Origin of the sequence: Marinomonas rhodophyticola, assembly GCF_026113935.1 — a bacterium.
Classification (GTDB): domain Bacteria; phylum Pseudomonadota; class Gammaproteobacteria; order Pseudomonadales; family Marinomonadaceae; genus Marinomonas; species Marinomonas rhodophyticola.
Genome location: NZ_JAPEUL010000012.1, coordinates 112872 through 170542 on the forward strand (window position 1 = coordinate 112872; position 57671 = coordinate 170542).

The following is a 57671-nucleotide window of genomic DNA, read 5'->3' on the forward strand; positions in this document are numbered from 1 at the left end:
TTCAATGACTTTGTTGGGGGTGTGCCAATGAGTGCAGAGGTGTACGGTAAGTTCATCAATGCGGCACCCTAAGGTGTTAAGTTCGGCTTGACTGGCTTTTTCCCCTCGTTGAATTTTTTGTTCTATTACAGTCATGGTTGGATAGGCATAAAACCACAATAGCCATCTGGCGGCATCGCGAAATAATGTGATCCAAAAAATATCATCTTCGTGGCTGGTCAGTTTTTCTATCGCCCAACGCCTAGCAATGGTTGCGGCTTCATAGCTGATTTGTATTTCGCTTAAAAAAGCGATTAACGGCGCTGGCTTTTCTTTCGCATTAAGATTGTAAGGAGCAAATTGTGGGAGTAATTTTTCTATGCCATTCATTCCGACCATGGCAGCAGCATGAAAGGGTGTTTTTATTTCGCTATTCTTATTTGGTACGATGCGATTTGCTTCATTCAGGATAGCAAAAGCCAACAGTGGGTCTGATGCTATGTTGGCTTGTATTCCATCCAATGTGTCTTCTGTTCGTTTGATTTGAGTTTTGAGACGAGCGAGGCTAACTGCTTGAACAGGAAATTTTTTGTTTTTCAGAAAATGTAGCCATTCATTTAGGCCAGAAGGTGACTTGTCTATCATAGCTGGTTACATTAGTGGCTCTTGTTAATGTGTGTTTAACGCGCTCTTATGTTTTTGATCTCATCAATCATACTGTATATTGAGTTGAGAGAATACTTTGTCAGTATTAAGGAATAAAATATGTTTGCATTAGCTGGCGTGTTAGTGGTGATTGTTAGTGTGGTGTTTGGCTATTTGGCATCACATGGAAAAATGCTGGCTTTATGGCAGCCTTTTGAGGTGATTATTATTTGTGGGGCTGCGTTGGGTGCTTTTATGATGGCCAATCCATTTGTTGTGCAGAAAAAAGTATTGGTCATGTTGCCTCAGGTATTCTCAGGGAGTCGACATAATAAGCGATTCTATACGCAGTTGCTGGGGTTGATGTATTGCCTGTTTCAAAAAAGTCGTCAAAATGGTTTTTTGGCAATTGAAGAAGACATTGAGTCACCTTTTACGAGTGAACTATTTAATCGTTTTCCGGACGTTATTCGCGATCATGAAGTGGTCAATTTTTTAACGGATAACTACCGTATTTTTACATTAACCGGCTTGCCAGCTTATGAGATCGAGGCAATTATGGATAATGAGATAGAGCAAATTCAGGAAGAGCTGGTTGCCCCGAGTCATGCGTTAAATCGGGTGGCGGAAGCCTTACCTGGATTCGGTATTGTTGCCGCTGTATTGGGTATCGTTATCACTATGGGGGCGATTGGTGGCCCGTTAGAAGAAATTGGTACTCATGTTGCTGCTGCGCTGGTAGGGACGTTCTTGGGTATCTTTTTGGGCTATGGTTTTGTCGGACCAGCCGCTACTCATTTAGAAAATCTTGGTACTCATGAATTGAAGGCGTATTTATGTATCAAAGCGTGTCTGAATTCGATTGTATCCGGTTATGCACCGCCTGTAGCGGTGGAGACTGGGCGTAAATTGCTACCGCCAGATATGCGTCCTAGTTTTATTGAATTAGCAGATGATCTTAAGCAGTACCGTTAATATGGACTACGGCACAGAGGAGAATAATTGATGGCCTTAGGTTCTAACGGATTGGTGATTCGGCGCGTTAAGAAAATAAAAAAAGGCGGACGTCATAGTGGTGCCTGGAAAATTGCTTTGGCCGATTTTGCTTTGGCAATGATGGCGCTTTTTTTGGTGTTGTGGATATTGAGTGTGGCTTCGCCAGAAGAATTGGCAAGTATCGAGGGATATTTTCAAGATCCTACAGGGGCTTCTACGGCGGGTTTTAGTGCTAATCCGATTGATTTGGGGGGAGTCCGGCAAAGAGTTCTGAGAGAAAATTGGATCTGCAATTGCCTGAGTCAGGGAGTGCGGATGTGACAACGAGAGATACGCAGATGGGGAATGGTCCTGACACTGCTGAGTCCAAAAGCCTTAACAATATGGTGCAAGAAGAGCTAGGGAAGATGAATGTCTTGCTTTCTCAACAGCAAAATATGCGCATTGAAATTACGCCGCTTGGCGTTCGAATTACATTATTAGATGACCCGAATAAGCCGATGTTTGAGCGTGGTAGTGCTCGTATGATGCCAGATATTGAGAATACGCTTTTAACAATGGCTCCGATTTTTAATAAAATCACTAATCCTATCGTGATTACTGGGCACACAGACTCTTCTAAATTTAATGATACCGGTAGTTTGGATAACTGGGATTTGTCTGCCATGAGGGCGAACGCAGCACGCCATATTTTAGAAGAAGGTGGGGTTGACGATAAGCGAATTGCTCAGGTGATCGGTTTATCTGATACCATACCTTATAATCGATTTGAGACTGATAGTGCTCAAAATCGACGTATTAGTATTACCTTGTTAACGGATGATGCGTACAAAAAATTGCTGGATCAGAATCGCCGCAATTTTGGCAACCCTGTCCAGCAATCAGATTTGAAAATCACACCTGAAACGGTGTTTTAAAAGGCTTGGTTTTCTCGAATAGACTGTTTTATCCGTAAAAAGCTTTGGAAGCGGTGTTCTGTGATTTTGCCTTCTGCTAAGGCTCCAAGAATGGCGCATCCAGGTTCTTTCTCATGGGCACAATCGCGAAAACGACAGTAACCAATGTGTGGCCGAAACTCTATAAAGCCATTTAATAGCTCTTCTTCAGAAATATGCCATAAGCCAAATTCACGTATACCTGGTGAGTCAATAAGATCGCCGCCTTTCGGCATATGGAACAGTCTGGCTGTGGTAGTGGTGTGTACGCCTTTTTTGCGTTTTTGAGATAACTCGCCCACACTGATGTCAATACTTGGTAGTAAAGTGCCTATAAGAGAGGATTTCCCTACACCGGATTGGCCAACAAAGACGCTGGTTTTGTCCTGCAGGAAGTTATAGAGCGCTTCCATGCCTGCCTGGTTTTTAATCGAGGTTCTGATGATCTTATAATTAAGATCTTCGTAGGTTTTAATCAGAGTGTCTAATTCTTCTTTGTTACTGTCGTCGATCAAGTCGCACTTATTGAGCAATATGACTGGAGGTATGCCAACGGTTTCTGCAGCCACTAGATAGCGGTCAATTAAGTTGGCATGTGCAACAGGCTCTGCAGCAATAACGACGATGATATGATCTATGTTGGCTGCAACGGGTTTTATTCTGCCGTGCATGTCTGGGCGAGATAGAGATGTATTTCTTGGTGTTGTTGCTACGACTACGCCACCTTCATTTTGTTTAGGGCGCCAAATGACTTTGTCACCTGTCACAAGCTGGCCTAAGTTGGCACGTAAATTACAACGTGTAGAGATGCCAATAAACGGTTCTTGAGTGCCTTCAACTTCTACTTGTGTGCCAAAGTGAGAAATGATGATGCCTTCTGTCTCGGGGCCGAGATCAGAGGATTGTAAAAGTTCTTCGGCGATATCTCCTCGTTTCTGAGTGCGTTCAACGCGCTCTTTATGAATTCTTTCGATTCGCCAAGTTTGTTGTTTAGTAAGTTTTCGCTTCGACATTAGATTCGTCTGGTCATAAAGTAAGGCGCATAGAGTATAATGCTTGGCATTGATAATAAAGGACTTGGAAGATTATGAGCTTAAATGAAGAGAATTTAGTGTGGATCGATCTTGAAATGACAGGATTAGACCCAGAAACCGATACCATTATTGAAATTGCGACGGTGGTAACTGACAAACATTTGAATGTTTTGGCTAAAGGGCCGAATCTTGTGGTTCACCAAGAGAAGGCCGTGATGGATGCGATGGATGAGTGGTGTACGAAACATCATGGAAATTCAGGGTTAACAGCAAAAGTGTTAGCATCAACAATTAGTATGGCGCAGGCGGAAGAAGAGACGATTAAGTTTTTGGCGCAATATGTTCCGGCAGGAAAATCGCCTATTTGTGGAAATAGTGTTGGCCAAGATCGTCGTTTTTTGTATCGCTACATGCCTAAATTGGAAGCGTTTTTCCATTATCGTTATTTGGACGTGAGTACGGTTAAAGAGTTGGCGAAACGCTGGAAGCCAGAAGCGCTGGATGGTTTTAGTAAAGCTGGTTCGCATTTGGCTTTGGATGATATTTTAGAGTCTATCGGTGAATTGAAACACTACCGTAAAACCATGTTTGGCTTGGACGATTAGGGCGGCCGTCCTTTAGTCAACGGTTAATTAACCTCTATAACGTTAGCGGACTTGTTGTCCGCTAATTTAGTCCGGAGATGCCATCCCATATCAGTTTTAACCACGGTTAAAAAAAGACAGCTATACATGGCTTTGAAGAACAGCGCTGTGGATATTTTATAGTGCAGCCATGCGCCAAGTTGTACCCCTAAAAAGGCGATAGGGGTGAAGCTAAGCGACAGCAGTATGTTTGATGTGTTGAGCTGTCCTAACATGCCATAGGGTATTAGTTTTACGTAATTGATGGCGGTAAAAATAACCGCAGCGGTGGCAACGTATTGGGTTTTATCTAGATTGGCTCTCAGCAAATATACGCTCATTGGTGGTCCGCCAGCATGGGCGATAAAGCTAGTGAATCCACCCAAGGCACACCACAGTTTTCCCGCTATGGCGCTAAGTGGTTTTCGTGTTGTGTTGGTGTTTTTTCTTGGCCATGAGTTCAGTGTAAAGCCTACTGCAATGACTCCGACCATGATTTTTAACCACTCTGTCGAGAACCAAGATGCGGTTAAGCCGCCAATAATCACGCCAACTATTGCCGCTGGAATGCATTTCAAGAGTTGTTCTGCGTTCCATTTTTTCCAGAACTTTTGCACGGTAAATATGTCCATGATACAGAGAATGGGCAGCATGATGGCGGCAGCAAGCGTTGGTGAGGTTTGCAGAGATATAAGTGGTACGGCAAGGATGCCAAATGCACCAGAAAATCCCCCTTTCGAAACACCAGTGATAAACACGGCAATACCAATCAGTGAGATGAGCAACCAATCCATAGGTATCCTTGTTAGTAGGGGATGTGTGTGAATGATAAAGTCTTGTTTACTAATTATGCGCCATTGATACTTGTTTCAAAAGACTTGTGTATTAGAATTGCCGTTATTGTTTTGGTTTGCCTGTATGTTGAAGTGAGAAGGGCTAGTTGGTGATGCGAATAGAAAAAGAGATTTATGGTGAAGAGGCGATGGAGGGCTTGGGTGCGATTGTTTCTTCCGCGCTAAAAGAAGGGGGTGTCGTCTATCTAGAGGGTGATTTAGGTATGGGCAAAACGACGCTAGTAAGGGGGATATTACGCGGTTTGGGGTATCAAGGGCCTGTAAAGAGTCCAACCTATACCATCGTTGAGCCGTATGAGTTTATGGGTCTGGAGGCTTATCATTTTGACCTTTATCGGGTTGGGAATGCCGAAGAGCTTGAGTTTATGGGGATTCGTGATTATTTCACTGTTGGCAGCTTATGCTTGATAGAGTGGGCTGAAATGGGGCGTGGGGTGCTTCCTGAGGCTGATCTGGTCATTTCTTTGGGATTGATCCGGCATGGACGTCATGTTTCTTTTATTGCGCAATCAGAAAAGGGGAATGTGGCGTTAAATGCACTAGCAAAGGTCATAACTTCTTGATGTATAGATGTCTTTACTATAAGTAAGATTGAGATCCACTTAATCAGCGGTTATAGTGTGACAGATATACTAGCTAGCTGTCTGATATGCATACTAAATTTCAAATTTGTCTTTTTGTTTTTATTAATTTAATCCTGTCTGTCGCATGTTTAGATGTGTTTGCGGCAGAGGTTCGAGATATTCGTGTTGCCCAACAGGAAGGGGTGACGCGTTTGGTCTTTGAGCTTTCTGAGCTTTCTGAGCATCGGATTTTTCCTCTTTCAAATCCAGAGAGGGTGGTCTTAGATGTGAGTGGCGTTAATCTAGAAGCGTCTGTGGTTGATGGGTTGTCAGCCTTGTCTTCAGATGTGTTGATGCGCGTTCGCTACGCTAAGCGTGATAATGGTGTGCGATTTGTGCTTGATTTGGCGCAAGCCGCTAAGGCCAAAAGCACCGTGCTGGCCGCCAATGGCACCTATGGTCCTCGTATATTAGTCGAGCTTGAGTACGGTGTTCGAAAGCCTGCCACTGTCGTCAAAAGCTTGGCGAATTTGTCGAAAGAGAAGCGTGACATTGTGATTGCGATTGATCCGGGGCACGGTGGAAAGGATCCTGGTGCTTTGGGGCAGCACAATGTTCGTGAAAAAGATATTGTGTTGTCTATTGGTAAAGAGTTGGCAAGCCGAATTAACGCCGTAGAAGGCTTTAAAGCTGTTTTGACTCGGTCTACCGACACTTATCTTCAGTTGCGTGATCGTTCTCGAGTGGCGCGTGAAGCCAATGCTGATTTATTAATTTCAATACACGCTGATGCGTTTACCAAGGCAAGTGCTCGTGGCGCTTCAGTGTGGGCGCTCTCGTTAAGTGGTAAAACGTCTGAAATGGGTCGATGGCTAGCTCAACAAGAAAATTCTGCTGACTTAGTTGGCGGTATTTCGCTTGATGATAAGGATCAGTTGTTGGCAGAGGTGTTGCTTGATATGTCTATGAACTCCACCATTCAAATGAGTTTGAATGTGGGTGACAGTGTTTTGGGAGAAATGAAGAATGTGGCTGTCTTGCATAAGGACAGTGTTCAGCAAGCAGGCTTTGTGGTTTTAAAGTCACCTGATATTCCATCTATCTTGATTGAAACAGGTTTTGTTTCCAATAGTACTGAAGCGAAAAACTTATCAAGTAAGACTTATCGTGTAAAGCTCGCAGCTTCAATAGCCAAAGGCGTGATTGGGTATTTCACTAAGAATGCCCCAGACGGCTCTCTGGTTGCATGGAAGCAAAATAAGCATACAGATCGTGTTTATACGGTTGGTAAAGGGGATACCTTGTCTGAAATCGCACGTCGCAACCAAGTTTCCTTGCCTGTTTTGCGTCAAGCCAATAATCTCAATAATGATGTTATTTGGATTGGTCAGAAACTTGTTATTCCTGCCGGATAACGCCATATTTAAACCCCTTGTGTCGGAAGGGGTTGTCATTTTTGAAGGTCGTTCATGCAAAGAATTAATCTTTTATCGCCACGTCTAGCCAACCAAATTGCTGCGGGAGAGGTGGTTGAACGACCCGCTTCCGTCGTAAAGGAGTTGCTTGAAAACAGTCTTGATGCTGGCGCCTCTCAGCTTGACATTGATGTTGAGCAGGGGGCGTTAGGTGTATAAAAATACGAGATAATGGCTCTGGCATTATGAAAGAGGATCTTTCGTTGGCCTTGAGTCGTCATGCGACAAGCAAAATTGTCACCTTGGATGACTTGGAAGCGGTGCGTACTCTCGGTTTTCGTGGTGAAGCATTGGCCAGTATTAGCTCTGTGTCTAGGATGCACCTTACGTCTCGAGCCGAAAATGAACAAGAAGCTTGGCGTGTTGAGGCGGAAGGAAAAGACATGGCTACAGCGGTTCGTCCTGCGTCTCATCCTCAGGGTACGACCATTGAAGTACGAGATTTGTTTTTTAATACCCCTGCCCGTCGTAAATTCTTGCGTACTGAAAAAACGGAGTTCGCCCACTTAGAAGAAGTGGTTAAGCGACTGGCATTGAGTCGTTACGAAACGGGTTTTCGTTTAAGTCACAATGGCAAGCAGGTTTATGATCTTCGGCCCGTAACCGATCAGCTCCATGCTGAGCATAGACTCGCCACCTTGCTGGGGAAAAAGTTTATAGAAAACGCTTTGACGCTTGATGTTGAAGCGGCGGGGTTGCGTCTGTGGGGGTGGATTGGTCTACCGACATTCTCTAGGTCTCAGGCGGATCTGCAGTATTTCTTTGTGAATGGCCGTGTGGTTAAAGATAAGTTGGTGGCTCATGCTGTGCGCCAGGCTTATCGCGATGTTTTATATAACGGTCGGCACCCTACGTTTGTTTTGTACCTTGAGTTAGATCCTTCTACCGTGGATGTGAACGTGCATCCTACTAAGCACGAAGTGCGTTTTCGCGATGGGCGCTTAGTGCATGATTTTTTATTCAGTCGAATTCATAAGGCAATCGCGGATGTTCGGCCAGAGTCTGATGCTGCTCCTACCGGTATGAATGACCCCGTAGGGAGTGGTGAAGGTGCGCGCGCAGTGGATATTACTGAGCAATCGGCTTTGCCTTTATCTAATCGCGCTACAGCGTCCTCTATGGATTGGATGAGATCAGCGACGAATTCGGTGGCTGCCTCGGAGGTGCGCGGACAGCTTGATGGCATGCGCCGTCTATCGGGTTATGCGCAACAATATGTGTCTTCAACGGAAGTGGTTGACCCTGAAACAGGAGAGGTCAGGGAAGTCGCTCCTTTAAGCGATGTGGGGCAAAATGAGAACCCATTCGAGAGGTCAGAGTCTGATTATCAAACCGTGCCGCCATTAGGCTTTGCCGTGGCACAGTTGCATGGTGTGTACATTCTCTCAGAAAGTGAGCAAGGGCTTATTTTGGTGGATATGCATGCAGCTCATGAGCGCATTGTGTATGAGCGTATGAAGGCGGCTTTTTATCAAAAAAACATTTCATCTCAACCCCTTTTAGTTCCCATTAATATTGCTGTGTCGCAAAGTGAGGCAGATCTTGTTGAGGAAAGTGGTGAGGTGTTTGGTGCGTTTGGGTTCTGTGTAGAAAGAACAGGATTAGAAAGTGTTATGGTGCGTGAAGTCCCCGTTATACTTATACGGGGTGATGTGGAAGGTCTAGTGCGTGACGTCATCAGTGATTTGTCGGCGAACGGCGTCTCTGATTTGTTGGCGTCACGGGCAAATGAGTTGATGGCGTCAATGGCTTGTCATGGTGCAGTGCGTGCGAATCGTAAGTTAACCATTGCAGAAATGAACAGTCTTCTTCGTGATATGGAAGTCACTGAGCGGAGCGGGCAGTGTAACCATGGTAGGCCAACTTGGGCGCATTTGAGTATGTCTGATTTAGATAAACTCTTTTTGAGGGGGCGTTAATATGGCAAAGCCACATGTAGTTTGCTTGATGGGGCCGACGGCTTCAGGGAAGACTGGGTTGGCAGTTGAGCTTGCCCAGCACCATGATTTTGAAATTATTAGTGTGGATTCGGCGCTTGTGTACAAGGGTATGGACATAGGAACCGCAAAGCCAGATGCCGCTTTGTTGGTAAAGGCGCCACATAGACTGATTGATATTATCGATCCTGTTGAATCCTATTCGGCTGCCGATTTTGTTTTGGATGCCGTCGAGCACGCACAAGACATTTTGTCTAAAGGGAAAACCCCGCTTTTGGTGGGGGGGACCATGATGTATTTTAATGCATTGCAAAAAGGTTTGGCTGAAATGCCTAATGCAAATGCTGAAATGCGCGCTATGATTGAAGAGGAAGCATCTGAAAAAGGCTGGTCGTCATTGCATGAAGAGTTACAAAAGGTTGACCCTGAAGCGGCTTTGCGTATACATCCCAATGATCCACAGCGTTTGCAAAGGGCGATTGAGGTGTTTCGATTGACAGGAAAGTCTATGACTCAGCTTTGGGCGGAGCAGGAGTCTGTGTCTTTGCCGTTTGAGATGATTAATTTGGCCGTTATGCCGAAAGAGCGCAGTGTTTTACATCAACGTATCGAACAGCGCTTTTACGATATGATGGATCAAGGTTTTTTGGCTGAAGTGGAAGGGTTTTATCGACGTGGCGATTTGTCTATTGAGATGCCTTCTATGCGTTGTGTCGGTTATCGGCAATTATGGCAATATTTAAACGGTGACGATTTGCTAGATGATGCTATCTTTAAAGGTATCGTCGCCTCACGTCAACTGGCTAAGAGACAGCTTACTTGGCTGAGAGGGTGGGAGGATTTGATGATTTTTGACAGTTTGTCAAAAGATCTTGTGCCTGATGCCTTGAATTACATCGAAAGCAGGATTATATAGGGGAAATAGATAAAAAATTGGTGTAGTATCTACGGTATTGTTTTATCAATATTTAATTTAATTTTTTGCGCTTAACTTAAGGAGATTCCAATGTCAAAAGGGCAATCATTACAAGACCCTTATCTAAATATTCTACGCAAAGAAAGAGTGCCAGTGTCTATCTTTCTTGTAAATGGAATTAAACTTCAAGGTCAAATCGAATCATTCGATCAGTTTGTGATTCTGTTGAAAAATACCGTCAGTCAAATGGTTTATAAACACGCCATTTCTACGGTAGTACCTTCTCGTACTATCCGCGTCCCGTCTCCTGATCAGCCGGAAGATGCTGCTGAATAGCTTGTCTTTCACAGGGCAAGCAGAGGAATACCAGATTGTTTTTTGAACGTCCCGATAGTGGTGAAATAGCTGTATTGGTCCATATAGATTTTCGTGATCAAAGTGAATCTTATGGACCTGAAGAGTTTGTTGAGCTTGCTATTTCGGCTGGCGCAGATCCCGTTGCGGTTGTAACGGGATCTCGTCAGCGTCCTGATGCTAAGTACTATATTGGTACTGGCAAGCTAGCTGAAATAAAAGACATTGTTGATCGTGAAGGTGCGCAGGTCGTTCTTTTCGATCATGCTTTGTCTCCTTCCCAAGAGCGCAATTTAGAAAGTGTTTTTCAATGTCGTGTGCTTGATCGCACAGGTTTAATTCTTGATATATTCGCACAACGTGCACGCACCCATGAAGGTAAGTTGCAAGTTGAGTTAGCTCAGCTTCAACATATGTCAACTCGTCTTATTCGAGGTTGGACGCACTTGGAACGCCAAAAAGGCGGGATAGGTATGCGTGGGCCTGGTGAGACGCAGCTTGAAACTGACCGTCGTTTGTTAAGAGAGCGTATCAAATCTATTCAAAAGCGATTGGAGAAAGTTGAGTCGCAGCGTGACCAAAGTCGTCGGTCCAGAGATCGATCTGCAGTGCCAACGGTTTCTTTGGTTGGCTATACAAACGCAGGTAAGTCGACTTTGTTTAATCGAGCAACAGGGGCGGATGTGTATGCCGCAGATCAGTTGTTCGCGACATTGGATCCGACTTTAAGACGTCTCGACCTTGAGCAGATTGGCTCTATTGTCTTGGCGGATACGGTTGGGTTTATTCGTCAGTTGCCGCACCGCTTGATCAAAGCCTTTCAAGCGACCTTAAAAGAGTCGTCTGAGGCAGACTTGCTTTTGCACGTCGTTGACGCTGCTGACATTTCTCGTGATGAGAATATGGCGCACGTTGATTCTGTGTTAAAAGAAATTGGTGCTGATGAAGTGCCGATGTTAAAAGTATTTAATAAAATAGATGCTTTGGCAGATACGGAACCTCGAATTGATAGAGACGCTGACGGGAACCCTTTCCGAGTTTGGTTGTCTGCTCGTGATGGTCAAGGTGTTGATTTGCTGAAACAAGCCATTGCTGAACTGTTGGCTGAGGACGTTTTTAGCGAAACGCTTTATTTGTCCAGTAAGTATGGTCGTATCAGAGCAATGTTGTTTGAGCATGGGGCGGTCAGGTCGGAGTATTTTGATGAAACGGGTCGATTTGTTCTTGATGTGAAGCTGCCGAAAAAAGACTATTTACAGATTTTGGCTCGCGCAGGTATGTCTGAGGATCAGATAGAAACTGCATGAGTCGCACAGGGTTATCATTAAAATAAAGTGGAGACGTAGTATGGCCTGGAATGAACCGGGTAATAACGACAATGACCCATGGAATCCAGATAAGAACCGTAATAATGGTGCTGGGCGTCCGGACGGAGGTCGTGAGAAAGACGCCGATAATGATCCTTGGGGTCGTAAACCGACTGGAGGTAAAGATCAAAGTCCTCCAGATTTGGATGAGGCCTTCCGTAAACTGATGGATATGTTGGGGGTTAAAAAATCCCGCAAATCTGGCGGTTCTAACGGTGGTGATTCCGGCATGTCTGGCAAATTTGGTGGCAGTTTAATTGCAATTATTTTGTTGGCGTTGCTTGCCTTGTGGGCGGCAACAGGCGTGTATCAGGTGGATCAACAAGAGCGAGGTGTCGTGCTTCGTTTAGGTAAGTATCATTCTACGGTTATGCCTGGGTTGCATTGGAATCCACCAATGATTGACTCTGTCAGTAAAGTGAATGTTACAAAAGTTCGTTCTCATGATCATAAAGCACTCATGCTAACGGTTGATGACGCTATTGTTGAGGTAGGTGTTTCGGTTCAGTACTCAGTACAGGATCCGAAGGATTTCTTGATCAACGTACGTAATCCTGAAGAATCACTTGCTCAAATAACAGAAAGCGCGCTTCGTCATGTTGTCGGCAGTTCTGAGATGGATCAAATTCTAACGCAAGGTCGAGAATTGCTTGCGGAAGAGGTGAAAGTAAGAATTCAGGATTACAGCACGGCATACGGTACTGGTGTGTTGATTTCGAAAGTGAACGTGGAAAATACTCAGGCACCAACTCAGGTGCAGGAAGCGTTTGATGACGTTATCAAGGCGAAAGAAGATGAGTTGCGTGTGCGAAATGAAGCTGAGTCTTATGCGAATGGTATCATTCCAGAAGCTCGTGGTCGTGCGCAGCGTATTCGTGAAGAAGCTGAAGCTTACCGCTCTGAGATCGTTGCTCGTGCAAGTGGTCAGGCAGATCGTTTTGATCGCTTGTACCGTGAGTACACGAAAGCACCAGATGTAACGCGTCGCCGTCTGTATATTGAAACGATGGAAACAGTTTATAAAGATGTGAATAAGGTTGTTGTTGACACTGAGGGTGGAAATAACATGATGTATTTGCCTTTGGATCAGCTTATGAAGCAGCGTGCTGAATCATCTACAGGTACTGGCTCTATGAGCTCCGGAAATATTGGAGCGTTAACTGATCAGGTGCTTGATGAGATACGTAAGCGCCAAAGTGCAACCATTCGTAGAGAGGGCAGAAACTAATGAAAGGCTTTTCTTTTTCAGTTTTATTTGTTGTTCTTCTCGGTGTGTTGATTGCTTCTCAGACGCTTTTTGTTGTCAAAGAAACAGAGCGTGCGGTTGTGCTTAAGTTTGGTGAGATTGTTCGGGAAGATGTTCAGCCTGGCCTTCACTTTAAGCTTCCGATTATGAATGAAGTTAAGAAGTTTGATGCACGAATTCTAACGATGGACTCTCGTCCTCAGCGTTATTTAACGCTAGAGAAGAAAGCTGTTATTGTGGATTCTTACGTTAAATGGAAAATTGATTCTGTTGCGAAGTTTTATCAAGCGACATCTGGCGATGAGTTTGTTGCGAACCGAGTGTTGTCTTCTCGTGTGGATACCGGGTTGAGAAATAAGTTTGGTGAGCGAACCATGCATGAGGTGGTTTCTGGTCAGCGAGATCAGTTGATGACCGAGTTGCGTGATGATTTAAATCGAGTTGCTCAGAATGAGTTGGGGATTTCTATCGTTGACATTCGTGTTAAACGAATCGATTTGCCGCCTGATGTTAGTGAATCTGTTTACCAGCGTATGAGAACGGAGCGTGAGCGTGAAGCTCGTGAGCACAGATCGAAAGGTTTGGAGCTGGCTGAAGGGATACGTGCGGACGCTGATCGTCAGCAGGTCGTTCTTGAGGCGGAAGCGCAACGTGATGCAGAAATGATACGCGGTGATGGTGATGCTAAAGCGGCCGCTATCTATTCAAAAGTGTATACGCAGGATCCAGAATTCTATGAATTTTATCGTAGTCTTCAGGCGTATCGCGAAAGCTTCAGCGGTAGCAGTGATTTGTTTGTACTTGAACCAGATAGCGAATTCTTCAAATATTTGAATAGTTCGACTCGTGGCGGTACGAAATAGCATCTATATTCGTCAATAATCGTACGTGAAGCCTATTTGTTAAAATGGGAAACATGGTACTATTACACAAACCGGGCCAAGCCCGGTTTTTTAATGGTCAAAATAAAGAGAATCTATGCAGGAATTGTTGCAGTCGCTGCTGGTTGGCGTCAGCCTTTTATTGATCGCCGAGGGTGTTTTACCTTTTCTGGCTCCCAATGTGTGGAGAGAAATAATGGTAAAAGCAATCGCGAGCCTCAGATTTGAATTTGCGCATTCTGGGGGCGGTTAGTATGTTTCTTGGATTAATGCTTCTTTTGCTGACACGAAGCTAAGAGGATAATTTAATGACATTAGCAGATCGTTGGTTGCTTCCTGAGGGCGTTGATGAGGCGTTGCCTGAGCAGGCTGCTAAAATCGAACACCTTAGAAGAACTCTGCTTAATCTCCACGAAAGCTGGGGATATCAATTAGTAATACCCCTCTTTTAGAGTATTTGGATTCCCTCCTTACGGGTGCTGGTTCAGACCTAGAAATTGAAACCTTTAAAGTGATTGACCAGCTATCGGGTCGGCTTTTGGGGATACGTGCCGATTTTACTTCCCAGGTGGCTCGTATCGACGCTCATTGTCTTAAGGATGATGGGGTTCAGCGTTTGAGTTATTGTGGTAGTGTCTTAAGAACTATGCCGGCTGGCTTAGATGGTACTCGTAGCCCTATTCAGTTAGGGGCGGAAATTTACGGTCATGGCGGTGTAGAAAGTGATATCGAAGTGTTGTCTTTGATGTTGCAAACCTTGTCTGTTGCTGGCTTGTCTAATGTTGTGCTTGATTTGGGGCATGTAGATGTCGTCAGTGGTGTTCTTTCCGCTTGCGATCTAACGGCAGAACAGGAGGGTAAATTAATTGAGCTTTACAAAGCGAAAGATTTGCCTGAGTTAGATCGATACGTAGATGGTCTTAACGGTCTGCGCGACGTTCAGAAACAGTGGTTGGTAGGGTTGCCGCGTTTGTGTGGTGACAAGAGTGTGTTGCAACGCGCGTCTGAATTGCTTGGCAGTGTTAATGAATCTATTCGTGATGCTATTGTTTTGTTGCAAGATGTGAGTCGTTCTATTTGTCAGCGTTTTCCTAATGTTGGGCTGCATTTTGATTTAAGTGATTTGGTTTCTTATAGCTATCACACTGGTGTGGTATTTGCGGCTTACGTTCCGGGTCATGGCAATGCGATTGCTCGGGGCGGGCGTTACAATAATATTGGCGAGGTCTTTGGTCGACCTAGACCCGCGACCGGTTTTAGCACGGATGTAAAAGCCTTGGTTGCTTTGACGGATATTGTTGTCAATAAACCAAAAACAGTACTGTCGCCAATTTGCTCAAGTAACGAGTTGTGGCTGAAGGTGAATTCTCTGCGTGCTGAAGGTTATCAAGTTGTAGAGGTTTTGGACGACCATTACACTGGAGAAGCGGATTTTAAGTTGGATTTTGTGGATGGGGCTTGGCAGTTGCTGCCGGTTCGAAGCTAGACTTTTCTTTAAGAACTATCTAAATGAGACCTGAAATTATGGGTAAAAATGTTGTTATTCTAGGCACTCAATGGGGCGATGAAGGTAAGGGTAAGGTTGTCGACCTGCTTACTGAGGATGTTGCTGCAGTTGTACGTTTTCAAGGTGGTCACAATGCTGGCCACACCTTGGTGATCGATGGCAAGAAAACCGTCTTGCATTTGATTCCTTCTGGTATCTTGCGTGATGGTGTTCAGTGCATCATAGGTAATGGTGTTGTCTTGTCTCCGGCAGCATTGAAGACGGAAGTGCTTGAACTTCTTGAGCAAGGTGTGCCTGCCGTCGAGCGCTTGAAAATCAGTGCTGCTTGTCCATTGATTCTGCCTTACCATATTGCGATTGATCAGGCTCGTGAGCTTGCTAAGGGTGAGAAAAAGATCGGTACAACGGGTCGAGGTATTGGGCCTGCTTATGAAGATAAAGTAGCTCGCCGTGCTATCCGAGTTGGTGACTTGTTGGACTCTGAGCGCTTTGCTACTAAGCTGAAAGAAGTGCTTGAGTACTATAATTTTATTTTGACGAATTACCACAAAGTAGAGCCTATTTCTTTTGATAAGGTTTACGCTGAAGGCTTGGAAATGGCCGAGTTTTTGCGACCAATGGTGGCGGATACCATTACTTTGTTGCATGATTTGCGTAAAGCGGGTGCGAACATTATGTTCGAAGGTGCGCAAGGTTCATTATTAGATGTGGATCATGGTACTTATCCTTATGTAACATCTTCCAATACAACTGCGGGCGGAGCGCCTGCCGGTACAGGGTTTGGTCCTTTGTACTTGGATTATGTGTTGGGGATTACCAAGGCTTATACAACTCGTGTAGGGTCTGGTCCATTTCCAACAGAACTGTTTGACGAAGACGGTGAGCGTCTAGGTCGTCGCGGTCATGAGTTTGGTGCGACAACGGGGCGTTCGCGTCGTTGTGGTTGGTTTGATGCGGTGGCTTTGCGTCATGCGGTTCAGATTAACTCTGTATCTGGTATCTGCTTAACTAAGTTGGATGTGCTCGACGGTTCGTCTGTCATTAAAGTTTGTGTTTCTTACGCTGATGCTAATGGTAATCCAGTTGCGGGTTCGTTGGTTGATAGTGAAGGGTATGAGCAAGCCAAGCCTGTCTATGTCGAGATGCCTGGTTGGACTGAATCGACGGTTGGTGCGCCAAGTTTCGAAGCTTTGCCTAAAAATGCTCAAGACTATATTCGTTTCTTAGAAGAGCAAGTGGGTGTGCCTGTGGATATTATTTCTACTGGTCCAGACCGTAACGAAACGATTGTACTGCGCGATCCTTTCAAGCACTAAGTCGTAGCGTATTTTATTGGATGGTAAAAAAGCCGCATTTTGCGGCTTTTTTTGTTCTTGCGCCTAGCTAAGTTCATCATATTAGTATTCTTTGTAAATAGAGTGAAAAGAGGGGGAGGAGTTTGCTGGGCACTAAGGTAATATTTACAATTGAATTTATGGCGATGTAACCGTCTGCTAAATAATGGAAAAATGAGAGGAAATATTTATGGTTAAGTTATTGCTTGCTGATGATGATGCTCGTTTGTCGGATCTAATAAAGGAATACTTTGATGGTGAGGGCTATGAGGTTGCTCATGCTTGGAATGGTCGTGAGGCTTTAGAGCTGATGGCGGCTGATATGCCAGATATTATTATTCTGGATGTTATGATGCCGGAATTGGATGGTTTTGAAACGTTAAAGCAGATTCGTAACAAGAGTGCTGTGCCCGTTATTATGTTGACAGCAAAAGGCGATGACATTGATCGTATACTTGGTTTGGAGATGGGGGCAGACGATTATTTGTCAAAACCGTTCAACCCACGTGAGTTGCTGGCGCGTATTAAAGCGATTTTGCGTCGAGCTAGCCAAGAGCGCGAAGATGATCCAACAGCAGATATCGATCTTTCTGGTGTGTTGTTGCGTCGTAAAGATCGTACGGTTTATCTTGAGGGTGAATTGGTAGAGTTAACTACCTCTGAATATACTTTGTTGGAGTGTATGTTGATGGCCCCTGGTCAGGTGCTAACTAAGCAGGAGCTTTCTGAAAAAGCATTAGGCCGTAAGTTGACTATGTATGACCGTAGTTTGGATATGCATATCAGTAATCTGCGCAAGAAGATCGGCAATTTGGAAAATGGCGATCCGCGCATTAAAACAGTGCGTGGTGTTGGTTATATTTTTGTGTCAAATGAGCAGGGTGCTTAATTTTTTATGAAAAATACTTTTCTGCGTGTGTTTCTGGTGGTGTTACTGTCCAATATTATTGTAGTTAGTATTGGTTTAGGGATGGTGCAGTTTATTCAGAAACGCAACCAGGTGTCCGCTGATTTATTGGGTGATGTCGGTGTTCAGCTGGTCGCTGGGTATGAAAAGTTTGGTATTGTTTCTTTGCAAGAAGAAACGAAAAAGGCTGAGAAGCGTTTGTCTGGGACCATTTACTTGTATCAAGAAAATGGTCGACCCCTTCTTAAGCCTTTACCGCGTAATTTTAGAGAGCAGAATACGCCGAGTTCATCCACTCGGCCAGCGGCGGATTTCTTGCATAGTCAGTTTATTCAGGTAATTGGCGGTAATAATGTCCAATATTTACTGATATTTAAACCTGACCCTGAAATTAGTTCATTAGCGCCTGAGGCTGTGGTTGGTTTTTCTTTGCTTGGTTTGCTTGTTTCAAGTGGTGTGTTGGCTTATTGGTTGTTGGGGCCTTTGCTCAAGTTGCAGCGTGTGGCGCGTTCTTTTGGGCAAGGGGATATGACCGCTAGGGTAGAAAATAAGTTAGCACGAAGAAGCGATGCCGTCGGTAAGTTGGCGCGTGAGTTTAATGAGATGGCGGTGAGAATTGAAACATTACTGTCGTCCAAAGAGCGTTTGATGCGAGATGTTTCTCATGAGTTAAGAACGCCACTTGCTAGGATTGAGGTGGCGCTCACTATTGCGGAAGATAAGTATGGAGCGGAAGCGCAAAAGGGTTATCTTCACCGCATACGCACCGAACTGCATGAGCTTGATGAATTGATTGGTCAGGTGTTGACTTTAAGTCGCCTAGAGGCTGCCTCTCTTATAAAAGAAGAGATGGATCTTCAGGAATGGTTAAGTGAAATTGTTGCGGATGTGAGTTTTGAGAGTCAGCTTAAAGGGATTTCGGTGACGAAAATTGGTCGTATCCCGAAAACCATTTTAGGCGACCCTCTTCAATTGCGTCATGCAATTGAGAATGTGCTTCGTAACGCCTGTTTTTATGCAGGTTGTGGTGGAGTGATTGAGGTTGAAACTCAGGAAAAGGCAGGCACGGCCTTTATTTATGTGCGTGACAATGGTCCTGGTGTTTCTGATGATAAGTTAGAGAAAATATTCCACGCCTTTTATCGCTCTTCTGAGGCGAGAGAGGCGAATAGTGGTGGGTTTGGTGTGGGTCTTACTATTTCTCAGCGTATTATTCGTGCGCACAAGGGGCAAATAATGGCTCGCAATCGTGAAGAGGGTGGATTGGAAGTGTGTTTCCAGCTGCCAGTGGCTTAGGTGGTCTTCTAGAAAGAGTGTTGTATTGCGCTTTTGGAAAAAAGCCCTTGTTATTGTCTTCATAGGTAAGTAACATGCCCGTCGCAAGTTGGCTAGGCAGTCGCCGCTCGATTTATTGGGGGGAGGAAAGTCCGGCTTCGCAGGGTAAAGTGCCAGGTAACGCCTGGGGGGCGTGAGCCTACGGAAAGTGCAGCAGAAAATACACCGCCTAAGCAGTTTACTGCCGGTAAGGTTGAAATGGTGCGGTAAGAGCGCACCGCGCGACTGGCAACAGTTCGTGGCTAGGTAAACCCCACTTGAAGCAAGACCAAATAGGAACTCTTTGGCGTGACCCGCGCTGAGTTCGGGTAGGTTGCTAAAGACGTGCAGTGATGTACGTATTAGATGAATGACTGTCCACGACAGAACCCGGCTTATCGGCCAACTTGCAATTTCTTCTTCCTTTTATGTTTCCCTTTCAGGCTCATGCAGTCGACCTAATGGCTAGGTTGTTCTTTTAGTCTCTCATTACCTGAATTTTCATTTTAGTCTTTTTTTGTTTTGTTTTTAATCAAATGCCGCTTCATGAGCGGTTTTTTTGTGCCCGTTTTTTGTCTGTTTTCATTTTTACGCAATATTTTTTTACTATTTTGATAAAAAGGTGTTAAATTGTGGGATAAAGTGTCGATAAGTGGGATATGGCAATGTTTCGTGGGATTCATCAAGTAAGTATGGATGCAAAGGGGCGTATGTCGCTTCCTGCACGCTTGCGTGATGATCTTGCCCAATACGACGATGACGGCGTAGTGGTTACCATAGATCCTGTTTCTCGGTGTTTACTGCTTTACCCCTTGTCTGAGTGGGAGTTGATTCAGCAAAAGTTAGACAAGCTGCCAACTTTTCAGCCTCAGGCTAGACGTCTTCAGCGTCTATTGGTGGGACATGCAACTGATTTGGAAGTGGATAACGCGGGTAGAATTTTATTGCCTGCACCGCTGCGTGAATTTGCTCGCTTAGATAAGAAATTGACCATCCTTGGACAAGGCAAAAAATTAGAAATTTGGAGCCAAGAGGAATGGGAAGCTCAGCGTGAAGATTATTTGTCCCAAGATGCTCTTGTGGACTTACAAACAGAAACCATGATGGATATTTCTTTATGACAAAGACGATGGCAGAACACATAAGCGTCATGCTTAATGAGTCCGTCGATATGCTAGTAACCGACGTGAATGGTCTTTATGTTGATGGCACGTTTGGTCGTGGTGGCCATACTCGTTTGGTGTTGGAAAAACTCAATAAAGGACGTTTACTCGGTTTTGATAAAGATCCGGTGGCTATTCGTCATGGTAAATCTTTAGAGCAAGAAGATACTCGTTTCACTATCGTTCAAGACAGTTTTGCGAATATGGCGGAGCATATTTCTGCTGTATTTGGCGTGAATAAAGTAGATGGTGTGATGATGGATTTGGGGTTTCTTCTCCCCAGATTGATGATGCTGAGCGTGGTTTTAGCTTCATGAATGATGGTCCGCTGGATATGCGAATGAATCCAGAGAAAGGCATTAGTGCCGCTCAATGGATTGCTTCTGTTCATGAAAAAGAGTTAGCAGATGTGATGTATCAATATGGTGAAGAGCGTTTTTCCCGTCGTATTGCAAAAGCCATTTGTGAATACCGTTCACATACGCCGATTTTAACCACTCTTCAGTTGGCAAAAATTATTGCGGAAGCAAACCCTGCTTGGGAAAAAGGCAAAAACCCTGCGACTCGGGCTTTTCAAGGTATTCGAATTCATATCAATAATGAACTAGGGGATTTGGAGGTGGGGCTGGATGCCGCCGCGCAAGCTCTAAAAGTGGGTGGGCGTTTGGCCGTTATTAGCTTTCACTCTCTTGAGGATCGAATTGTTAAGCGTTTCATGAAGTTAAAAGCAAAAGGGCCTGAGTTGCCAAGACATTTGCCGATTCAAAACGCGCACCTTGATATTAAGTTTAAAGCCGTGGGTAAGGCGATCAAACCATCTCAATCGGAAGTGAGTGAGAACGTCCGGTCCAGAAGTGCTGTGTTGCGTGTTTTGGAGCGAGTCAGTGATTAACGCGCGTTTTTTGCCGCTGATATTTATTGTTGGGGTTTTGGTTTTGACCATGGTGTCCATGGCGGTGGTGATTCAAGTTTACGATTTTAGAAAAGACTTCTCTTATCTTCAAACGTTGAAGCAGGATGAAGTGGATTATGAAGTGAAATGGGGGCAGTTGTTGCTTGAGCAAAGCGCACTAACCCAACCAAGTCGCCTAGAACAGGCGGCAATTAAAGATTTGCAAATGCATGCACCTTCTCAGGATGAATTGATAATAGTGAAACCATGAATATTGAAAACAGTGTTCAAACCCCAGGAAAATGGCGCTTTATCTTCGTATACGGCTTCGCATTGCTGTTGTTTCTTGTTGCCGGAGGCCGTCTCTTCTACTTAACGGTGGTGGATAAGGATTTTTTACAAAATCAGGGCGAAATTCGAGCCGTGAGAACAGAGGCTATTCCAGCCACCCGAGGCATGATACTGGACCGCCGTGGCGAGCCTTTGGCAGTGAGTACGCCGACGTGGACCATTATTGCGAATCCTAAGGCATTGTGGAAGTTGCCGCGAGATCCTTCTCAAAACGTGGGACCCGAAGAGGAGATTAAGCGTCTCGCTGAGGTGATGGGTGTTGGTAGAGCTTGGCTGCAAGAAAGGTTTGAAGCAAATAAAAGTCGCTCTTTTATGTATCTAAAGCGGCAAATACCACCCCATGAAGCCGACGCTATCATGGCGGCGAACGTGGTTGGTGTGAGTAAAACAAAAGAATACAAGCGCTTTTACCCTGCTGGTGAAGTAGCTGCTCATGTTGTTGGTTTTACCAATATTGATGATAAGGGGCAGGAAGGCATTGAACTTGCCTATGATCAGGCTCTAGAAGGGCAGCCTGGTCGTCGCAGTTATGTAAAGGATCTGACGGGGAATATTATTCGCGGTGTGGGTGTGGAAGAGGCTGAGCACCCAGGTGAAAATATTGAGTTGAGTATTGATCTTAGATTGCAATATTTGGCTTATCGAGAGTTGAAAGCAGCGGTGACAGAGCATCGTGCTACATCGGCGTCTGCGGTGATTTTGGATGTGAAAACGGGTGAAATTCTGGCGATGGTTAACCAGCCGTCCTACAATCCTAATGATCGCTCTAAACTTGAATACGAAGAGTTGCGTAATCGTGCGGTGATTGATCTGTTTGAGCCTGGCTCAACAATGAAGCCTTTCACTATTTCTGCGGCGTTGATGTCTGGACAATATACGACAGAAACGACGATTAACACGTCGCCAGGCTTTATGAGATTTGGGCGTTTTACCATTCGTGATGCGGCTAATTATGGTGTTATTGATTTTGAAAAACTGTTAATCAAGTCAAGTAACGTTGGTGCTTCTAAGATAGCCTTGTCACTTCCACAAGATGCTATTTGGAATATGGATTATGAGTTAGGAATAGGTTCTCCGGTGGGGATTGGTTTTCCTGGAGAGGCGTCAGGTGTGTTGCCTTCTCATCCTAAGTGGCACCCGTCAGAAATTGCAACCCTATCCTATGGCTATGGCTTGTCTGTTTCCACTCTTCAGCTGGCGCAGGCTTATATGACGCTGGCTAATGGCGGCTATCGAGTTCCAGTTACTATTTTCAAACAAGATGCTCCGGCCGACGGAAAGCAAGTGATTCCGAATAAAGTTGCTCAAGATGTGGTGAAAATGATGGAAGCCGTTGTGCAGCGAGGATCCGGCAAGGCCGCACAAATTCCAGGATACCGTGTAGCGGGTAAGACGGGTACGGTTCATAAAGTGGGTTCAAAGGGGTATGAATACGATCAATATATTGCTCTTTTCGCGGGTGTTGCTCCAGCATCTGACCCAAGACTGGCGATGGTAGTCATGATTAATGACCCTAAAGGTCGAGAATATTATGGTGGTGAAGTTGCTGCCCCTGTTTTTTCTCGGGTCATGGAAGGGGCGCTGACAACATTGAATATTTACCCTGATTTACCTGAAGGGGCTCAGAGAAGTGCGTTTGCAGCCTAAGAAAGCGCCTTACCAAGTGGTGCAGGGTGGTTAGATGGGTCAAATTCATCATACTCAATTACTCGATTTGGCGGGGTGTCCTTTAGAGGACATTCCGCATTTTGCTGTTTATAGCCATTTGGAGACTGACAGTCGAAAAGTGGATGGCGATGCGGTGTTTTTTGCTTTGCCGGGCGTCGCATCAAATGGTTGGGATCACCTGGACCAAGTGGTTGCATTAGGTTGCAAAGTAGCGGTCGTTCCTGAATATCTTCATTTGCAGCGCAATGATATTGAGCTTCTGTCAGTTGCTGATCCAGCCAAGTTGTTAGTTGTATGTTTGCATGCATGTTTTGGACGCATGCCGAAAAACATGGTGGCGGTGACTGGTACGAATGGAAAATCTTCTATTTGTTTCTATGTGGCTCAATTGGCTCAATTTGTTGGCTTTAAGAGTGGTTTGGTGGGGACGTTTGGTGTGGGTCCCTTGGATAAATTGTCTGAGTCAAAACAAACAACGCCAGATCTTTTGTCAATGCACCTTATTTTGATGGCAATGGCGGACTCAGGTGTGGATTTTGTCGCTTTTGAAGCCTCTTCTCATGCTTTGGATCAGGGGCGTCTTGAAGGCGTACCCTTTCAGACTGCAGTGTTTTCAAACCTTTCTCGTGATCATCTTGATTATCATGGTGATATGAATTCATACGCACTGGCAAAGCAACGACTTTTTGCCTTTCCTAGTGTGGCGCATGCCATACTGTGTCTTGATGATTCCTATGTTGGTCTTATGGCTGAAGGTGCGGTTGATGCACATCGTTATTATTACAGTGAGCAACATTCAGCGGCCGACTTTTATGTTAAGCAGTTAGTGCTGGAGTCAGCAGGATGTCGATTTATTCTGTGTCATCCAGACGGTGAAGTGCCGGTGTTTTTACCCTTATTGGGTCGGTTCAACGTGCAAAATGCATTAGCTGCTTTGGCCAGTCTTTGGGCTTATGTTGATGACAAAGAGCGTTTGATCGCTGGTTTGTCCTGCTTGTCTGGCGCACCTGGTCGAATGGAAAAAGTCCATTTACCTCATTCACCGCTTGTTGTGGTGGATTATGCCCACACTCCCGATGCGTTAGCGGTGGCGTTACAAGCCTTGAAAGCGCATTCCAGTAGTCGGCTGATTTGTGTATTTGGTTGTGGTGGTGATAGGGATAGAGGTAAACGACCTTTAATGATGGCGGCGGCTATGCAAAATGCTGATTATGTATGGTTAACATCTGATAATCCTCGCACTGAGTCGATAGAGCAAATTTTTTCCGATATTTTAGCGCAAACCGATCAAGGAGAGGCTTTTAGTTTTGAGCCTGATCGTCGTGTTGCGATACGTCAGGCTATCTTATCCGCTGGCCCAGAGGATGTGATTTTGATTGCTGGTAAAGGGCATGAAACTTATCAAGATATTGAAGGTGTTAAGCATCATTTTGATGATAAAGAAGAGGCGTTGAGGGCGGTAGAAGCTTATGTTAATTGATTTGACTCTTTCGGATATCGCTCTGGCCTGTAATGGCAAGCTTGTTGGTGAGAACTGCGCTCTAAATGCGGTTGTCACTGATACTAGGAAGTTGTCTCCTGGTTGTCTTTTTGTGGCGTTGAAAGGTGCCCGCTTTGATGGGCATGACTATGTGAAGCAGGCGATTGATAATGGTGCGATCGCGGTTGTGTCTGAGTATGATGTTGATGTGCCTAATTATGTCAAAGTGGCAGATACCTCATTGGCTTATGGTGCCATTGCCCGCTTGATCCGTGGTGCTTTTAAGGTACCTGTTGTATGTATTACTGGCAGTAATGGTAAAACAACCGTAAAGGATTGGTTAGCGCAGTCACTTTCTGGCAAAAATGTGTTAAAAACACGCGCCAATTTGAACAATCAGATAGGTGTGCCGCAAACGCTGCTTGAATTGGAAAAGCATCATGATGTTGCCGTGGTTGAGACAGGTACTAGTTTTTTGGGTGAAATCCCTTTATTGGCTAGAATTGCTTTTCCTGACGTAGTGGTCTTGACGAATGCGACTGGCAGTCATTTTGAAGGATTGGGTAGTCTCGAAGGCATTGCTAAAGAAAAAGGTGGTTTGATTTCGGGCGCTGCTCCTGATGCCAACATTATTCTTAATTCAGATGATGCCTTTTTTGATTATTGGTGTGGTATCGCGGACGGTAGAAAAGTGTATTCTTTTGGTTTTACTGAGTCTGCGGATTTGTATGCCTCTAATTTAGAATTGGGGGCGGAATCGAGCAGGGCGGTATTTCATTATCGAGGCGTTGCTCTTCCTGTGTGTGTTGGGGGCGCTGGTCGGCATCAGATTGCAAATGGCATGGCTGTGGTGTTGGCTATGTTAGTCATCGGAGTTGATTTTAAAGAAGCGGTCGCTAAATTGGCTTCGCCAGTGTTGGTTTCAGGCAGGTTAGAGCGTCTAAAAACAAAAAATGGCGCGCTATTAATTGATGATTGTTATAATGCCAGCCCGTCATCGGTCAAAGCGGCAATTGATGTATTGGCGATACAGTCGGTAGAAGAAACTTGGTTGATTTTAGGTGCGTTAGCCGAGCTTGGGGATCAGCGAGACAGTATTCATCACGAGTTAGGGGTGTATGCTAAGAGTAAAGGGATTTCGTGTTTGATTTGTGTTGGTCCTATAGCAGGTATTGCTGGCGCGGCTTTTCGAAGCGAAGGTGGTAATGCAATATTTTGTAATACGCATAATGAAGCGGCGACAGTAGTTCGTCCATTAGATAAAAAACACGCCATTTTAGTCAAAGGTTCTCGCTCGGCTAAGATGGAAAATGTCATTGAAGCATTAATTAATTAGGATATTCCTTACCAATGTTACTTCTCTTAACGGCTTATTTAAGTAAATACCATACATTTTTTACTGTATTTAATTATTTGTCTTTGCGCGCTATTTTGGGTGTTCTTACGGCATTGGCTATTTCTCTTCTTATTGGCAATAAAGTCATTGTCTTGTTGCAACGTTTACAAATTGGTCAAGCAGTACGTAATGACGGCCCTCAGACGCATTTGTCGAAAGCGGGAACGCCAACAATGGGCGGGGCGCTGATTATTTTTTCCATTTCTGTCAGTACCCTTTTGTGGGGGGATTTGCGCAATCAGTATGTTTGGGTCGTGCTGCTAGTGATGTTGGCATTTGGCGTTGTTGGCTGGGTAGATGATTACCGAAAAGTGGTAGAGAAAAACCCACGTGGTCTCCCTGGGCGCTGGAAATATTTTTGGCAAAGTGTATTTGGTCTCGCCGCTGCGTTTTATTTGTATTACACCGCCAGTACGCCCGCGGAAACAGCGTTGATTGTGCCTCTATTTAAAGATGTGGCTATTCCTTTAGGCGCGTTTTTTATTGTGCTGACGTATTTCGTTATCGTGGGTACTAGTAACGCAGTGAATTTAACCGATGGTTTGGATGGGTTGGCTATCTTGCCAACGGTCTTAGTGGGCGGTGCGCTGGGTGTTTTTGCGTATTTAACCGGCAATATTCGTTTTGCCGATTACTTGCTTATCCCTTATGTGCATGGTTCTGGAGAGCTGCTGGTGTTTTGTGCTGCGCTGGCTGGGGCGGGGTTGGGCTTTTTATGGTTTAACACCTATCCTGCTCAAATTTTTATGGGGGACGTGGGTTCTCTGGCGTTAGGTGCGGCGTTAGGCACGATTGCTGTTATCGTTCGTCAAGAGTTGGTGTTGTTTATTATGGGTGGCGTTTTTGTGATGGAAACAGTCTCCGTAATACTGCAAGTCGCTTCCTATAAGTTAACCAAACGACGAATATTCCGAATGGCACCGATTCACCATCATTTTGAGTTAAAAGGTTGGGCTGAGCCAAAAGTGATTGTGCGTTTTTGGATTATTACGGTTTGCCTCGTTTTAGTGGGTTTTGCCACCTTAAAAGTACGTTAGGAGTTTAGCATGTCGTTGATCGGGTCAGATCGGGTAAGAGCCGTTGTCGGCTTGGGTGTGACAGGCTTGTCTTGCGTACGCTTTTTAGCCAGCAAAGGCATTGAGTTTTATGTGGTGGATTCCCGTGAGAATCCACCTGGTTTAGAGCAAGCAAAAGCGTTTTGTTCCGAAGATCGTATTTTTACCGGTGATCTAGATGTGCTTGAAACGCTAGGGGTGACTGAGTTGTTTGTCAGTCCTGGTATCGCATTGCGTACACCTGTTTTGGCGCGCTTGGCTGAGCGTGGTGTGGCGATGCGCGGTGACATCGATTTGTTTTGTGATTATGTTGACGCACCCTTTGTTGCTATTACAGGGTCTAATGCGAAAAGTACGGTGACGACTTTAGTGGCGATGTTGCTGCAAGCTTGTGGTAAAAATACCAAAGCAGGTGGTAATTTAGGCTTGCCAGCGTTGGATCTTCTTTCTCCTGGTACGGATTTCTACGTGCTTGAGTTGTCTAGCTTCCAGCTTGAAACAACTCACGCCCTACAAGCTGATTTGGCTTGCCTACTGAATGTGTCTGAAGATCATATGGATCGTTACAAGGATCTTTATGAATATCAACGAGCCAAACAGAAAGTATATCGTGGCTGTAAAGCCGCTGTTTGCAATAAGCAAGATATTTTAACCGCTCCCCTGTTGGCGGAAGGTGTTCCTGTTCGTGCTTTCACTACAAAGAGTTCCTGATCTAAAAGAGTATGGCATGCTCAAAGATGGGGATGGCGCTTGGTTGTGCAAAGGTGTTGAACGCCTTTATCACACGTCTCAAATTGCCCTAAAAGGCTCGCATAATCACGCTAATGTGTTGGCGGCTTTGGCCATGCTTGAGTTGCTTGGCGTAGACGTTATGTCTGATGCAGTAGGGGAGGTATTGAAAACCTTTGGTGGTTTGCCTCATCGCTGTGAAACCGTTCGAGTGCTAGACGGTGTAACGTATATTAATGATTCTAAAGGAACCAATGTCGGCGCTACGTTAGCGGCGTTACAAGGGCTTGGTTCTACAGCCAATAAAAAGGTGTTGTTGATAGCCGGTGGTGAAGGAAAGGGTGCAGATTTTCGTGCTCTTGCTAAGCCCATTCAGGATCTTGTGCGCATTGTTTATTTATTTGGTAAAGACGCGAATCGTATTGCTGAGGTGTTGTCGCCAGATGTCGAGGTTAAGCATTTCGACACATTGGATCAGATTGTATTAAGTATTGCTAAGGACAGTCAGGAAGGAGAGATTGCTTTGTTTTCTCCAGCCTGCGCGAGCTTAGATATGTATAAGAACTACGAAATGCGCGGTCGGCACTTTGCTCGTTTGGTTGCAGAGTTATGACATGGCTCAGCATATTTGATCGTGTGTCTTGGCGCGAGTTTGTAAAGGTTGATGCGCTTTTTCTTGCCGCTGTCATTTCTATTTTGGCACTGGGCATGGTGATGGTGTCCAGTGCGTCAATCTCCATATCAGAAAGTATTCACGGCCATCCTTATTTTTTTATGAGAAGGCAGCTGCTTTATCTTGTTCTGGGGTTGGCTTTTGGTTGGCTGCTGTTGTCGTTGCCTACAAGCCAATTACAGCAATGGGGCATCCTTATGATGGGATTGTCTTTAATTTTGCTGATTCTTGTACTGGTTCCTGGTATTGGGAAAAGCGTCAACGGCAGTCGTCGTTGGATCAATTTGGTGGTGTTTAATCTTCAGGCCTCTGAGGTCGCAAAAGTTTGTATGGTGGTCTATGTCTCTGGCTATTTGGTTCGAAGAGCGGATCGCGTTAGGGAAAGTTGGGTAGGGTTCGTTTTACCTCTTTGTCTATGTAGTATCTTTCTTCTCTTTTTGCTATTTGAGCCAGACTTCGGGGCTTCTGTTGTCTTGCTGGGTACCGTGATGGTGCTGCTTTTTTTGGGTGGGGCGCCTTTGTATCAGTTTTTATTACTGATGGTGGCAGCGGTTTGTATGCTTGGTGTCGTGGCGATTTCAGAAAGTTACCGTTTGAAGCGTCTGTTGAATTTTATTGATCCATGGGCTGATCCTTTTAACGAGGGGTATCAACTTAGTCAGGCGTTAATAGCTTATGGCCGAGGTGAGTGGTTTGGTTTGGGCTTGGGAAATAGCGTACAGAAATTGGCTTATTTGCCAGAAGCGCATACGGACTTTGTGTTTTCTATTTGGGTCGAAGAAACGGGCATGTTTGGTGGGCTGTTGCTGATTTGTTTGTTTGCTTTAATGGTCGGGCGTGCTTTCAAAATCGGTCATAAAGCCATGGCTCTTTCTCGTCCTTTTGCTGGTTATATGTGCTTTGGTTTTGCCATTTTGATTCTAGCGCAAGTGATTATAAATATCGGAGTGAATACGGGTTTTTTACCGACAAAAGGTTTGACATTACCTTTGATTAGTTATGGTGGTAGTAGTCTAATTATTACTTTGGGTAGTCTGTTTGTTGTGGCGCGAGTGGATGTCGAGAATCGTCGGGTCGAGTATGGCGTTAACACGGATTCATCTGATGTAAGTGGCATGAAAGAGAGCAGGAAATGAATAAGGTAAAAAAAGTCATTATAATGGCTGGCGGAACAGGAGGGCATATTTACCCAGCCTTGGCCTGTGCGCAGAACTTTAAGGATCAAGGGGTCCACGTACAGTGGCTTGGTTCTAAAGGTGGAATGGAAGAGTCTCTTGTGCCTAAACATGACATAGATTTGCATTCTTTGTCGATTAAGGGGGTAAGGGGGAAGGGTATATTTGGCCTGCTAGCGGCCCCTTTTAGAATTTTACACGCCGTTGGTCAGGCGGTGGCTGTTTTGCAAAAAGTGAAACCGGATATTGTTTTAGGTATGGGGGGGTTTGTTGCAGGACCAGGTGGTTTGGCTGCTCGACTTTTAGGTATACCGTTAGCGATACACGAGCAAAATGCCGTTGCCGGAACAACGAATAAGCTACTTGCCAGAGTTGCAAGTGTGAGGTTGCAGGCTTTCAACGGTGCACTTAACGACGCTATTAGTGTTGGCAACCCTATTCGTAGTGATATTTTAAAGCAGCGTGTTCGAGAGCCAAGAAGTGGCAGTGCAAGGCCATTGCGATTGCTCGTTGTTGGAGGCAGCTTAGGGGCGAAAGCTATCAATGATGTGATACCGCAGGTTTTGGTAAAATGGCCGTTTTCTCAGCGTCTGGATGTTTGGCACCAAACGGGTATGCGTCATTTTGAAGAAGTTTCTGAGCGTTACCAAGAGGCGAACGTAGAGGCTCGTGTTGAAGCCTACTTAGATAACATGGATCAGGCCTATTATTGGGCAGACATTGTATTGTGTCGAGCAGGTGCCATGACAGTGAGTGAGTTGGCTGTAGCAGGACTACCTTCTATTTTGGTGCCTTATCCACTTGCAATTGATGATCACCAGACTGCAAATGCTCGTTATTTAGAACAGGTTGGGGCGGCCTATCTGCTGCCTCAGACGCAGTTGAACTGCGAAAAAGTTATTTCTTTGCTTTCTGGTTTTATAGATAGTGAGGAGACGTTATTGAAAATGGGTGAGCAAGCGAAATTAATGGCTCATCCCAATGCGACACAAGATGTTGTTGCATATTGTTTAAGGTTAATAAAATCATGATTGATAATAAAGCTCAGTACGATATTCCTACCATGCGCCGTATTCAGAATATCCACTTTATCGGTATTGGCGGTGTGGGTATGTGTGGTATCGCTGAAGTATTGCATAACCAGGGTTACCAAGTGTCTGGCTCTGATTTGAAAGCGTCATCAACAACAGAGCGCTTAGTAGGGCTTGGTATTAAGGTATATCTTGGGCACGTGGAAGAAAACGTTTATGACGCTCACGTCATTGTTGTTTCTACGGCGATCAATGAGAAAAACCCAGAAATTATTTGGGGTAAAGAGAATCGTATTCCTATTGTTCGTCGAGCGGAGATGCTAGCAGAATTGATGCGTTATCGTCATGGCATTGCTGTTGCGGGTACGCATGGAAAAACCACGACCACGAGTTTAATGGCGTCTATTTTGGCGGCGACTGGTGAAGCGCCAACCTTTGTAATAGGTGGTCGTTTGACAAGTGCTGGTGCCAATGCGCAGCTAGGTAGTAGTGCTTATCTTGTGGCGGAAGCGGATGAGAGTGATGCGTCATTTCTGCATTTGCAGCCGCAAACCGTAATCGTCACCAATATCGATGCAGACCATATGGACACCTATGACGGTGACTTTGAAAAGGTCAAGCATACCTTTATCGAGTTTGTGCATAATTTGCCTTTCTACGGTCTCGCTGTGATGTGTATTGATGATGAAAACGTTCGTGAAATTTTGCCATCATTGAGTCGACCTATTTTGACGTATGGCATCGATCAAGAAGCGGATTTTTATGCGACGGATATTGTGCAAATCGGACGCTATTGTGAGTTTTTGGCGCACCGTCCAGATGGTGATTCGCTGAAAATTCGCCTGCCTATGCCGGGTCGTCATAATGTGCTGAATGCCCTGGCGACCATTGCAGTTGCAACGGATTTGGGAGTAGATGCCGCGGCTATTCAAGCTGGCCTGATGGGGTTTGAGGGGGTTGGGCGTCGTTTTCAAGAGCAAAAACCGTTGGCATTATCAGATGGCTCAAGCGTGATGTTCGTCGATGATTACGGTCATCATCCTAGTGAAGTGCTGGCAACGATAAAGGCGATTCGTGCAGGTTGGCCCGAAAAGCGTTTGGTAATGGTCTATCAGCCGCACCGCTACACTCGAACTCGTGATCTGTATGAGGATTTTGTACGCGTTTTGTCTCAAGTGGATGTGTTGCTGTTGCTTGATGTGTACTCGGCGGGTGAAAACACGATCAATGGGGCGGACAGTCGTTCATTATGCGGCAGCATTCGCCAGCGTGGCAATGTTGATCCTATTCATGTTGGCAGTGAAGCGGATTTGCGTTCTATTTTGAGTAACGTTTTGCGTGATGGGGATTTGTTGATTACGCAAGGGGCAGGCGATATTGGTATGGTATCCAAAAAATTATCAGTGAGCGGTATTTAACATGGTTCAAACACTTAAAGATTCCGTTATCGCAGTGATTTATGGTGGGCGCTCTGCTGAGCGCGATGTTTCCATGCAGAGTGGGCCTCTGGTGGCAGAAGGGCTGCGTTCAAAAGGATTTAATGTTGTCGAGCTCGACCTTTATGGGCCTGATGCGTCATTCGATCCTATTGTCCAGTTGCAATCGATTGAGTTTGATCTGGCTTTTATTGCTCTTCACGGCGGTGAAGGGGAGGACGGGCGAGTTCAGGCATTGCTTGAAATGCTCGGCAAGCCCTACACAGGAAGTTCACCTTTGTCATGTGGTCTTGCAATGGACAAGGTCTTAACGAAACGTTTTTGGAGTGGTATTGGCATTCCGACACCGGCTTATTTGTCTTTTGTCAATCATGCAGATGCCGATGTGATTGAGCAACAAATGTCTTACCCAATGATTGTTAAGCCTTCTAGAGAAGGTTCTACCATTGGTATTAACAAAGCGATGAATCGATCTGAGGCTCGATGAGGCTCTTTTGAAGGCGCTTGAATATGATTCTGACATCTTGGTTGAAGAGTTTATTGATGGGCCTGAATTCACGATTACGATTATTGATGATGTTGCTTATCCGCCAATAGGTTTAAAGCCTGCTCCAGAGCATAAGCTTTATGATTATGAGGCGAAGTACATAGCAAATGATACGCAGTATCTATTGCCGTGTGGATTGAATGAAGATGATGAAAATGAATTGCAAATGTTGGCGCTAGATGCATATCGCTCATTGGGTTGTTCTGGTTGGGGGCGTGTGGATGTAATGCGTGATCAAGCGGGTGTGTTTTGGGTGTTGGAGGTTAATACAGCGCACTGGGATGACATCGCACAGTTTGGTCCCTATGGCGGCTAAATATGTGGGGATTGATTATGCTTCTTTAGTCGAAAAAATTGCGCAAAATGCTTGGGATAAAGTAGGGCGTGATTGATTTATGAGAATAGCGGCACTAATAGGGGCGGTTTTATTGATAATCGTTGCCACTTTTCAGGGCGATGATTCCCCCGATACCTGGTTTGCTATTCAAAAGATTGAAATTAAGGGGCAACTAAAATATGCAACGAAAGAAGAGTTGCAGTCCGATTATTCTTCTTTGTTGGGTCAGAGTCTTTTGAGTGTCTCTTTGTCGAGTGTGATGGATGTTGTTTTGTCATCAGAATGGGTGGCAAGTGCAGAGATTCGTAAAGTTTGGCCAAATACGTTGCAGGTCCTTGTTCATGAGCATACGCCTCTTGCATACTGGGGAGATGGGCAATTGATCTCCACCTCGGCGGTTATTATTGCGCCGCCTAAGCTACCAGATTTGCCGCTTACTCGGTTTTATGGTCCAGAAGATTCCAGCGGTATTGTGCTTGAGCAGTTCGGTCTGATTAGTCAGGTGCTTGCTTCTACTTCTTTGCGTGTTGCTACTCTTACTTTAGAGCCAAGGGGCGCTTGGAATATCATTTTTACCAATGGTGTAGAGGTTAAGCTAGGTAGAGAGGATATTTTAGAAAGATTACAGCGCTTTATAGCCGTGTATAAGAGTGATTTATCGGGTAGAATAGACCAAATAACATCAGTCGATGCTCGTTATCCTCATGGGATAGCGGTAGGTTGGAAGCAAAATAAATGATATTGGCCTGTTTGTTGCTTTTTTAAACAGTAATGAAGGGCTTGTCATAACAACACGTGATGCCGGGAAGGTGAAATGATAGTCGGTTTGGATGTAGGCACATCGAAAGTTATTTGTTTGGTTGGCGAAGTTCTGGCTGATGGTAGTTTGGAAATTGTCGGTATTGGCTCTCATAGTTCAAAAGGCATGAAGCGTGGTGTTGTTATAAACATAGAGTCAACGGTTCAATCGATTCAACGTGCAGTTGAAGAGGCGGAGCTAATGGCGGGTTGTAACATACATTCAGTTTATGTCAGTGTGGCAGGTAGCCATATTCGAAGCTTGAACTCGCATGGCATTGTTGCTGTTAAAAATGGTGAAGTGCAAAAAGAAGATATTGATCGAGTGATTGATGCGGCTCAAGCTGTGCCGATTTCCTCTGACCAGCGAGTGTTGCATATTTTGCCTCAGGAATACCATATAGACTCTCAAGAAGGTATCAAAGATCCTCTGGGTATGTCTGGTGTACGTCTTGAAGCGAATGTGCATTTGATTTCTGGTGCGGTTAACGCCGTCATGAATGTTGAGAAGTGTATTAAGCGCTGTGGACTGGGAGTAGATGGTGTTATTTTGTCTCAGCTAGCTTCCAGTGAGTCATCTTTGAGTGAAGATGAAAAAGATTTGGGTGTGTGCTTGATTGATATTGGTGCCGGAACATCTGATATTGCTGTCTGGCTTGATGGTGCGTTACACCATACTGCCGTTGTGCCTGTCGCAGGTGATCAGGTGACCAATGATATTTCAATGGCTTTGCGCACCCCGACCCAACATGCTGAAGAGATTAAAGTAAAATATGCTTGTGCTATGTCCTCAATGGCGTCTGCAGATCAGGTTTTGCAAGTACCCAGTGTGGGCGATCGTCAGCCAAGATCCATCACTCGTCATGCTTTGACTGAGGTGGTTGAGGCTCGATATGAAGAAATTTACAATTTAATTTTAGATGAGTTAAGACGCAGCGGTTATGCCGAGCGAATCCCTGCAGGCATTGTAATTACTGGGGGGACGTCGCTTATGGAAGGTGCGGCAGAGCTGGCAGAAAAGGTATTTCAGATGCCAGTTCGATTATCTTTACCAGATTGTACTAAAGGAATGTCTGACATTGTCGATAACCCTATATATTCAACAAGCGTTGGATTATTGGCTTATGGTAGTAAAGAGGCTGACGTAACTGAAATCTCGAAACGGATGATGTCTAAGACGCAAACTAAACGAGAAACATCAGTTCTGGCTCCTAAAGAAATCGGACCATCTTTCAGTGCAGCGAAGGCGTGGCAGAAATTAAAACACTGGTTTCAAAGTTATATTTAGTCAGAATTGATTATGAATTTATTGAGGAGCGATAAGCCCATGAATGTCTTTGATTTAGCCGAAGATAATCTATCAGATAACGCTGTTATAAAAGTAATTGGTGTTGGCGGTGGCGGTGGTAATGCTGTTCGTCACATGCTCGAAAATCGATTGGAAGGTGTTGAGTTTATTTGTGCCAACACGGATTCAAAAGCACTAATCGGTTTCGAAACGGGTGTTTCTTTGCAGTTAGGCTCAACTATCACCAAGGGGTTAGGGGCTGGTGCCAATCCAGAGGTTGGTCGTGATTCTGCTCTGGAAGATCAGGAAAAAATCACCCAGTTACTTACGGGTGCTGACATGGTGTTTATCACGGCTGGTATGGGCGGTGGTACAGGAACGGGGGCTGCGCCAGTAATTGCAAAAGTCGCTCGTGAACTCGGCATACTGACGGTTGCTGTTGTAACTAAGCCTTTTCCTTTTGAAGGCCGTCGTCGTGCCAGAGTAGCAGAAGATGGTGTAAGAGAGTTGCGAGAAAATGTCGACTCTTTGATCACGGTTCCAAATGAGCGTCTTTTGCCTGTTTTAGGTAAGAATATTTCGTTGTTGAAGGCATTTGGCGAGGCGAATAACGTTTTGTTTAATGCGGTTCAAGGGATAACAGATTTGATTATGCGACCAGGTTTAATCAACGTTGACTTTGCAGATGTAAGAACGGTTATGTCTGAGATGGGGATGGCGATGATGGGGACAGGGTCTGCTTCTGGTGACGATAGAGCAAGAGTGGCTGCTGAGGCCGCAATTCATAACCCGTTATTGGAAGATATTAATCTCAGAGGTGCGCGAGGCGTGCTGGTAAACATTACTGCTAACGAAGAAGTTGGTTTGTCTGAGTTTACTGAGGTTGGTGCGATTATTGAAGAATATGCGTCTGAAGACGCTACTGTCGTGATTGGTTGTGCAATTGATCCTAGTGTAGGGGATGAAATGCGAGTCACGGTGGTTGCAACTGGTTTAGAGGGTCGCTCTACAGCTGAAATTCAATCTGCTGTTGGTGAATCTGTTGTCTCTCAACCGGTTATGGCAAAGGTCGGGCAATCTGCTGAAAGTAGTAGCGATGTAAAAGCGGCTGTTGCTCAGCCTGTGTCGAAGCCTTCATCTACGATGAAGGTGGAAAAGGTGGAGAAAGGCTTGAGTGAGAAGAATGAGTCAGTAGATTCAACTTCGATTTCAGGTGGCGATAAATTATCGTATTTGGACATTCCGGCATTTTTACGTCGTCAAGCTGACTAGTTTGAGTAAAAACGATGCAATATCAGTATGTTGGATTGTATAAAAAATGTGTTATTGATACTATTTTTTATAAGAATAGTATCCAGTCATAAAAATGTAGGAATATAATGGTACGCCAACACACACTAAAAAACATTATTCGAGCAACTGGAGTGGGACTTCACTCTGGCGAAAAGGTGTATTTGACACTAAAGCCTGCCCCTGTTAATACAGGTATCATATTTGTTCGTACAGACTTGGATCCAGTTGTTGAGATTCATGGTGATGCACGAGCAGTTGGGTCAACAAATTTTGCTACGGCTTTATGTCAAGGTGATGTGAAGGTTAGTACTGTAGAGCATTTGTTGTCTGCCATGGCAGGATTAGGTGTTGATAACGCTTATGTGGAAGTGAGTGCTAGTGAGATTCCGCTTATGGATGGAAGTGCTAGTCCCTTTGTTTTTCTTCTGCAGTCAGCTGGTCTAGAAGCGCAAAATGCTTTGAAACGATTCATTCGAGTCAAAAAACCGATTCGCGTTGATGAAGGTGATAAGTTTGCTTCTTTGGAGCCTCACTCAGGTTTTCGTTTGTCCTTTACTATTGACTTTCAGCATCCAGCCATTGGTGAAGATGTTCAGAGCACATCATTTGATTTTTCAACGACAACTTTTGTTAAAGAGATTAGTCGTGCAAGAACATTTGGTTTTATGAAGGATCTTGAGTACTTTAAAAACAATAATCTTGCTCGTGGAGCAAACATGGAAAATGCCATCGTTCTTGATGACTACCGTGTTTTAAACGATGAAGGTTTACGTTACCGCGATGAGTTAGTGCGCCACAAGATATTGGATGCGATTGGTGATCTGTATCTTCTCGGGCACAGCCTTATTGGTGAGTACAAAGCTTACAAATCAGGTCATGCCCTAAACAACAAGCTTTTGCTGGCATTACTTGAGCATCAAGATGCTTGGGAATACGTGGTATTTGAAGATGAAGCTCAAATGAATCCGATTTCTTATGTAGAGCCAGCATTTGTTGGTGCTTAGTAAGTGATTAATTCTTGATCGGATTGTGAAAAACCAGACTATATGTCTGGTTTTTTTGTATTTAGGTCCTTGATATTTCATGTTTTGTCACACATTACCATGATAGACTGTCTTTATTACTAATTGGCTACGATGAGTTCAAGATGTTAGGAACTGTAATTAAAAAAATTGTCGGCACAAAGAATGACCGAGAAGTTAAACGATACAGAAAAATCGTTGTACAAATTAATCAACTTGAAGAGTCCTTCCATAAGTTATCTGATGATGATCTATCTGGGAAAACCAGTGAATTTCGTGATCGTCTTGATAAAGGGGAATCACTGGATTCTATTTTACCGGAGGCATTTGCTGTTGTCCGAGAAGCCAGTCAGCGTGTAATGGGAATGCGTCATTTTGACGTACAGCTCATTGGCGGGATGGTGCTTAACGAAGGCAAGATTGCAGAAATGCGGACGGGTGAAGGTAAAACGCTGGTTGCGACATTGGCTGTATACCTAAACGCTTTATCCTCTAAAGGTGTCCATGTTGTCACAGTGAACGATTATCTGGCGAAGCGTGATGCTAACTGGATGAGACCTCTTTATGAGTTTCTAGACATGAGTGTCGGTGTGGTTTTTTCCGGACAAGACCGTGACGATAAAAAAGCGGCTTATCTGTGTGACATTACATACGGTACTAATAACGAATTTGGTTTTGATTACCTGCGTGACAATATGGTCTTTCGTTTAGAAGATCGTGTGCAGCGTGATTTGCATTTTTCTGTTGTCGATGAGGTTGACTCTATCTTGATCGATGAGGCCAGAACGCCGCTCATTATTTCCGGTGCGGTTGAAGACAGTTCTGAGCAGTATCGAAAAATCAATATGCTTGCTCCTCTTCTGGTCAAACAAGAAGAGAGCGAGACTGAAGAGTCCACCGGACACTATATTTTTGATGAATCACAACGCAGTATTGAATTGACTGAAGATGGTCACTCGTTTGTTGAAAATTGGCTGGTTGAACAAGGGATGTTAGCTGAAGGAGAGAGCCTCTACGCGGCAGGTAATCTTTCTCTTTTGCATCATGTGCATGCCTGTTTAAAAGCTCATGTGATTTTCAAGAAGAACGTAGATTATGTTATTCAAGGTGATCAGATTGTCATCGTGGATGAACATACTGGTCGAACTATGGCTGGTCGTCGTTGGTCTGAGGGGATTCATCAGGCGGTTGAAGCAAAAGAGGGTGTGACTATCCAAGCGGAAAGTCAAACGCTTGCCTCAACCACTTTTCAGAATTACTTCCGTTTGTATGAAAAACTGTCTGGTATGACAGGTACGGCTGATACCGAGGCGTTTGAGTTTCAGCAAATATACGGATTGTCGGTCATTGTTATTCCGACCAATCGCCAAGTGCAGCGTAAAGACTTCAATGATTTGATTTACATGTCAACGGAGGACAAGTTTGAAGCCATTGTGTTGGACATTGAAGAGAATGTAAAACAAGGCCGACCTGTTTTGGTGGGTACCGCTTCTATTGATTATTCAGAGGCTCCTTTCTAATTATCTTCTTAAAAAGAATGTTAAGCATAATGTTTTGAATGCGAAGCAGCATGAGCGTGAAGCTGAAATTGTTGCTGAAGCGGGGCGTCCAGGGGCGGTTACCATTGCGACAAACATGGCTGGCCGTGGTACTGACATTGTGTTAGGTGGTAATTTACAGGTTGAGTTGGCGCAGTTAGGCGAAAACGCCAGTCAAGAGCGTATTGACGCGTTAAAAGCTGACTGGAAAATGCGTAACGAGTCTGTTTTGGCGGCAGGTGGTTTGCATATTATTGGTACTGAGCGTCACGAATCACGACGTATAGACAATCAGTTACGTGGTCGTGCTGGTCGTCAGGGCGATGTGGGGTCGTCTCGTTTCTACTTGTCCCTTGAAGACAACTTAATGCGCATTTTTATGTCTGATCGTATTAAAAAGATGATGATGGCGCTCGGTATGGAAAAAGGTGAGGCCATTGAGCATAAGATGGTTTCCAACGCGATTGAAAAAGCCCAGCGTAAAGTCGAGGGTCGTAACTTTGATATTCGTAAGCAGTTGTTGGAATATGATGACGTTGCTAACGATCAAAGACAGGTTATATACCGCCAGCGTTTTGAAATGATGGTGTCTGAAGATCTATCTGAAGCCATTTTAGCGATGCGTGAAGAGGTAGTGGCAGGGCTGATTGATGAGTTTATTCCGCCGCAAAGTATCTTTGATATGTGGGATCTTCCAGGTTTGGAAGAAAAAATTCGCAATGAATTTGGTTTGTCTTTGCCTATTGTTAAATGGGTTGAAGAGGATAAGAAGCTATATGAGGAGCCATTACGTCAGAAGATATTGGACAGCTTCTTAGAAGATTATCAAGCGAAAGAAGCGATTGCAGGTGAGCAGCCATTTAGATCGTTTGAAAAGCAGGTGCTTTTACAGGTGCTCGATACCTTGTGGAAAGAGCATTTGCAAACCATGGATATGCTGAGACAGGGTATTCATCTACGTGGTTACGCGCAGAAAAATCCTAAGCAAGAATATAAGCGTGAGGCGTTTGAATTATTTCAGGGTTTGTTAGAGCAAATTAAGTTTGAAGTGATTCAAATCATTACTCGTGTGAAAGTTCAGTCGGCTGAAGAGGCTTCGAAAATTGAAGAGGCCCGTAGAAAGCAAGAAGAGAAAATGACGATGAGCATGATCCATGATTCTTTGGATGCACTGTCTGACTCTCCTGCAAGCGCGGATGATTCTCAGGAGTATCCTAAAGTGGGTCGAAATGAACCGTGTCCATGCGGCTCAGGTAAAAAATACAAACAATGTCACGGTCGTCTGATTTAATTGGAGAGTGTTTAAATGGCGGTAGGATTACATGATTTTCCAGCTATCCCAGAAATAAAAGGGATTCGGATAGGTGTTGCTGAAGCGGGTATCAAAAGACCGAATAAAAAAGATGTCGTTATTTTTGAAGTATGTGAAGGCGCATCGGTAGCGGGTGTTTTACTCAAAACGCTTTTTGTGCTGCTCCTGTTAGAATTTGCCAGCAGCATTTGGGGTTGTCTGGAAGTCGCTATTTGCTGATTAATACCGGTAATGCTAACGCAGGAACGGGCAAATTAGGTTTGGCTACTGCGTTAAAGACGTGTGAGTTTCTGGCTGATCAAACAGGCGTGAACGTAGAAGCCATCCTGCCGTTTTCAACGGGTGTTATTGGTGAGCCGCTGCCGGTTGATAAGATTATTGCTGCTATTCCTGCTGCGTTAGCTAACTTGTCGGCAAATAACTGGCATTCAGCCGGTGTTGGTATCATGACGACCGATACTCTGCCAAAGGGGTCGATTCGTACTTTTGATTTTGAAGGCAAAACTTACAGTATTGCGGGTATTTCAAAAGGCGCGGGTATGATTCGTCCTAATATGGCGACTATGCTGGGATACGTGTGTAGCGATATTGCTATGGATGTTTCAGTGCTCCAGTCAATACTGAAAGACGTTGTTAATAAAAGTTTTAACCGCATTACTATTGATAGTGATACGTCAACCAATGATTCTTGCGTTGCCATTGCGACAGGCGTGGCGGGTAATGCTAAAGTAACGTCTGTCGATGAGCCTCTTGCTCAAGCCTTTATTGTGGCATTTACCGAAGTGATGCAAGAGTTGGCTCATGCGATCGTTCGAGATGGCGAAGGGGCGACGAAATTTGTGACGGTTGAGGTTGTCGGTGCTGCTATTCAGTCTGATGCAACCAAAACGGCATTTGAAATTGCACATTCGCCTTTGGTTAAGACGGCATTGTTTGCTTCTGATCCAAACTGGGGGCGCATTTTAGCCGTTGTGGGTCGTGCTGGTGTGCAAGATTTGGATGTTGATAAAGTGCAGTTGCATATCAATGGTTTTGAGGTGGCTCGTAATGGTGGTCGTTCTCCAGATTATTTGGAGGAGCACGGTAAGCAAGCTATGGCGCCACAAGAAATTCATATAGTGCTTGATCTAGGTATGGGAGACGAATCTGACGTGGTTTGGACGACAGATTTTTCTCATGAATACGTTACTATCAACGCAGAGTATCGCACCTAATGTTGGTGAAAGTAGCGGCTGGGGTCATTCTTCGGAATGGTTCTGTTTTTATTGCCCTTAGACAATCGAATCAGCATCAAGGTAATCTGTGGGAGTTTCCTGGTGGCAAATGTGAGCCTTCCGAGGCTGTCGATGTTGCCTTGGTGCGTGAATTAAAAGAGGAATGTGGTATTGCCGTAACGGAGTATTCTTTTTTTAAAACGATCTCGCATGATTACGGTGATAAACAAGTTGAATTGCATTTCTATAAAGTCACTGGTTTTGAAGGTGAGCCAATGGGTAAAGAAGGGCAAGAGGTGCGCTGGGTGATAGTGTCTGATTTGCTGTCTTATGAGTTTCCTGAGGCAAACAAAGTTATTGTTGAAGCTTTGATAGCGGAAGTAAAATAGTACAAGCGTAGACTGTGAGTCAGTGTGCTGATATTAAGCGCCGTGTAGGTAAAAAAAGAGCTTCAAATTGAAGCTCTTTTTTTATTTTAGCTGAGTATTTTAGCCAGCAGTTTTCTGACGACGCTGGGTTCAAAAGGTTTACCACATATCGCATCCACACCTTCTTGGGCTATATTTGATAATTGGCTATCTTCTGAGTTTGAGCTTACCATTAGGATTGGGATATGGGCTAGTGCGGGGTCTCTTCGCACTGCTTCGGTCAGTTCTCGGCCATCCATTTCTGGCATATTATAGTCTGTCACAATTAGGTCAAATTCCATTTTACTGAGTAGTTCGATGGCTTCTTTGCCATTTTCTGCGAATTGAATGTCTTCTATTCCCATCGTATTGAGTGTTCTGCTGACGTGCTTTCGAGCCATAAGGCTATCATCGGTCACTAGCACACGTAGCATTTTGGGATCGAACATTTCTAGGTCTATTTCCTCTTCTACGATAAGATCCAGAGTTGCGTAAATGGCTCGTTGTAAGTCTGTTTTACTAAAAGGCTTGGGAAGTATGGCAAGAACGCCAGACTGTCTTAAGTGTTCGAGGTGATCTCTGTTACGCTCGCTGGAAATGAGCATGAAACATTGGTTTTCTGTTTCTTGATTGGCTCTGATTTTGTCAATTAAATCATTGGCACTGCCATCAGGTAAGTACATGGATGAGATAACTAGATCGGGTGGGAATGACGCCAGCGATTCTATGGTTTCTTGGATATTGTTTGCATAGTCTATTTTTCTTATGCCTGCTTCTTCCAGTGCTTTGGTGATGATTTTCTTTTGAGTGTCTGAGGGTTCCACAAGGAGAAAGGAAAGATCACTTATTGCTGCGTAGCTGCTCATACTGAAAACTGCCTATATTGATGTTAATACTGCTTTTTTTGCTCAGACTAATTTAAGCTTAATGATTGCTTATAGTGAATTCCATTATACTAAATAGGTTAACATGTTTTATCTAGTAAATTTGAATGTTAGGGGGTTTGATGTCGACAGCAAGTGCGTGTCATATTTTGGTGAAAACAAAGGCGGAAGCGGAGTCGCTTAAAGAAAAATTAGACAAGGGGGCCGATTTTCATAAATTAGCCAAGCAATTCTCTACTTGCCCATCAGGCAAGAAGGGAGGTGATCTTGGTGAGTTTCGTAAAGGTGATATGGTTGCTGCTTTCGATAAAGCCGTTTTTACTGGGCCTTTATTAAAAGTGCAAGGGCCGATTAAAACCCAGTTTGGTTTTCATCTCATTAAAGTGTTATATCGTTCCTGAGTCTATATAAGAGGAGAAAGGCTATGAGTCATCCTGTTCAGCTTGATGAATTGTATTTTGTGGCGCCCCAGCTTACTGAGTCTGATATTGCTTTACTTAAGGCGCAGGGATTTGAGCGAGTCATTAATAATCGTCCGGAGGCCGAATCGGATGATCAGCCTTCTGGTGATAGTTTACGTGCAGTGGCTGAATCCTTAGGTATGGAGTATGTTAGCAACCCTATCAATTTGGCGGCACTTTCTCAGGATCAAGTTGATTTTCAGAGACATGCTTTGTTGAATGAGAAAAAGACCTTGGCGTTTTGTCGAACTGGTACGCGCTCTTCGGTTTTGTGGGTGTTGTTAGAAAATAGTAAGGGAGTCGATTATAGCGAGCTGGTCGAGAGGGTATCAGGTAAAGGGTTTGACCTTTCTCGTTGTACGTCTGCTATGGCTCCATTGCTTAAATAGACTTTTTTGAGCTTTTTTAAAATAGTATTGGGAAATTATGGTTAGTCGTCCGTCACTAGAAACTGCTACCGCGTCAGATCCAGACCGATTTGTTGAGCCTTTGGAGCTTGGTAAGCGAGTAAAAGAAATTCGTCTTGCAAAAGGCTGGACACTTGAAGAGGTGGGTAAAAGAACTGGTATTGCTCGTTCCACACTGTCGAAAATTGAGAATGATCAAGTGTCGCCAAGTTTTACCATTGTACAGAAGCTGATTAAAGGCTTGGAAATGGATTTGCCGCAATTGTTTGTTGAGGCTAGTGAGCATTCTATTGCGGGAAGGCGTGACATTACTCGAAAAGGTAAAGGTGAGCCTCATCCGACGGCGACATATGAGCATGAGCTGTTAAATTATTCCATTAGTCGTAAAAAGATGGTGCCTTTTAAGACAACCGTTCGAGCTAGATCTTTTACCGAGTTTAAAGAGTGGGTTCGTCATGATGGTGAAGAATTTCTGTTGGTATTGCAGGGAAAGATTAATTTTTTCTCTGAGCTCTATGAGCCAATTGAATTAAAAGAAGGTGACAGTGTGTATTATGATGCCACTATGGGGCATGCTGTTGTGTCAACATCAATAAAAGATGCAGAAATACTTTGGGTGGTTGCCCGTTAATAAGTGATTTATAGAAGAAGGTTGTAGAACATTATGAAGCAGTGGGAATTGACAAGTTGGAGAGAAAAGACGGCACTACAACAGCCGGTTTATCCTAATGCGGAGCATTTAGCTCACGTCGAGAAAACATTAGGGAAAATGCCTCCGCTGGTTTTTGCTGGTGAGGCGCGGCAGTTGAAAAAAGCCCTAGCGCAGGTCGCCAATAGACAGTCATTTCTACTGCAAGGTGGGGATTGTGCGGAGAGTTTCGCGGAGTTTCATGCGAATAATATTCGCGATACGTTTAAGGTTATGTTGCAAATGGCCGTCGTTTTGACTTATGCCGGTAAATGCCCAGTTGTTAAAGTTGGGCGAATGGCTGGGCAGTTTGCCAAACCAAGATCGGCGGGAACAGAGACAATAAATGGTGTTGAGCTGCCGAGTTATCGCGGTGATATTATTAATGGTATTGAGTTTACGGAGCAAGCTAGGGTTCCAGATCCTGAGCGTTTACTGCAAGTTTATAATCAAAGTGCATCGACCATGAATTTACTTCGTGCCTTTGCTCAGGGTGGATTTGCAGATTTGCATCAGGTGCATCAATGGAATTTAGATTTCTTAAGTGCGAGTCCAGCTGGTAGTCGTTATCAAGGAGTCGCCGACAAGATAGATGATGCATTACAGTTTATGGAAGCTTGTGGTATAGGTCCTGGTTTAGCGCAACTTAGAGAGACAGATTTCTATACTTCTCATGAAGCGCTGTTGTTGCCATATGAGCAATCTTTAACTCGTAAGGATAGCTTGACGGGGGATTGGTACGACTGTTCCGCGCATATGTTGTGGATTGGTGACCGGACTCGCCAGTTGGATGGCGCACACGTAGAATTTCTGCGCGGCGTAAAAAATCCTATCGGTGTTAAAGCTGGTCCATCTATGGATCCTGAGGACCTTTTGCGTCTGTGTGATGTGTTGAACCCTGAGAATGAAGCCGGTCGTTTGAATATTATTGTTAGGATGGGTGTTGATAAAGTGGCGGAGGGAATGCCTAAGCTTATTCGTGCCATTCAGCGCGAAGGTAAGCAAGTGGTTTGGAGTAGTGATCCGATGCACGGCAATACAGTAAAGGCATCAACGGGCTACAAAACGCGCCGTGTAGATGACGTGTTAAGAGAAGTTCAGCAATTCTTCCAAGTTCACAATGCAGAAGGTACTTATGCCGGCGGTGTGCATTTTGAAATGACAGGGCAAAACGTGACTGAATGCGTTGGTGGTGCCTTTGAGGTGACGGAAGCGGATTTGGCGGATCGATATCACACACATTGTGATCCTCGTTTGAATGCAGATCAGTCTTTAGAGTTGGCTTTCATGATTTCTGAGACGCTAAAAAAAGCAAGAGCGTGATGTGCTGACAGCATAAAAAGGCCCAGATTGAATTGTCATCAATCTGGGCCTTTTTATTTGCAGAGATGATCAGCCTTTACGGCGACGAAATGCAGACGTGGCAGATTTAGATGTTACATCAATTTTTGCCATGATGAGTGCCATTTCTTCTGCTTCAGCTTGTTGCTGTGACTTCAATTTTTCTTCGCGTTCCTTTTTGGCGGCTCTTTCCGCCTCGTTTAGCATTTTTTGAATGCTGGCTTTGCTTTTGGCGCGAGGGGGCGCTTTTTTCTTTTCAGTCGCGGCAGCAACAGGTGTTCCTAGTCTGTCTTCACCGATAAGCTCGCCAAAAAAAGATTTGGCCGTTGGGGCGGACTCAATTGTCTTTTTTGGTAGTTCTACTGTTTTTTTCCGCAACTTTTCTTACTTTTTTAGGTTGTTCTGCTGTTGATACGCCATTTGAATCAAATAGCGCTTTTTTGCCAAAGTTTAGGTTGACGGATTTTTCAGCCGTCTGCGCAATTTTATAGCCTCGCAAACTTTCGCCGTTATAAATAGAAATATAATCCGTTTCTAATTCATAAAGCTCTTCTTTGTCGCTTGTTTCAAATAGTTCTTCAACTGTAAAAGCTTCAACGCCATTCTCCCTAATGTCGTTGTATAAAGGAAAGTCCAAACCTTCGCTTGTTGCTTCTACGTACTGCTCGAAACGTTGGAAGCCACTATTGAAAGACGTTCCAATGTAGTGTTTGCCGGAGATGTTATTTGTGATTTTAAAAACGACCAAAATCGCTGCCTCTTACGTAATATCTTTTAATAGCACATAAACCCCAGTCACCAGAGGTAATCCAAAGGTGACTGGGGTTTATAAGAAATGGGTTTAGTGTTTTACGACGATGTTGAGACCGTCACGAACATTCAAATGAACATTCTCAACTCGTGTGTCTTGCGCAATTAAGCGGTTGACCTGATTTACAGCGACGTCGCTGTTTTCTTTTGGGTCTAGAACTCTTCCTTGCCATAAGGAGTTATCAATGATGATAAGGCCGCCAGACTTAACAAGCGGTAGTACTGCTTGGTAGTAATTTAGATAGTTGCGCTTATCGGCATCAATAAAGACAAAGTCAAATTCCCCTTCAAGGGATTCGATTGTATCGAGCGCCGGGCCAAAAATCGTTTGGATTTTTGTGCCATGCTCGCTACGATCAAAAAATGATTGAGCGAATTCAATCGCTCTAGGGTTAGTTTCACAGCAAATGAGTTTGCCATCGCTAGGCATGCCCTCGGCGATAGAGAGTGCAGAATAACCAGTAAACATACCGATCTCTAGTGCGCGTTTAGGTCGGGCTATTTTTGCCAGGAGCTTCAAGGTGCGGCCAATGGTTTTTCCTGATAACTTGTTCGGGTAGCCCATTTCAGAATAAGTTCTTTCAACTAATTCAATTAATAGGTCAGGTTCTGCTTGAGTAGTCTCAATGCAGTAGTCGTCAAGGGTTGAAAGATCCATAGAGCCTTTTGATAAATGAAGTCTGTGTGAAACGGATGCTAATTTTACTCTGCATGCAGAGAATGTCTATGCCTTAAAGACAGAAAAAAGGCTTGATTTTTGTATGTTACTGTTTAGCGCCACTATAAACAGCAATTAAATTAGATTCGCATGCATAATCGAAAAATGCTAATTTATGCGCTGAAATTTACATGTGCTCTTTGGTATGGAGCACCACTGACTCCGATAGGGGAATAAAATGCCTGTAATTACTTTGCCTGATGGCAGCCAACGCTCTTTTTCAAATCCTGTTACTGTCATGCAAGTGGCTGAGGATATTGGTCCAGGTCTTGCTAAAGCCACTGTTGCTGGTCGTGTAAATGGTCAGTTGGTTGATGCCTGTGAGCTGATTTCTGATGACGTTACCTTAAGCATCATTACTGGAAAGGATTCTGAGGGTGTAGAGATTATTCGTCACTCTTTTGCGCACCTTGTTGGGCATGCTGTTAAGCAGCTATACCCGACTGCCGAAATGGCAATTGGTCCTGTGATTGATGAAGGGTTCTATTACGATATCGCTTATGAGCGCCCCTTTACTCCAGAAGATTTGGTGGCTATTGAAAAGCGTATTGGTGAGTTGGTTAAAACCGATTACGATGTTGTTAAGAAAATGACACCGATTGGTGATGCGCGTCAGCAATTTGTTGAACGTGGCGAGACCTATAAGGTCGCCTTGATTGATGATATGGACGAATCTGTAAAAGAAGTCGGTTTGTATCATCATCAAGAATACATGGATATGTGTCGTGGCCCTCACGTGCCAAACACTCGAGTGTTGCGTCACTTTAAGTTGATGAAGCTGGCGGGTGCATACTGGCGTGGTGATTCTAATAATGAAATGCTACAGCGTATCTATGGAACGGCGTGGAATGATAAAAAAGAATTAAGCGCTTATTTAACTCGAATCGAAGAAGCTGAAAAGCGCGACCATCGTAAGTTAGGTAAGAAATTAGATCTTTTTCATCTTCAAGAAGAAGCGCCTGGAATGGTATTTTGGCATCCTAAAGGGTGGCGTCTATACCAAGCCGTTGAGCAATACATGCGTCAGAAGCAACTTGATAACCACTATCAAGAGGTGAAGACACCACAAATTGTTGACCGTGTGCTGTGGGAGAAATCTGGGCATTGGGGCAAATATCATGAGAATATGTTTACTACGCATTCTGAAAATCGTGATTATGCCGTTAAACCGATGAACTGTCCTTGCCACATTCAGGTTTATAATCAGGGGCTGAAAAGTTACCGTGATTTACCATTTCGTATGGCGGAATTTGGCTCTTGTCACCGTAACGAGCCTTCTGGTGCGTTACATGGTATTATGCGTGTGCGTAATTTCGTTCAAGACGATGGTCATATTTTTGTAACTGAAGGTCAAATTCAACAAGAAGTGTCTGAATTTATTGCTTTGTTGCACGAAGTTTATGCAGACTTTGGTTTTGACAATATTATTTATCGCTTGTCTACTCGTCCTGAACAGCGTGTGGGATCAGATGAAGTTTGGGATAAGGCTGAAAAATCTTTATCAGACGCTTTGGATTCTGCCGGTTTGGAATGGGAAGAGTTGCCAGGTGAAGGTGCTTTCTACGGACCAAAAATTGAGTTCTCTTTGAAAGATGCCATTGGTCGTGTGTGGCAATGTGGCACCATTCAGGTAGATTTTTCAATGCCAACTCGCTTGGGTGCGCAATATGTGTCGGAAGATGGTTCACGCCAAACGCCGGTAATGTTGCACCGAGCGATAGTAGGATCACTTGAGCGTTTTATCGGTATTTTGATTGAAGAGACAGAAGGTGCCTTTCCGGTCTGGCTTGCGCCTGAACAAGTTGTTATCATGAACATTACAGACCGCCAAGCAGACTATTGCTCTGATTTGGCAAAAACATTGAATTCAAATGGCTTTAGAGCAAAACTTGACTTGAGAAACGAGAAGATCGGGTTTAAAATCCGCGAGCATACTCTTCAACGAGTGCCGTACATGATTGTAGTTGGTGATAAAGAAGTAGAGCAGAAACAAGTTGCTGTTCGTACTCGTACTGGCGAAGATCTTGGAGTGATGAGTATTTCCGAATTTGAAGGTTTGCTTCAAAAAGAAGTTGCTCGCCGTAGCCGTAAACAAGAAATGGAGATAGTACTATAAAAGGTAATATGAATCGTGGACGTACCGCTAGTAAGCAGCGTCCTCTAATCAACGAGAACATTCGAGCTACCGAAGTGCGTTTGATCGCTGCTGATGGTGAACAAGTTGGCGTTGTCTCTCTTGAAGAGGCACTAAAAGCAGCTCAAGAGGCTGCTTTAGACTTAGTGCAAATTGCTGATTCAGATCCGATTGTTTGCAAAATCATGGACTACGGCAAGCATATTTTTGAAGCGAAGAAAGCGAAAGCTGCGCAAAAGAAAAATGCGAAGCAGATCCAGGTTAAAGAAATGAAATTCCGTCCAGGGACGGAGGAAGGGGATTATCAGGTGAAACTCCGCAACCTGATACGTTTCCTTGAAGGCGGGGATAAGGCCAAAGTGTCGTTACGATACCGCGGTCGTGAAATGGCCCATCAGGAGCTTGGTATGCAGCTTATGAATCGAGTCGCAGCAGACTTAGAAGATTATGGTGTAGTAGAGCAAGCTGCGAAAATGGAAGGTCGTCAATTGACTATGGTGCTAGGCCCCAAAAAGAAGAAGTAATTTTAAGTAATTTGGCTTTAAGGGCTTCGGCTCTTAAAGACTAAACTATGGAAAAATTACACTAACATTAACGAATGCGAGAGTGGTTTTATCATGTCCAAAATTAAGTCACACAGTGGCGCAGCTAAGCGCTTCAAACGTACCGCGAATGGTTTTAAACATAAACAGTCTCATACTAGTCATATTTTGACTAAAAAATCGACTAAGCGTAAGCGTCATCTTCGTCCTATGGGACAGATCGCGCAGTGCGATAAAGCGTCTATTGTACGCATGTTGCCATACATCTAAGTCTAGATTTTTTTAGTTCATTAATTTATTAGTAAAAGGTTTATATTATGCCTCGCGTAAAACGTGGTGTTCAGGCTCGTCGCCGTCACAAAAAGATTTTAAAGCAAGCTAAAGGTTACTACGGTGCACGTAGCCGTGTATTTCGTGTAGCAAAACAAGCTGTTATCAAAGCTGGTCAGTATCAGTACCGTGACCGTCGTCAGCGTAAACGTCAATTCCGCGCATTGTGGATTGCTCGTATTAACGCTGCTGCACGTATCAATGGTCTGTCTTACAGCCGTTTCATTGCTGGCTTGAAACAAGCAGCTATTGAAATTGACCGTAAGGTTTTGGCTGACCTAGCTGTGTACGAGAAAGAAGTTTTTGCTGCTATCGTTGAAAAAGCGAAAGTAAGCTTGGCTTAATTTCTGACGTAGCCTTAGGGTGATTCAATCTTGATAGATGTAATCTTAATAGAGCGAGTCATTCAATGCAGTCTTTGATAGGGGAAGAGCCAATGGTTCTTCCCCTATTTTATTTTTTGGAGTGTGTAAATGGAGAACCTAAAGCAGATTCTTGCTGATGCGCTAAGCGCAGTGGCTGCGTCTGAGAGTGAGTCCGCTCTGGATGATGTACGTGTACATTATTTGGGTAAGAAGGGCGCTCTGACTGCTTTGTTGAAACAGCTTGGTAATGTTTCTGCAGAGGACCGACCAAAATTCGGTCAAATGGTCAATGAAGCAAAAGACCAAGTTCAGGAAAAAATTACTGAGCGTAAACAGTTTCTTGCAGAAGCGGCACTAAACGCTAAATTAGCAACCGAAACAATTGATATTTCTTTGTCTGGTAAAGGTCAGGACGTGGGTGGCTTGCATCCTGTGACTCGTACCATGGAGCGTATCGAGAACTTTTTTCCGTGGTATTGGTTTCGATGTGGCTGCAGGGCCAGAAATTGAAGACGATTATCACAACTTTGAAGCGTTAAATATTCCTGCGCATCACCCTGCACGTGCAATGCAAGATACCTTCTATTTTAATCCATCAACCGTACTAAGAACGCATACATCTCCAGTTCAAGTACGCACAATGGAAACGACTCAGCCGCCAATTCGTATTATTTGCCCTGGTCGTGTGTATCGTTGTGATTCAGATCAGACTCATACGCCTATGTTTCATCAGGTTGAAGGTCTGCTTATTGATGAAAATATTTCATTCGCAGATTTGAAGGGGATTTTGCAGCAATTTCTGAATGTTTTCTTTGAAGACGATTTGAAAGTGCGTTTTCGTCCTAGCTACTTCCCATTTACTGAGCCTTCCATTGAAGTGGATATCATGCGAACGAATAGCAAGGGCGAAGAGTCTTGGTTGGAAGTGTTGGGTTGTGGCATGGTGCACCCGAAAGTCCTTGAAATGTCAGGAATTGATTCCGAAAAATACACAGGCTTCGCTTTTGGCATGGGGGTAGAGCGTTTCGCTATGCTGCGCTATAAAGTGGATGACCTTCGTATGTTTTTTGAGAACGATTTGCGTTTCCTTAAACAGTTCAAGTAACCAGTCGACCTAGGATATTGTTATGAAAATTAGTGAGAATTGGCTAAGAGAGTGGGTCAATCCAGGTATCAGTAGTGATGACTTGGCTGCTCAGATTACCCTAGCTGGCCTTGAAGTGGATGAAGTATTACCCGTAGCGTCGGCATTTACAGGTGTTGTCGTAGGAGAAATTATCAGTGCTGAACCTCATCCGGATGCCGATAAATTGCAAGTGTGCAAAGTATCTGATGGCGTAGAAACTTTTCAGGTTGTCTGTGGCGCACCAAATGCACGTCCTGGTATCAAAATACCTTTTGCTAAAATTGGTGCCGTATTGGGTGCGGATTTTAAAATCAAAAAGGCCAAACTGCGTCAAGTGGAATCCTTTGGAATGCTTTGCTCTGCTTCTGAATTGGGCTTGAGTGATGACCATGATGGCATTATGGAACTGCCCGTCAGTGCCCAAACGGGCGAAGATTTCCGAGCGTTTTTAGGGCTTGATGATCAGATTATTGATGTCGACTTAACGCCTAACCGCAGTGACTGTTTGAGTGTTGCTGGTTTAGCTCGTGAAGTGGGCGTGTTAAATAAGTTGGATGTGACTCCGGTACAAATTACACCCGCTACGGTTGTTGTGGATGATGCTTTCCCAGTGCGAGTTGAGGCGACAGACGCTTGTCCTCGTTATTTGGGGCGTGTTGTACGTGGCGTTGATGTAAGTGCTCAAACGCCTCTGTGGATGGTGGAGAAGCTTCGCCGCAGTGGCATTCGCTCTATTGATCCAATTGTCGATATTACCAACTACGTCATGCTTGAATTAGGCCAGCCTATGCACGCCTTCGATTTGGCGAATTTGTCGGGTTCGATCGTTGTGCGCATGGCGAAGAAAGATGAGCAAATTGTCTTATTGGATGGTCAGAAAGTAACGCTTCGTGATGATACCTTGGTGATTGCCGATGAGAATGCACCATTGGCTATTGCTGGCATAATGGGAGGAGAAGGCTCTGGTGTAAGTGCACAGACGAAAGACATCTTTCTTGAAAGTGCTTTCTTTGCTCCATTGGCGTTGGCTGGTAAGGCCCGTTCTTATGGTTTGCATACGGATTCTTCTCACCGTTTTGAGCGTGGTGTGGATGCCACACTTCAAGATAAAGCCATTGAGCGTGCTACCGCGTTGGTTATTGAGATTGCTGGCGGTCAAGTGGGGCCTATCACTCATGCCGTAGCTGAGTCGGCGTTGCCAGACGCTGCGATTGTGACGCTACGTCGTAAAAAGCTAGATCAGTATTTGGCAATGTCGATTGACAAGGACTTGGTGACAGACATTCTAACACGTCTTGGCCTAGAGATGATTGAGGTGACAGACGATGCTTGGACGACCAAAGCGCCATCCCATCGTTTTGATATTGCGATTGAGGCTGATTTAATCGAAGAGGTGGCTCGTATCTATGGTTACGATAACCTTCCTTCTTCTATGCCTCAAGCGGCGGTGAATTTTACGTCTTTGCCTGAGTCGAAAACACAGATTCAAGTGTTGCGCTCTATTTTGGTATCGCAGGGTTATCAAGAGGCGGTCACTTACAGTTTTATCGATCCCGTATTGAGTAAACAATTTTTGCCGAATATTGAGCCAGTGCCATTAGCGAATCCTATTTCGGCTGATATGGGAGTAATGCGTCCTAGTTTGGTCCCAGGCTTAGTGAGAGCGTATCTTTATAATCAAAATCGTCAGCAGTCTCGTGTTCGCCTATTTGAAACAGGTCGCCGCTTTATTGGATCTGTTGAGGCATTGGCAGAATTAGACCAGCAGCAACAGATCGCGGGTTTAATTGCAGGCTCTCGTCATGCTGAAGCTTGGTACCACGGCAATGAGAAAGTCGACTTTTATGATCTAAAAGCACATGTAGAAGCTTTGTTTGCTTTGAATAATGGCGGCAAACCAACTTATGAGCGTTCTGAGTGCGAGTTTTTACACCCAGGTCGTTCTGCTGATATCTTCTTGGATGGTCAGTTTGTCGGTTTGATGGGGGAGTTGCATCCTCAGCTCTCTAAGACATTAGGTGCAAATCAGCCTATTTATGTTTTTGATATTGCTTTGTCGGCTGTGTTAAATGCGACCTTGCCAGAATACGAGGCGGTTTCTCGTTTCCCTGAAGTTCGTCGTGACTTGGCCTTGTTGGTTGATCGTTCTGTGCCTGTTAGCGCGTTGGAAAAAGTCATTGCTTCGGCTGCCGGTGATGCGCTAAAAAATGTTTTGGTTTTTGATGTTTATCAGGGGCAAGGCATTGATGAAACGAAAAAAAGTGTCGCTTTGGGCTTGACGTGGCAGCATCCTTCACACACTCTTAGTGATGAAGAAGTGAACAACTCAGTCGAACAAACTGTCGCAGCCTTGTCTGAGCAGTTGGGAGCCGTTGTAAGGGGGTAGATTTATGGGATCGTTGACAAAAGCGGATCTTGCTGAAAACTTGGTGGACACCATTGGTTTAAGCAAAAAAGACGCAAAAGACCTTGTGGAAGGTTTTTTTGATGTCGTGCGTCATTCTTTAATAGAAAGACAGCAAGTTAAGTTGTCGGGGTTTGGTAACTTTGAAGTGCGCGAGAAGAGTCAGCGTCCTGGTCGAAATCCTAAAACGGGCGAAGAAATCCCAATTACAGCGCGTACCGTTGTTACTTTTCGACCTGGGCAGAAGCTTAAGTCGAAAGTAGAAGACTATATGCAAGAGTAAGGTTGCTATTTAGGTTATTAAAAGCCATCCAGTAGGATGGCTTTTTTAATTCTACAGGATAGGGAGATCCTGTTGAGTCTTTCTGGGGCTTTCTATGTGATATTTGCCACACCCTTCGATGTTGGTCATAAACTTGAACGAGAAAGATATTTAGATCAATGTTTAAGCAGTTATCTGGCTGAATTTTAGTATGATGATTAAATTGAAAAAAACTTAATAAAAGTCTTCCCTTTTCAATTTGTTATAGTAATATACGCACCCGCTGACAGAGACAGAGTTTAACTCTTTCAATGTAAGTTTTCGGGGCGTAGCGCAGCCTGGTAGCGCACTAGCATGGGGTGTTAGTGGTCGCAGGTTCAAATCCTGCCGTCCCGACCAAAATTTGAGAAATGCCGCTATAGCTCAGTTGGTAGAGCATCTGACTTGTAATCAGAGGGTCCCGAGTTCGACTCTTGGTGGCGGCACCAGTTTTGGTCGAAGTTCTTTTCTTGATTATGGGAAAGAGCAAAAAAAGATTTTACTTTTAGTAAAGCCGCTATAGCTCAGTTGGTAGAGCATCTGACTTGTAATCAGAGGGTCCCGAGTTCGACTCTTGGTGGCGGCACCACTTCTTAGGAAGTTTTTAAAAGTAAACTGCGTCATGTAATGCCGCTATAGCTCAGTTGGTAGAGCATCTGACTTGTAATCAGAGGGTCCCGAGTTCGACTCTTGGTGGCGGCACCATTTACTTATAGATAATAAGTAAATCACAATTTGATTTAGCGTTAAGCCGCTATAGCTCAGTTGGTAGAGCATCTGACTTGTAATCAGAGGGTCCCGAGTTCGACTCTTGGTGGCGGCACCATTTACTTATAGATAATAAGTAAATCACAATTTGATTTAGCGTTAAGCCGCTATAGCTCAGTTGGTAGAGCATCTGACTTGTAATCAGAGGGTCCCGAGTTCGACTCTTGGTGGCGGCACCACTTACTTAATAAGTAAGTTTGGCAATAGCGTTGGATATTGTTGGGTGTGTAGCTCAGTTGGGAGAGCGTCGCCCTTACAAGGCGAATGTCGGGGGTTCGAACCCCTCCACACCCACCATCTTGCCGATGCAAAATGGCACGTCTGATGAGACGTTAAAAACAGTTGTGTTGGAGTGGTAGTTCAGTTGGTTAGAATACCTGCCTGTCACGCAGGGGGTCGCGGGTTCGAGTCCCGTCCATTCCGCCATCTTCTTCCCAGAGGATGTAAAACTAACGAGCGGGTGTGTAGCTCAGTTGGGAGAGCGTCGCCCTTACAAGGCGAATGTCGGGGGTTCGAACCCCTCCACACCCACCATCTTGCCGATGCTAAAGGCACGTCTGCTGAGACGTTAAAAACAATTGTGTTGGAGTGGTAGTTCAGTTGGTTAGAATACCTGCCTGTCACGCAGGGGGTCGCGGGTTCGAGTCCCGTCCATTCCGCCATCTTCTTCCCAGAGGATGTAAAACTAACGAGCGGGTGTGTAGCTCAGTTGGGAGAGCGTCGCCCTTACAAGGCGAATGTCGGGGGTTCGAACCCCTCCACACCCACCATCTTGCCGATGCTAAAGGCACGTCTGCTGAGACGTTAAAAACAATTGTGTTGGAGTGGTAGTTCAGTTGGTTAGAATACCTGCCTGTCACGCAGGGGGTCGCGGGTTCGAGTCCCGTCCATTCCGCCATCTTCTTCCCAGAGGATGTAAAACTAACGAGCGGGTGTGTAGCTCAGTTGGGAGAGCGTCGCCCTTACAAGGCGAATGTCGGGGGTTCGAACCCCTCCACACCCACCATCTTGCCGATGCAAAAAGGCACGTCTGATGAGACGCTAAAAACAGTTGTGTTGGAGTGGTAGTTCAGTTGGTTAGAATACCTGCCTGTCACGCAGGGGGTCGCGGGTTCGAGTCCCGTCCATTCCGCCATCTTCTTCCCAGAGGATGTAAAACTAACGAGCGGGTGTGTAGCTCAGTTGGGAGAGCGTCGCCCTTACAAGGCGAATGTCGGGGGTTCGAACCCCTCCACACCCACCATCTTGCCGATGAAAAGTGCACGTCTGTTGAGACGTTAAAAACAGTTGTGTTGGAGTGGTAGTTCAGTTGGTTAGAATACCTGCCTGTCACGCAGGGGGTCGCGGGTTCGAGTCCCGTCCATTCCGCCATTATTTTTGCTATTCAAATAATGGATGCAGTTAACGACTAAGTTTTGCACTTAGACTTAACGCAGAGTTAAACAGAGTGAAGTAGGTGACGCTTTGCAAATCTAACAAAGTACGAAAGTACATGTGACTCACTTCTCAGTTAATTCCTTTTATTTTTACTTTCTCCTCTTACTTATACTGTCATAAAGCTTTTTTTATCTTTATGTTACGTTATTTCCCAATATGTTAAATTCTCTGCTACCTTTCTATTAGTTCGTTATCTAGATGCTATTTTTTCTTGGCTGTTTTTGTTTTTTCGAATGATATTGTGTAAATATGCTATTGCGGAAGAAATACTTACTGGTAATATCAGGGTATGTGCTTCTATACTTGAAGCGTATATGTGTTTTGTAAGATCACAATATAATTCCCAATAAAAATAACAATGGAGCTTATTTATGACTACCTCCTCAAAATTCTTGTTTAGAGCAAGTCTTGTTGCGGCCTCTGTGGCAGCAGCGTCTTCTGCATACTCAGCGGGTTTTGCTTTAAATGATCATAGTGCGACAGCGTCAGGTAAAGCCTTGGGTGGTGTCGCGGCGTCTAATGCGGATATCTCTGCCAGCTTCTGGAACCCTGCGCTTTTTGTGAATGCTAAAGAAACGACTGTGTTTGTGTCTGGTGCTTACGTTATGCCGAGTATGGATGTGACGAACATTAGTGCTAATAATGCAACCGCTGCTGGTGGAACGGCTATTGCGGGTTCTACGACGAACAGTGATTCTGTTGATAATACATTTGTACCGTCGTTTTACTTTGCAAAGCCTTTGTCTGATAAAACAGTAGCGGGCATATCTTTGAATGTGCCGTTTGGTTTATCAGGCGATTATGGTGATGATTGGGCGGGGCGTTTTCATGCAACGGAAACATCACTTCAAGATATTGCCTTGAGTTTTTCTCTTGCCCATCGTATGAATGATTGGGTTTCTGTTGGTGCCAGTGTGCAAGTCCATAAAGCCGAAGTGGTTTTAGGGTCAGCTGTCGGTATTTCGGGTGTAGAGGGTGATGGGCGTATTGAAGCAGATGATACTGGTTATGGGTATAGCTTCGGTATTGCGATGGAGCCAAGAAAAGGGACTCGCCTTGGTTTGGGCTACCGCAGTGAAGTGGATTTCGACTTTAAGGGTGATGTCAAATATAAGAATGTTGCTACTTTAAATGCTAGTGCGCTTACTACTGGATATGACCTAATTGATACAACTGTATCGGATTCAATTACTTTGCCCTCTGTTCTTACTTTAAGTATGGAGCAAGATCTAACACAGAAATTGATTTTTGGATTGTCCGCTATTAGAACTGGCTGGGGATCT

General features: G+C 44.5%; 49 protein-coding genes, 16 tRNA genes, 1 other RNA gene and 7 pseudogenes (2 of these 73 cut by a window edge). 66 read left to right on the forward strand and 7 right to left on the reverse strand.

The window, feature by feature from the left end; translation table 11 throughout:
- Positions 1–624: the start of an HDOD domain-containing protein gene (locus ONZ52_RS22510; RefSeq protein ID WP_265220848.1), read on the reverse strand. 861 nt of this gene lie to the left of the window's left edge; the window shows 624 of its 1485 coding nt (coding positions 1–624); the start codon lies at positions 622–624; the stop codon falls past the left edge of the window.
- Between the two features lie 120 nt (positions 625–744).
- Between ONZ52_RS22510 and motA the strand changes: the two genes are divergently transcribed.
- From motA to ONZ52_RS22525, 3 genes are read left to right on the forward strand one after another with little or no spacing between them, the layout of a single operon-like run.
- The gene (gene motA, locus ONZ52_RS22515; RefSeq protein ID WP_265220849.1) at positions 745–1599 is read left to right on the forward strand and encodes a flagellar motor stator protein MotA; all 855 of its coding nucleotides are present in this window, start codon (positions 745–747) and stop codon (positions 1597–1599) included.
- Between the two features lie 30 nt (positions 1600–1629).
- Positions 1630–1941 carry a flagellar motor protein MotB gene (locus ONZ52_RS22520; protein WP_265220850.1) on the forward strand — a complete coding sequence of 104 codons (312 nt, stop codon included), beginning with the start codon at positions 1630–1632 and terminating at the stop codon, positions 1939–1941.
- Positions 1938–2537, forward strand: a complete 600-nt coding sequence (locus ONZ52_RS22525; RefSeq protein WP_265220851.1) for an OmpA/MotB family protein — start codon at positions 1938–1940, stop codon at positions 2535–2537. The genes ONZ52_RS22520 and ONZ52_RS22525 overlap by 4 nt, the downstream gene beginning before the upstream one ends.
- Here ONZ52_RS22525 and rsgA read toward each other — a convergent pair.
- Entirely contained in the window at positions 2534–3568 is a 1035-nt protein-coding gene (rsgA, locus tag ONZ52_RS22530) for a small ribosomal subunit biogenesis GTPase RsgA (protein ID WP_265220852.1), read from the reverse strand. The two genes, ONZ52_RS22525 and rsgA, sit on opposite strands and share 4 nt — an antisense overlap.
- Before the next feature lie 74 nt (positions 3569–3642).
- Here rsgA and orn point away from each other — a divergent pair, with 74 nt between their 5' ends.
- The gene (orn, locus tag ONZ52_RS22535) at positions 3643–4194 is read left to right on the forward strand and encodes an oligoribonuclease (RefSeq protein ID WP_265220853.1); all 552 of its coding nucleotides are present in this window, start codon (positions 3643–3645) and stop codon (positions 4192–4194) included.
- A 23-nt stretch (positions 4195–4217) separates the two neighbouring features.
- Here orn and ONZ52_RS22540 read toward each other — a convergent pair whose 3' ends face one another.
- A complete protein-coding gene (locus tag ONZ52_RS22540) occupies positions 4218–5006 on the reverse strand; it encodes a sulfite exporter TauE/SafE family protein (RefSeq protein ID WP_265220854.1) in 789 nt (262 codons plus the stop codon).
- A gap of 152 nt (positions 5007–5158) precedes the next feature.
- On the opposite strand from ONZ52_RS22540, the gene tsaE reads away from it, so the two are divergent.
- From tsaE to mutT, 34 genes and pseudogenes are all read left to right on the forward strand, one after another.
- Complete coding sequence (gene tsaE / locus ONZ52_RS22545; RefSeq protein ID WP_265221150.1) at positions 5159–5629, forward strand: tRNA (adenosine(37)-N6)-threonylcarbamoyltransferase complex ATPase subunit type 1 TsaE; 471 nt, start codon at positions 5159–5161, stop codon at positions 5627–5629.
- Positions 5630–5715: 86 nt separating this feature from the next.
- Positions 5716–7044 carry an N-acetylmuramoyl-L-alanine amidase gene (locus ONZ52_RS22550; RefSeq protein ID WP_265220855.1) on the forward strand — a complete coding sequence of 443 codons (1329 nt, stop codon included), beginning with the start codon at positions 5716–5718 and terminating at the stop codon, positions 7042–7044.
- Between the two features lie 54 nt (positions 7045–7098).
- A pseudogene (mutL, locus tag ONZ52_RS22555) lies at positions 7099–9023 on the forward strand (DNA mismatch repair endonuclease MutL).
- A 1-nt stretch (position 9024) separates the two neighbouring features.
- A complete protein-coding gene (gene miaA, locus ONZ52_RS22560; protein ID WP_265220856.1) occupies positions 9025–9957 on the forward strand; it encodes a tRNA (adenosine(37)-N6)-dimethylallyltransferase MiaA in 933 nt (310 codons plus the stop codon).
- 90 nt (positions 9958–10047) lie between these two features.
- A complete protein-coding gene (hfq, locus tag ONZ52_RS22565) occupies positions 10048–10293 on the forward strand; it encodes an RNA chaperone Hfq (protein ID WP_111607252.1) in 246 nt (81 codons plus the stop codon).
- 35 nt (positions 10294–10328) lie between these two features.
- The gene (gene hflX, locus ONZ52_RS22570) at positions 10329–11618 is read left to right on the forward strand and encodes a ribosome rescue GTPase HflX (protein WP_265220857.1); all 1290 of its coding nucleotides are present in this window, start codon (positions 10329–10331) and stop codon (positions 11616–11618) included.
- A 40-nt stretch (positions 11619–11658) separates the two neighbouring features.
- Entirely contained in the window at positions 11659–12906 is a 1248-nt protein-coding gene (hflK, locus tag ONZ52_RS22575) for an FtsH protease activity modulator HflK (protein WP_265220858.1), read from the forward strand.
- Positions 12906–13787, forward strand: coding sequence for a protease modulator HflC (hflC, locus tag ONZ52_RS22580; RefSeq protein WP_265220859.1), 882 nt, complete (start codon positions 12906–12908; stop codon positions 13785–13787). The genes hflK and hflC overlap by 1 nt, the downstream gene beginning before the upstream one ends.
- 115 nt (positions 13788–13902) lie before the next feature.
- Positions 13903–14058, forward strand: coding sequence for a DUF2065 family protein (locus ONZ52_RS22585; protein ID WP_265220860.1), 156 nt, complete (start codon positions 13903–13905; stop codon positions 14056–14058).
- 55 nt (positions 14059–14113) lie between these two features.
- A pseudogene (locus ONZ52_RS22590) lies at positions 14114–15291 on the forward strand (ATP phosphoribosyltransferase regulatory subunit).
- 38 nt (positions 15292–15329) lie between these two features.
- On the forward strand, positions 15330–16628 hold the full coding sequence (locus ONZ52_RS22595) for an adenylosuccinate synthase (RefSeq protein ID WP_265221151.1): 1299 nt from the start codon (positions 15330–15332) through the stop codon (positions 16626–16628).
- A gap of 208 nt (positions 16629–16836) precedes the next feature.
- Positions 16837–17535 carry a response regulator transcription factor gene (locus ONZ52_RS22600; protein WP_111607258.1) on the forward strand — a complete coding sequence of 233 codons (699 nt, stop codon included), beginning with the start codon at positions 16837–16839 and terminating at the stop codon, positions 17533–17535.
- Between the two features lie 6 nt (positions 17536–17541).
- A complete protein-coding gene (locus ONZ52_RS22605; RefSeq protein ID WP_265220861.1) occupies positions 17542–18849 on the forward strand; it encodes a sensor histidine kinase in 1308 nt (435 codons plus the stop codon).
- Positions 18850–18933: 84 nt separating this feature from the next.
- Positions 18934–19281: RNase P RNA component class A (gene rnpB, locus ONZ52_RS22610), an RNA gene on the forward strand.
- 251 nt (positions 19282–19532) lie between these two features.
- Positions 19533–19988: a division/cell wall cluster transcriptional repressor MraZ gene (gene mraZ / locus ONZ52_RS22615; RefSeq protein WP_265221153.1), complete on the forward strand. Its 456-nt coding sequence runs from the start codon at positions 19533–19535 to the stop codon at positions 19986–19988.
- Positions 19985–20922 (forward strand): annotated as a pseudogene (rsmH, locus tag ONZ52_RS22620) (16S rRNA (cytosine(1402)-N(4))-methyltransferase RsmH). Before mraZ ends, rsmH begins: the two are co-directional and overlap by 4 nt.
- Positions 20915–21193: a cell division protein FtsL gene (gene ftsL / locus ONZ52_RS22625; protein WP_265220862.1), complete on the forward strand. Its 279-nt coding sequence runs from the start codon at positions 20915–20917 to the stop codon at positions 21191–21193. The pseudogene rsmH and the gene ftsL overlap by 8 nt, the downstream one beginning before the upstream one ends.
- The gene (locus ONZ52_RS22630) at positions 21190–22920 is read left to right on the forward strand and encodes a peptidoglycan D,D-transpeptidase FtsI family protein (RefSeq protein WP_265220863.1); all 1731 of its coding nucleotides are present in this window, start codon (positions 21190–21192) and stop codon (positions 22918–22920) included. Before ftsL ends, ONZ52_RS22630 begins: the two co-directional genes overlap by 4 nt.
- A 34-nt stretch (positions 22921–22954) precedes the next feature.
- Complete coding sequence (locus tag ONZ52_RS22635; RefSeq protein ID WP_265220864.1) at positions 22955–24421, forward strand: UDP-N-acetylmuramoyl-L-alanyl-D-glutamate--2,6-diaminopimelate ligase; 1467 nt, start codon at positions 22955–22957, stop codon at positions 24419–24421.
- Complete coding sequence (locus ONZ52_RS22640; RefSeq protein WP_265220865.1) at positions 24411–25757, forward strand: UDP-N-acetylmuramoyl-tripeptide--D-alanyl-D-alanine ligase; 1347 nt, start codon at positions 24411–24413, stop codon at positions 25755–25757. Before ONZ52_RS22635 ends, ONZ52_RS22640 begins: the two co-directional genes overlap by 11 nt.
- Before the next feature lie 14 nt (positions 25758–25771).
- Positions 25772–26854, forward strand: coding sequence for a phospho-N-acetylmuramoyl-pentapeptide-transferase (gene mraY / locus ONZ52_RS22645; RefSeq protein WP_265220866.1), 1083 nt, complete (start codon positions 25772–25774; stop codon positions 26852–26854).
- Between the two features lie 9 nt (positions 26855–26863).
- Positions 26864–27583, forward strand: coding sequence for a Mur ligase family protein (locus tag ONZ52_RS22650; protein WP_265220867.1), 720 nt, complete (start codon positions 26864–26866; stop codon positions 27581–27583).
- Between the two features lie 16 nt (positions 27584–27599).
- Entirely contained in the window at positions 27600–28214 is a 615-nt protein-coding gene (locus ONZ52_RS22655; protein ID WP_265220868.1) for a glutamate ligase domain-containing protein, read from the forward strand.
- Entirely contained in the window at positions 28211–29410 is a 1200-nt protein-coding gene (ftsW, locus tag ONZ52_RS22660) for a putative lipid II flippase FtsW (RefSeq protein ID WP_265220869.1), read from the forward strand. The genes ONZ52_RS22655 and ftsW overlap by 4 nt, the downstream gene beginning before the upstream one ends.
- Complete coding sequence (gene murG, locus ONZ52_RS22665; RefSeq protein ID WP_265220870.1) at positions 29407–30480, forward strand: undecaprenyldiphospho-muramoylpentapeptide beta-N-acetylglucosaminyltransferase; 1074 nt, start codon at positions 29407–29409, stop codon at positions 30478–30480. The genes ftsW and murG overlap by 4 nt, the downstream gene beginning before the upstream one ends.
- On the forward strand, positions 30477–31898 hold the full coding sequence (gene murC / locus ONZ52_RS22670) for a UDP-N-acetylmuramate--L-alanine ligase (RefSeq protein ID WP_265220871.1): 1422 nt from the start codon (positions 30477–30479) through the stop codon (positions 31896–31898). The genes murG and murC overlap by 4 nt, the downstream gene beginning before the upstream one ends.
- A 1-nt stretch (position 31899) precedes the next feature.
- Positions 31900–32855, forward strand: a pseudogene (locus tag ONZ52_RS22675) (D-alanine--D-alanine ligase).
- A 3-nt stretch (positions 32856–32858) separates the two neighbouring features.
- Positions 32859–33539: a cell division protein FtsQ/DivIB gene (locus tag ONZ52_RS22680; protein ID WP_265220873.1), complete on the forward strand. Its 681-nt coding sequence runs from the start codon at positions 32859–32861 to the stop codon at positions 33537–33539.
- A 75-nt stretch (positions 33540–33614) separates the two neighbouring features.
- The gene (gene ftsA / locus ONZ52_RS22685) at positions 33615–34886 is read left to right on the forward strand and encodes a cell division protein FtsA (RefSeq protein ID WP_265220874.1); all 1272 of its coding nucleotides are present in this window, start codon (positions 33615–33617) and stop codon (positions 34884–34886) included.
- 39 nt (positions 34887–34925) lie between these two features.
- Entirely contained in the window at positions 34926–36158 is a 1233-nt protein-coding gene (gene ftsZ, locus ONZ52_RS22690; protein WP_265220875.1) for a cell division protein FtsZ, read from the forward strand.
- Between the two features lie 107 nt (positions 36159–36265).
- Positions 36266–37183, forward strand: coding sequence for a UDP-3-O-acyl-N-acetylglucosamine deacetylase (lpxC, locus tag ONZ52_RS22695; protein WP_111607275.1), 918 nt, complete (start codon positions 36266–36268; stop codon positions 37181–37183).
- Positions 37184–37326: 143 nt separating this feature from the next.
- Positions 37327–40030, forward strand: a pseudogene (secA, locus tag ONZ52_RS22700) (preprotein translocase subunit SecA).
- A gap of 15 nt (positions 40031–40045) precedes the next feature.
- Positions 40046–41265, forward strand: a pseudogene (argJ, locus tag ONZ52_RS22705) (bifunctional glutamate N-acetyltransferase/amino-acid acetyltransferase ArgJ).
- Positions 41265–41654 carry an 8-oxo-dGTP diphosphatase MutT gene (mutT, locus tag ONZ52_RS22710; protein WP_265220876.1) on the forward strand — a complete coding sequence of 130 codons (390 nt, stop codon included), beginning with the start codon at positions 41265–41267 and terminating at the stop codon, positions 41652–41654. The pseudogene argJ and the gene mutT overlap by 1 nt, the downstream one beginning before the upstream one ends.
- A gap of 86 nt (positions 41655–41740) precedes the next feature.
- On the opposite strand, the gene ONZ52_RS22715 is transcribed toward mutT, so the two are convergent.
- A complete protein-coding gene (locus ONZ52_RS22715; protein WP_265220877.1) occupies positions 41741–42538 on the reverse strand; it encodes a response regulator in 798 nt (265 codons plus the stop codon).
- Between the two features lie 140 nt (positions 42539–42678).
- Between ONZ52_RS22715 and ppiC the strand changes: the two genes are divergently transcribed.
- Genes ppiC through ONZ52_RS22735 form a run of 4 tightly spaced genes read left to right on the forward strand, consistent with a single transcriptional unit; the run spans position 42679 to position 45435 of the window.
- Entirely contained in the window at positions 42679–42957 is a 279-nt protein-coding gene (ppiC, locus tag ONZ52_RS22720; RefSeq protein ID WP_321160400.1) for a peptidylprolyl isomerase PpiC, read from the forward strand.
- A 23-nt stretch (positions 42958–42980) separates the two neighbouring features.
- Positions 42981–43406, forward strand: coding sequence for a protein tyrosine phosphatase family protein (locus tag ONZ52_RS22725; RefSeq protein WP_265220879.1), 426 nt, complete (start codon positions 42981–42983; stop codon positions 43404–43406).
- Positions 43407–43443: 37 nt separating this feature from the next.
- Positions 43444–44055 carry a helix-turn-helix domain-containing protein gene (locus tag ONZ52_RS22730; protein ID WP_111607282.1) on the forward strand — a complete coding sequence of 204 codons (612 nt, stop codon included), beginning with the start codon at positions 43444–43446 and terminating at the stop codon, positions 44053–44055.
- A 33-nt stretch (positions 44056–44088) separates the two neighbouring features.
- The gene (locus ONZ52_RS22735; protein ID WP_265220880.1) at positions 44089–45435 is read left to right on the forward strand and encodes a class II 3-deoxy-7-phosphoheptulonate synthase; all 1347 of its coding nucleotides are present in this window, start codon (positions 44089–44091) and stop codon (positions 45433–45435) included.
- Positions 45436–45504: 69 nt separating this feature from the next.
- On the opposite strand, the gene ONZ52_RS22740 is transcribed toward ONZ52_RS22735, so the two are convergent.
- The 3 genes from ONZ52_RS22740 to ONZ52_RS22750 form a co-directional block, all read right to left on the reverse strand.
- A complete protein-coding gene (locus ONZ52_RS22740; RefSeq protein ID WP_265220881.1) occupies positions 45505–45831 on the reverse strand; it encodes a hypothetical protein in 327 nt (108 codons plus the stop codon).
- Complete coding sequence (locus ONZ52_RS22745) at positions 45791–46201, reverse strand: GIY-YIG nuclease family protein (RefSeq protein ID WP_265220882.1); 411 nt, start codon at positions 46199–46201, stop codon at positions 45791–45793. The genes ONZ52_RS22740 and ONZ52_RS22745 overlap by 41 nt, the downstream gene beginning before the upstream one ends.
- Before the next feature lie 93 nt (positions 46202–46294).
- Positions 46295–46921, reverse strand: a complete 627-nt coding sequence (locus ONZ52_RS22750; protein WP_265220883.1) for an O-methyltransferase — start codon at positions 46919–46921, stop codon at positions 46295–46297.
- 238 nt (positions 46922–47159) lie between these two features.
- On the opposite strand from ONZ52_RS22750, the gene thrS reads away from it, so the two are divergent.
- From thrS to ONZ52_RS22870, 24 genes and pseudogenes are all read left to right on the forward strand, one after another.
- Entirely contained in the window at positions 47160–49097 is a 1938-nt protein-coding gene (thrS, locus tag ONZ52_RS22755) for a threonine--tRNA ligase (RefSeq protein WP_265220884.1), read from the forward strand.
- An 8-nt stretch (positions 49098–49105) separates the two neighbouring features.
- Positions 49106–49639, forward strand: coding sequence for a translation initiation factor IF-3 (gene infC / locus ONZ52_RS22760; protein WP_265220885.1), 534 nt, complete (start codon positions 49106–49108; stop codon positions 49637–49639).
- Positions 49640–49732: 93 nt separating this feature from the next.
- The gene (gene rpmI, locus ONZ52_RS22765; protein WP_111607288.1) at positions 49733–49927 is read left to right on the forward strand and encodes a 50S ribosomal protein L35; all 195 of its coding nucleotides are present in this window, start codon (positions 49733–49735) and stop codon (positions 49925–49927) included.
- 47 nt (positions 49928–49974) lie between these two features.
- On the forward strand, positions 49975–50331 hold the full coding sequence (gene rplT / locus ONZ52_RS22770; protein ID WP_012070283.1) for a 50S ribosomal protein L20: 357 nt from the start codon (positions 49975–49977) through the stop codon (positions 50329–50331).
- A gap of 129 nt (positions 50332–50460) precedes the next feature.
- Positions 50461–51457 (forward strand): annotated as a pseudogene (gene pheS, locus ONZ52_RS22775) (phenylalanine--tRNA ligase subunit alpha).
- Positions 51458–51479: 22 nt separating this feature from the next.
- Entirely contained in the window at positions 51480–53864 is a 2385-nt protein-coding gene (gene pheT / locus ONZ52_RS22780; RefSeq protein WP_265220886.1) for a phenylalanine--tRNA ligase subunit beta, read from the forward strand.
- Positions 53865–53868: 4 nt separating this feature from the next.
- On the forward strand, positions 53869–54165 hold the full coding sequence (locus ONZ52_RS22785; RefSeq protein ID WP_111607291.1) for an integration host factor subunit alpha: 297 nt from the start codon (positions 53869–53871) through the stop codon (positions 54163–54165).
- 301 nt (positions 54166–54466) lie between these two features.
- Positions 54467–54543, forward strand: a tRNA-Pro gene (locus ONZ52_RS22790).
- 13 nt (positions 54544–54556) lie between these two features.
- Positions 54557–54632: transfer RNA gene (locus ONZ52_RS22795), tRNA-Thr, on the forward strand.
- Positions 54633–54696: 64 nt separating this feature from the next.
- Positions 54697–54772 (forward strand) — tRNA-Thr (locus tag ONZ52_RS22800).
- A 40-nt stretch (positions 54773–54812) separates the two neighbouring features.
- A tRNA-Thr gene (locus tag ONZ52_RS22805) sits at positions 54813–54888 on the forward strand.
- A 45-nt stretch (positions 54889–54933) separates the two neighbouring features.
- Positions 54934–55009: transfer RNA gene (locus tag ONZ52_RS22810), tRNA-Thr, on the forward strand.
- 45 nt (positions 55010–55054) lie between these two features.
- A tRNA-Thr gene (locus ONZ52_RS22815) sits at positions 55055–55130 on the forward strand.
- 42 nt (positions 55131–55172) lie between these two features.
- Positions 55173–55248 (forward strand) — tRNA-Val (locus ONZ52_RS22820).
- Between the two features lie 52 nt (positions 55249–55300).
- A tRNA-Asp gene (locus ONZ52_RS22825) sits at positions 55301–55377 on the forward strand.
- 32 nt (positions 55378–55409) lie between these two features.
- A tRNA-Val gene (locus ONZ52_RS22830) sits at positions 55410–55485 on the forward strand.
- 51 nt (positions 55486–55536) lie between these two features.
- Positions 55537–55613 (forward strand) — tRNA-Asp (locus ONZ52_RS22835).
- 32 nt (positions 55614–55645) lie between these two features.
- Positions 55646–55721, forward strand: a tRNA-Val gene (locus ONZ52_RS22840).
- A 51-nt stretch (positions 55722–55772) separates the two neighbouring features.
- Positions 55773–55849 (forward strand) — tRNA-Asp (locus ONZ52_RS22845).
- Positions 55850–55881: 32 nt separating this feature from the next.
- Positions 55882–55957: transfer RNA gene (locus tag ONZ52_RS22850), tRNA-Val, on the forward strand.
- Between the two features lie 52 nt (positions 55958–56009).
- A tRNA-Asp gene (locus ONZ52_RS22855) sits at positions 56010–56086 on the forward strand.
- Positions 56087–56118: 32 nt separating this feature from the next.
- Positions 56119–56194, forward strand: a tRNA-Val gene (locus tag ONZ52_RS22860).
- A gap of 51 nt (positions 56195–56245) precedes the next feature.
- Positions 56246–56322, forward strand: a tRNA-Asp gene (locus ONZ52_RS22865).
- Positions 56323–56759: 437 nt separating this feature from the next.
- On the forward strand, positions 56760–57671 hold the 5' portion of the coding sequence (locus tag ONZ52_RS22870; protein WP_265220887.1) for an OmpP1/FadL family transporter. 393 nt of this gene lie beyond the right edge of the window; the window shows 912 of its 1305 coding nt (coding positions 1–912); its start codon is at positions 56760–56762; its stop codon lies off the right edge, out of view.

Excerpts from the sequence above, each read along its gene's own strand:
- motA (WP_265220849.1), top strand. The coding sequence starts at position 745 with ATGTTTGCATTAGCTGGCGTGTTAGTGGTGATTGTTAGTGTGGTGTTT.
- ONZ52_RS22520 (WP_265220850.1), top strand. The coding sequence starts at position 1,630 with ATGGCCTTAGGTTCTAACGGATTGGTGATTCGGCGCGTTAAGAAAATA.
- rsgA (WP_265220852.1), bottom strand. The coding sequence starts at position 3,568 with ATGTCGAAGCGAAAACTTACTAAACAACAAACTTGGCGAATCGAAAGA.
- orn (WP_265220853.1), top strand. The coding sequence starts at position 3,643 with ATGAGCTTAAATGAAGAGAATTTAGTGTGGATCGATCTTGAAATGACA.
- ONZ52_RS22540 (WP_265220854.1), bottom strand. The coding sequence starts at position 5,006 with ATGGATTGGTTGCTCATCTCACTGATTGGTATTGCCGTGTTTATCACT.
- tsaE (WP_265221150.1), top strand. The coding sequence starts at position 5,159 with ATGCGAATAGAAAAAGAGATTTATGGTGAAGAGGCGATGGAGGGCTTG.
- ONZ52_RS22550 (WP_265220855.1), top strand. The coding sequence starts at position 5,716 with ATGCATACTAAATTTCAAATTTGTCTTTTTGTTTTTATTAATTTAATC.
- miaA (WP_265220856.1), top strand. The coding sequence starts at position 9,025 with ATGGCAAAGCCACATGTAGTTTGCTTGATGGGGCCGACGGCTTCAGGG.
- hfq (WP_111607252.1), top strand. The coding sequence starts at position 10,048 with ATGTCAAAAGGGCAATCATTACAAGACCCTTATCTAAATATTCTACGC.
- hflK (WP_265220858.1), top strand. The coding sequence starts at position 11,659 with ATGGCCTGGAATGAACCGGGTAATAACGACAATGACCCATGGAATCCA.
- hflC (WP_265220859.1), top strand. The coding sequence starts at position 12,906 with ATGAAAGGCTTTTCTTTTTCAGTTTTATTTGTTGTTCTTCTCGGTGTG.
- ONZ52_RS22585 (WP_265220860.1), top strand. The coding sequence starts at position 13,903 with ATGCAGGAATTGTTGCAGTCGCTGCTGGTTGGCGTCAGCCTTTTATTG.
- ONZ52_RS22595 (WP_265221151.1), top strand. The coding sequence starts at position 15,330 with ATGGGTAAAAATGTTGTTATTCTAGGCACTCAATGGGGCGATGAAGGT.
- ONZ52_RS22600 (WP_111607258.1), top strand. The coding sequence starts at position 16,837 with ATGGTTAAGTTATTGCTTGCTGATGATGATGCTCGTTTGTCGGATCTA.
- ONZ52_RS22605 (WP_265220861.1), top strand. The coding sequence starts at position 17,542 with ATGAAAAATACTTTTCTGCGTGTGTTTCTGGTGGTGTTACTGTCCAAT.
- mraZ (WP_265221153.1), top strand. The coding sequence starts at position 19,533 with ATGTTTCGTGGGATTCATCAAGTAAGTATGGATGCAAAGGGGCGTATG.
- ONZ52_RS22630 (WP_265220863.1), top strand. The coding sequence starts at position 21,190 with ATGAATATTGAAAACAGTGTTCAAACCCCAGGAAAATGGCGCTTTATC.
- ONZ52_RS22635 (WP_265220864.1), top strand. The coding sequence starts at position 22,955 with ATGGGTCAAATTCATCATACTCAATTACTCGATTTGGCGGGGTGTCCT.
- ONZ52_RS22640 (WP_265220865.1), top strand. The coding sequence starts at position 24,411 with ATGTTAATTGATTTGACTCTTTCGGATATCGCTCTGGCCTGTAATGGC.
- mraY (WP_265220866.1), top strand. The coding sequence starts at position 25,772 with ATGTTACTTCTCTTAACGGCTTATTTAAGTAAATACCATACATTTTTT.
- ONZ52_RS22650 (WP_265220867.1), top strand. The coding sequence starts at position 26,864 with ATGTCGTTGATCGGGTCAGATCGGGTAAGAGCCGTTGTCGGCTTGGGT.
- ONZ52_RS22655 (WP_265220868.1), top strand. The coding sequence starts at position 27,600 with ATGCTCAAAGATGGGGATGGCGCTTGGTTGTGCAAAGGTGTTGAACGC.
- ftsW (WP_265220869.1), top strand. The coding sequence starts at position 28,211 with ATGACATGGCTCAGCATATTTGATCGTGTGTCTTGGCGCGAGTTTGTA.
- murG (WP_265220870.1), top strand. The coding sequence starts at position 29,407 with ATGAATAAGGTAAAAAAAGTCATTATAATGGCTGGCGGAACAGGAGGG.
- murC (WP_265220871.1), top strand. The coding sequence starts at position 30,477 with ATGATTGATAATAAAGCTCAGTACGATATTCCTACCATGCGCCGTATT.
- ONZ52_RS22680 (WP_265220873.1), top strand. The coding sequence starts at position 32,859 with ATGAGAATAGCGGCACTAATAGGGGCGGTTTTATTGATAATCGTTGCC.
- ftsA (WP_265220874.1), top strand. The coding sequence starts at position 33,615 with ATGATAGTCGGTTTGGATGTAGGCACATCGAAAGTTATTTGTTTGGTT.
- ftsZ (WP_265220875.1), top strand. The coding sequence starts at position 34,926 with ATGAATGTCTTTGATTTAGCCGAAGATAATCTATCAGATAACGCTGTT.
- lpxC (WP_111607275.1), top strand. The coding sequence starts at position 36,266 with ATGGTACGCCAACACACACTAAAAAACATTATTCGAGCAACTGGAGTG.
- mutT (WP_265220876.1), top strand. The coding sequence starts at position 41,265 with ATGTTGGTGAAAGTAGCGGCTGGGGTCATTCTTCGGAATGGTTCTGTT.
- ONZ52_RS22715 (WP_265220877.1), bottom strand. The coding sequence starts at position 42,538 with ATGAGCAGCTACGCAGCAATAAGTGATCTTTCCTTTCTCCTTGTGGAA.
- ppiC (WP_321160400.1), top strand. The coding sequence starts at position 42,679 with ATGTCGACAGCAAGTGCGTGTCATATTTTGGTGAAAACAAAGGCGGAA.
- ONZ52_RS22725 (WP_265220879.1), top strand. The coding sequence starts at position 42,981 with ATGAGTCATCCTGTTCAGCTTGATGAATTGTATTTTGTGGCGCCCCAG.
- ONZ52_RS22730 (WP_111607282.1), top strand. The coding sequence starts at position 43,444 with ATGGTTAGTCGTCCGTCACTAGAAACTGCTACCGCGTCAGATCCAGAC.
- ONZ52_RS22735 (WP_265220880.1), top strand. The coding sequence starts at position 44,089 with ATGAAGCAGTGGGAATTGACAAGTTGGAGAGAAAAGACGGCACTACAA.
- ONZ52_RS22750 (WP_265220883.1), bottom strand. The coding sequence starts at position 46,921 with ATGGATCTTTCAACCCTTGACGACTACTGCATTGAGACTACTCAAGCA.
- thrS (WP_265220884.1), top strand. The coding sequence starts at position 47,160 with ATGCCTGTAATTACTTTGCCTGATGGCAGCCAACGCTCTTTTTCAAAT.
- infC (WP_265220885.1), top strand. The coding sequence starts at position 49,106 with ATGAATCGTGGACGTACCGCTAGTAAGCAGCGTCCTCTAATCAACGAG.
- rpmI (WP_111607288.1), top strand. The coding sequence starts at position 49,733 with ATGTCCAAAATTAAGTCACACAGTGGCGCAGCTAAGCGCTTCAAACGT.
- rplT (WP_012070283.1), top strand. The coding sequence starts at position 49,975 with ATGCCTCGCGTAAAACGTGGTGTTCAGGCTCGTCGCCGTCACAAAAAG.
- pheT (WP_265220886.1), top strand. The coding sequence starts at position 51,480 with ATGAAAATTAGTGAGAATTGGCTAAGAGAGTGGGTCAATCCAGGTATC.
- ONZ52_RS22785 (WP_111607291.1), top strand. The coding sequence starts at position 53,869 with ATGGGATCGTTGACAAAAGCGGATCTTGCTGAAAACTTGGTGGACACC.